46 protein-coding genes, 1 rRNA gene and 1 riboswitch (1 of these 48 running past the window's edge) are annotated in these 57,671 nt (G+C 53.5%); of the genes, 27 read left to right on the forward strand and 20 right to left on the reverse strand.

The window, feature by feature from the left end; translation table 11 throughout:
- The 5 genes from rrf to aceK form a co-directional block, all read left to right on the forward strand.
- A 5S ribosomal RNA gene (gene rrf, locus KAJ71_RS23740) occupies window positions 1-80 on the forward strand; the annotation flags it as partial.
- A 262-nt stretch (window positions 81-342) separates the two neighbouring features.
- Complete coding sequence (gene metA / locus KAJ71_RS19910) at window positions 343-1,272, forward strand: homoserine O-acetyltransferase MetA (RefSeq protein ID WP_248947259.1); 930 nt, start codon at window positions 343-345, stop codon at window positions 1,270-1,272.
- Window positions 1,273-1,647: 375 nt separating this feature from the next.
- Window positions 1,648-3,246, forward strand: coding sequence for a malate synthase A (aceB, locus tag KAJ71_RS19915; protein ID WP_248947260.1), 1,599 nt, complete (start codon window positions 1,648-1,650; stop codon window positions 3,244-3,246).
- A gap of 46 nt (window positions 3,247-3,292) precedes the next feature.
- Window positions 3,293-4,600: an isocitrate lyase gene (gene aceA, locus KAJ71_RS19920; protein WP_179244440.1), complete on the forward strand. Its 1,308-nt coding sequence runs from the start codon at window positions 3,293-3,295 to the stop codon at window positions 4,598-4,600.
- A gap of 60 nt (window positions 4,601-4,660) precedes the next feature.
- On the forward strand, window positions 4,661-6,406 hold the full coding sequence (gene aceK / locus KAJ71_RS19925; RefSeq protein WP_248947261.1) for a bifunctional isocitrate dehydrogenase kinase/phosphatase: 1,746 nt from the start codon (window positions 4,661-4,663) through the stop codon (window positions 6,404-6,406).
- 33 nt (window positions 6,407-6,439) lie between these two features.
- Here the strand turns inward: aceK and edd are convergent, their stop codons facing one another.
- The 3 genes from edd to iclR all read right to left on the reverse strand — a co-directional run bounded on the left by edd (window position 6,440) and on the right by iclR (window position 9,875).
- Window positions 6,440-8,254: a phosphogluconate dehydratase gene (gene edd, locus KAJ71_RS19930; protein WP_248947262.1), complete on the reverse strand. Its 1,815-nt coding sequence runs from the start codon at window positions 8,252-8,254 to the stop codon at window positions 6,440-6,442.
- Window positions 8,251-8,784 (reverse strand): gluconokinase, encoded by a 534-nt coding sequence (gene gntK / locus KAJ71_RS19935; RefSeq protein ID WP_248947263.1) that lies wholly within the window; start codon window positions 8,782-8,784, stop codon window positions 8,251-8,253. Before gntK ends, edd begins: the two co-directional genes overlap by 4 nt.
- A 260-nt stretch (window positions 8,785-9,044) precedes the next feature.
- A complete protein-coding gene (iclR, locus tag KAJ71_RS19940) occupies window positions 9,045-9,875 on the reverse strand; it encodes a glyoxylate bypass operon transcriptional repressor IclR (protein WP_179250609.1) in 831 nt (276 codons plus the stop codon).
- A gap of 274 nt (window positions 9,876-10,149) precedes the next feature.
- Between iclR and metH the strand changes: the two genes are divergently transcribed.
- From metH to KAJ71_RS19975, 7 genes are all read left to right on the forward strand, one after another.
- The gene (metH, locus tag KAJ71_RS19945; RefSeq protein WP_248947264.1) at window positions 10,150-13,833 is read left to right on the forward strand and encodes a methionine synthase; all 3,684 of its coding nucleotides are present in this window, start codon (window positions 10,150-10,152) and stop codon (window positions 13,831-13,833) included.
- Window positions 13,834-14,087: 254 nt separating this feature from the next.
- The gene (locus tag KAJ71_RS19950; protein WP_248947265.1) at window positions 14,088-15,737 is read left to right on the forward strand and encodes a Na/Pi cotransporter family protein; all 1,650 of its coding nucleotides are present in this window, start codon (window positions 14,088-14,090) and stop codon (window positions 15,735-15,737) included.
- 630 nt (window positions 15,738-16,367) lie between these two features.
- Window positions 16,368-16,979: a hypothetical protein gene (locus KAJ71_RS19955; protein WP_248947266.1), complete on the forward strand. Its 612-nt coding sequence runs from the start codon at window positions 16,368-16,370 to the stop codon at window positions 16,977-16,979.
- A gap of 173 nt (window positions 16,980-17,152) precedes the next feature.
- Window positions 17,153-17,794: a DUF1120 domain-containing protein gene (locus tag KAJ71_RS19960; protein ID WP_248947267.1), complete on the forward strand. Its 642-nt coding sequence runs from the start codon at window positions 17,153-17,155 to the stop codon at window positions 17,792-17,794.
- A gap of 66 nt (window positions 17,795-17,860) precedes the next feature.
- Window positions 17,861-18,511, forward strand: a complete 651-nt coding sequence (locus KAJ71_RS19965) for a DUF1120 domain-containing protein (protein ID WP_248947268.1) — start codon at window positions 17,861-17,863, stop codon at window positions 18,509-18,511.
- 93 nt (window positions 18,512-18,604) lie between these two features.
- Window positions 18,605-20,950: a fimbria/pilus outer membrane usher protein gene (locus tag KAJ71_RS19970; RefSeq protein ID WP_248947269.1), complete on the forward strand. Its 2,346-nt coding sequence runs from the start codon at window positions 18,605-18,607 to the stop codon at window positions 20,948-20,950.
- 46 nt (window positions 20,951-20,996) lie between these two features.
- Entirely contained in the window at window positions 20,997-21,683 is a 687-nt protein-coding gene (locus KAJ71_RS19975; RefSeq protein WP_248947270.1) for a fimbria/pilus chaperone family protein, read from the forward strand.
- A gap of 93 nt (window positions 21,684-21,776) precedes the next feature.
- On the opposite strand, the gene panS is transcribed toward KAJ71_RS19975, so the two are convergent.
- Together panS and lysC are read right to left on the reverse strand one after the other, a co-directional pair.
- On the reverse strand, window positions 21,777-22,697 hold the full coding sequence (panS, locus tag KAJ71_RS19980; protein WP_248947271.1) for a ketopantoate/pantoate/pantothenate transporter PanS: 921 nt from the start codon (window positions 22,695-22,697) through the stop codon (window positions 21,777-21,779).
- Window positions 22,698-22,928: 231 nt separating this feature from the next.
- Entirely contained in the window at window positions 22,929-24,296 is a 1,368-nt protein-coding gene (gene lysC, locus KAJ71_RS19985) for a lysine-sensitive aspartokinase 3 (protein WP_248947272.1), read from the reverse strand.
- 110 nt (window positions 24,297-24,406) lie between these two features.
- Window positions 24,407-24,600, reverse strand: a riboswitch (Lysine riboswitch).
- A gap of 333 nt (window positions 24,601-24,933) precedes the next feature.
- On the opposite strand from lysC, the gene pgi reads away from it, so the two are divergent.
- A complete protein-coding gene (gene pgi / locus KAJ71_RS19990; protein WP_248947273.1) occupies window positions 24,934-26,580 on the forward strand; it encodes a glucose-6-phosphate isomerase in 1,647 nt (548 codons plus the stop codon).
- Between the two features lie 62 nt (window positions 26,581-26,642).
- Here pgi and KAJ71_RS19995 read toward each other — a convergent pair whose 3' ends face one another.
- Window positions 26,643-28,079 (reverse strand): capsule assembly Wzi family protein, encoded by a 1,437-nt coding sequence (locus KAJ71_RS19995; RefSeq protein WP_248947274.1) that lies wholly within the window; start codon window positions 28,077-28,079, stop codon window positions 26,643-26,645.
- Window positions 28,080-28,304: 225 nt separating this feature from the next.
- On the opposite strand from KAJ71_RS19995, the gene psiE reads away from it, so the two are divergent.
- Window positions 28,305-28,712, forward strand: coding sequence for a phosphate-starvation-inducible protein PsiE (gene psiE / locus KAJ71_RS20000; protein ID WP_248947275.1), 408 nt, complete (start codon window positions 28,305-28,307; stop codon window positions 28,710-28,712).
- 251 nt (window positions 28,713-28,963) lie between these two features.
- Here the strand turns inward: psiE and malG are convergent, their stop codons facing one another.
- The 3 genes from malG to malE all read right to left on the reverse strand — a co-directional run bounded on the left by malG (window position 28,964) and on the right by malE (window position 32,734).
- Window positions 28,964-29,854 (reverse strand): maltose ABC transporter permease MalG, encoded by an 891-nt coding sequence (gene malG, locus KAJ71_RS20005; protein WP_248947276.1) that lies wholly within the window; start codon window positions 29,852-29,854, stop codon window positions 28,964-28,966.
- A gap of 12 nt (window positions 29,855-29,866) precedes the next feature.
- Window positions 29,867-31,444 (reverse strand): maltose ABC transporter permease MalF, encoded by a 1,578-nt coding sequence (malF, locus tag KAJ71_RS20010; RefSeq protein WP_248947277.1) that lies wholly within the window; start codon window positions 31,442-31,444, stop codon window positions 29,867-29,869.
- A gap of 93 nt (window positions 31,445-31,537) precedes the next feature.
- Complete coding sequence (malE, locus tag KAJ71_RS20015) at window positions 31,538-32,734, reverse strand: maltose/maltodextrin ABC transporter substrate-binding protein MalE (protein ID WP_248947278.1); 1,197 nt, start codon at window positions 32,732-32,734, stop codon at window positions 31,538-31,540.
- A 354-nt stretch (window positions 32,735-33,088) separates the two neighbouring features.
- On the opposite strand from malE, the gene KAJ71_RS20020 reads away from it, so the two are divergent.
- The 6 genes from KAJ71_RS20020 to ubiA all read left to right on the forward strand — a co-directional run bounded on the left by KAJ71_RS20020 (window position 33,089) and on the right by ubiA (window position 39,242).
- Window positions 33,089-34,063 (forward strand): alpha-amylase family glycosyl hydrolase, encoded by a 975-nt coding sequence (locus tag KAJ71_RS20020; RefSeq protein ID WP_248947280.1) that lies wholly within the window; start codon window positions 33,089-33,091, stop codon window positions 34,061-34,063.
- Window positions 34,056-35,171 (forward strand): maltose/maltodextrin ABC transporter ATP-binding protein MalK, encoded by a 1,116-nt coding sequence (malK, locus tag KAJ71_RS20025; protein WP_248947281.1) that lies wholly within the window; start codon window positions 34,056-34,058, stop codon window positions 35,169-35,171. The genes KAJ71_RS20020 and malK overlap by 8 nt, the downstream gene beginning before the upstream one ends.
- 29 nt (window positions 35,172-35,200) lie before the next feature.
- Window positions 35,201-36,502, forward strand: a complete 1,302-nt coding sequence (locus tag KAJ71_RS20030; RefSeq protein WP_248947282.1) for a maltoporin — start codon at window positions 35,201-35,203, stop codon at window positions 36,500-36,502.
- 112 nt (window positions 36,503-36,614) lie between these two features.
- Complete coding sequence (gene malM, locus KAJ71_RS20035) at window positions 36,615-37,517, forward strand: maltose operon protein MalM (protein WP_248947283.1); 903 nt, start codon at window positions 36,615-36,617, stop codon at window positions 37,515-37,517.
- A gap of 319 nt (window positions 37,518-37,836) precedes the next feature.
- Window positions 37,837-38,358, forward strand: coding sequence for a chorismate lyase (ubiC, locus tag KAJ71_RS20040; RefSeq protein ID WP_248947285.1), 522 nt, complete (start codon window positions 37,837-37,839; stop codon window positions 38,356-38,358).
- A gap of 17 nt (window positions 38,359-38,375) precedes the next feature.
- A complete protein-coding gene (gene ubiA / locus KAJ71_RS20045; protein WP_248947286.1) occupies window positions 38,376-39,242 on the forward strand; it encodes a 4-hydroxybenzoate octaprenyltransferase in 867 nt (288 codons plus the stop codon).
- Between the two features lie 72 nt (window positions 39,243-39,314).
- Here the strand turns inward: ubiA and plsB are convergent, their stop codons facing one another.
- Window positions 39,315-41,780: a glycerol-3-phosphate 1-O-acyltransferase PlsB gene (plsB, locus tag KAJ71_RS20050; protein WP_248947287.1), complete on the reverse strand. Its 2,466-nt coding sequence runs from the start codon at window positions 41,778-41,780 to the stop codon at window positions 39,315-39,317.
- A 332-nt stretch (window positions 41,781-42,112) separates the two neighbouring features.
- Between plsB and KAJ71_RS20055 the strand changes: the two genes are divergently transcribed.
- The 4 genes from KAJ71_RS20055 (at window position 42,113) to KAJ71_RS20070 (ending at window position 45,179) form a co-directional block, all read left to right on the forward strand.
- Complete coding sequence (locus KAJ71_RS20055; RefSeq protein WP_248947288.1) at window positions 42,113-42,481, forward strand: diacylglycerol kinase; 369 nt, start codon at window positions 42,113-42,115, stop codon at window positions 42,479-42,481.
- Between the two features lie 123 nt (window positions 42,482-42,604).
- Window positions 42,605-43,213 (forward strand): transcriptional repressor LexA, encoded by a 609-nt coding sequence (gene lexA, locus KAJ71_RS20060; RefSeq protein WP_021180815.1) that lies wholly within the window; start codon window positions 42,605-42,607, stop codon window positions 43,211-43,213.
- 111 nt (window positions 43,214-43,324) lie between these two features.
- Window positions 43,325-44,674, forward strand: a complete 1,350-nt coding sequence (gene dinF / locus KAJ71_RS20065) for an MATE family efflux transporter DinF (RefSeq protein ID WP_248947289.1) — start codon at window positions 43,325-43,327, stop codon at window positions 44,672-44,674.
- 295 nt (window positions 44,675-44,969) lie between these two features.
- Window positions 44,970-45,179 carry a CsbD family protein gene (locus KAJ71_RS20070; protein WP_248947290.1) on the forward strand — a complete coding sequence of 70 codons (210 nt, stop codon included), beginning with the start codon at window positions 44,970-44,972 and terminating at the stop codon, window positions 45,177-45,179.
- Between the two features lie 115 nt (window positions 45,180-45,294).
- Here KAJ71_RS20070 and zur read toward each other — a convergent pair whose 3' ends face one another.
- Complete coding sequence (zur, locus tag KAJ71_RS20075; RefSeq protein ID WP_248947291.1) at window positions 45,295-45,804, reverse strand: zinc uptake transcriptional repressor Zur; 510 nt, start codon at window positions 45,802-45,804, stop codon at window positions 45,295-45,297.
- Window positions 45,805-46,203: 399 nt separating this feature from the next.
- On the opposite strand from zur, the gene dusA reads away from it, so the two are divergent.
- Together dusA and pspG are read left to right on the forward strand one after the other, a co-directional pair.
- On the forward strand, window positions 46,204-47,214 hold the full coding sequence (gene dusA / locus KAJ71_RS20080) for a tRNA dihydrouridine(20/20a) synthase DusA (protein WP_248947293.1): 1,011 nt from the start codon (window positions 46,204-46,206) through the stop codon (window positions 47,212-47,214).
- A gap of 157 nt (window positions 47,215-47,371) precedes the next feature.
- Window positions 47,372-47,590, forward strand: a complete 219-nt coding sequence (gene pspG, locus KAJ71_RS20085; RefSeq protein WP_248947294.1) for an envelope stress response protein PspG — start codon at window positions 47,372-47,374, stop codon at window positions 47,588-47,590.
- A gap of 354 nt (window positions 47,591-47,944) precedes the next feature.
- Here the strand turns inward: pspG and KAJ71_RS20090 are convergent, their stop codons facing one another.
- The 9 genes from KAJ71_RS20090 to KAJ71_RS20130 form a co-directional block, all read right to left on the reverse strand.
- Window positions 47,945-48,787, reverse strand: coding sequence for an MrpH family fimbial adhesin (locus KAJ71_RS20090; RefSeq protein ID WP_248947295.1), 843 nt, complete (start codon window positions 48,785-48,787; stop codon window positions 47,945-47,947).
- A 94-nt stretch (window positions 48,788-48,881) separates the two neighbouring features.
- Window positions 48,882-49,442, reverse strand: coding sequence for a fimbrial protein (locus KAJ71_RS20095; protein ID WP_248947296.1), 561 nt, complete (start codon window positions 49,440-49,442; stop codon window positions 48,882-48,884).
- A 10-nt stretch (window positions 49,443-49,452) separates the two neighbouring features.
- On the reverse strand, window positions 49,453-49,947 hold the full coding sequence (locus KAJ71_RS20100; protein ID WP_248947297.1) for a fimbrial protein: 495 nt from the start codon (window positions 49,945-49,947) through the stop codon (window positions 49,453-49,455).
- 12 nt (window positions 49,948-49,959) lie between these two features.
- Window positions 49,960-50,457, reverse strand: a complete 498-nt coding sequence (locus tag KAJ71_RS20105) for a fimbrial protein (protein WP_248947298.1) — start codon at window positions 50,455-50,457, stop codon at window positions 49,960-49,962.
- Between the two features lie 90 nt (window positions 50,458-50,547).
- Window positions 50,548-51,291: a fimbria/pilus periplasmic chaperone gene (locus KAJ71_RS20110; protein WP_248947321.1), complete on the reverse strand. Its 744-nt coding sequence runs from the start codon at window positions 51,289-51,291 to the stop codon at window positions 50,548-50,550.
- Window positions 51,292-51,375: 84 nt separating this feature from the next.
- On the reverse strand, window positions 51,376-53,919 hold the full coding sequence (locus KAJ71_RS20115) for an outer membrane usher protein (RefSeq protein WP_248947299.1): 2,544 nt from the start codon (window positions 53,917-53,919) through the stop codon (window positions 51,376-51,378).
- 56 nt (window positions 53,920-53,975) lie between these two features.
- Complete coding sequence (locus tag KAJ71_RS20120; protein ID WP_248947300.1) at window positions 53,976-54,509, reverse strand: fimbrial protein; 534 nt, start codon at window positions 54,507-54,509, stop codon at window positions 53,976-53,978.
- A gap of 95 nt (window positions 54,510-54,604) precedes the next feature.
- Window positions 54,605-55,168 carry a fimbrial protein gene (locus KAJ71_RS20125; protein WP_248947301.1) on the reverse strand — a complete coding sequence of 188 codons (564 nt, stop codon included), beginning with the start codon at window positions 55,166-55,168 and terminating at the stop codon, window positions 54,605-54,607.
- Window positions 55,169-55,860: 692 nt separating this feature from the next.
- Complete coding sequence (locus KAJ71_RS20130; protein ID WP_248947302.1) at window positions 55,861-56,850, reverse strand: quinone oxidoreductase; 990 nt, start codon at window positions 56,848-56,850, stop codon at window positions 55,861-55,863.
- Between the two features lie 163 nt (window positions 56,851-57,013).
- Between KAJ71_RS20130 and dnaB the strand changes: the two genes are divergently transcribed.
- Window positions 57,014-57,671, forward strand: the beginning of a protein-coding gene (gene dnaB, locus KAJ71_RS20135) for a replicative DNA helicase (RefSeq protein WP_248947303.1). 755 nt of this gene lie beyond the right edge of the window; 658 of the gene's 1,413 nt are visible here — the first part of the coding sequence; it begins with the start codon at window positions 57,014-57,016; its stop codon lies beyond the right edge, outside the window.

The following is a 57,671-nucleotide window of genomic DNA, read 5'->3' on the forward strand; positions in this document are numbered from 1 at the left end:
ATGCCGAACTCAGAAGTGAAACGCCGTAGCGCCGATGGTAGTGTGGGGTCTCCCCATGCGAGAGTAGGACACTGCCAAGCATCAATTAAGCCAAGAGGCCATCCGCAAGGATGGCCTTTTTGCTATGGGTTAAAAACAGAACCCCCCCAACCCTCTCCCGCAGTAGCGACTGCCAACTAAACAGACAAAAGACTCCCTGCTTTACTATTTACTAACGGCCCTCCCTGCCTGGCGATGAAACATTTTCACCTTCCCGTTGAATCCTCGACATGACGTAAAAAAAGCGCTATCTTCGGGCATCTAGAAGTCTAAACGTATAAACGGATGTGTGAGGGGTAAGCAATGCCGATTCGTGTTCCTGATGAGTTACCTGCGGTCAATTTCTTGCGTAATGAGAACGTGTTTGTCATGACATCCTCACGCGCAAAAACACAGGAAATCAGGCCGTTAAAGGTACTTATCCTCAACCTGATGCCGAAAAAGATCGAAACGGAAAACCAGTTCCTGCGTTTACTTTCCAACTCGCCATTGCAGATCGATATTCAGCTACTGCGCATCGATAGCCGTGAGTCGAAGAACACGCCTACGGAGCACCTGAATAATTTCTACTGTAACTTTGAAGATATCCAGAATGAGAACTTTGACGGGCTGATCGTGACCGGCGCTCCGCTGGGCCTGGTGGACTTCTGTGATGTCGCCTATTGGCCGCAGATCGAGCGAGTGATCGAATGGGCCAAGGATCATGTAACCTCAACCCTGTTTGTCTGTTGGGCAGTGCAGGCCGCGCTAAACATCCTGTACGGCATTCCAAAGAAGACGCGTGAGGTGAAGCTCTCGGGTGTGTACCAGCATCGTACGTTGCACCAGCATGCCTTGCTGACCCGAGGTTTTGATGAAACCTTCCTGGCACCTCACTCCCGTTATGCCGATTTCCCAACCGAGATCCTTCGGCAGTACACCGACCTGGATATCCTGGCTGAATCAGAGCTGGCAGGCGCCTATCTGTTCGCCACCAAGGATAAACGCATGGCCTTTGTCACCGGGCATCCGGAATATGACACCCTGACGTTAGCGGGCGAGTATTGTCGCGATAACGATGCAGGCCTCAATCCTACCGTACCGCTAAATTACTTCCCCGATGATAACCCCGAACTGATCCCCGCAGCCTCATGGCGAAGCCATGGTCACCTGCTGTTTTCCAACTGGTTGAACTACTACGTTTACCAGATCACGCCGTTCGATCTGCGTCATATGAATCCTACCCTCGAGTAACATTTTTATCTGCACCGGGCGGCTGAATCGAGGCCGCTCTGGTTTACCCCGCCACTTTCTCCTCCCAATCTGTAACGTTTCAGTATAGATAAATCATTTAAAAACAATGCATTACCTGGATTCCTTTGTCGTAATGGAACCGGTTTCCTAGCTTGTTATTAATGATAAATAAACTAATCAATTGATAATAAAAGGTTAATGAAATATTTATTAAAAAAATGGAAATCGTTTTTGATTTTTAATTTTTGTTGGTTATTCTAGGATCCTGCGGGATGACATCTGACCAGTTGGCGGTCTTTTTTTCACCCGATTTCCGACAATAATGCTTCGCCTGGCCTGCAATGGCAGCGTGGAATGATGGAAAGGATCAAGACAATGACGCAACAGATGGTAGGCACAGAATTAGCGTTTACACAGGCTTTCGGCTCAGCAGAGCGGCAGATACTGACGGATGACGCGGTCGAGTTCCTGGCTGAACTGGTGGGTAAATTTACGCCACAACGCAACAAACTGTTGGCGGCACGCGCCAGCTGGCAAGAGAAAATCGATCGTGGTGAGCTGCCAGGATTTATTTCGGAAACGGATTCCATTAGACAGGGTGACTGGCAGATCCGCGGCGTACCCGCTGACTTGCGCGACCGTCGGGTTGAGATTACCGGTCCGGTTGAACGCAAAATGGTGATCAACGCCCTCAATGCCAACGTCAAAGTGTTTATGGCCGACTTTGAAGACTCACTGGCTCCAAGCTGGGATAAGGTTATCGACGGGCAGATCAACCTGCACGATGCGGTCAACGGCACCATCTCCTACACCAACGAAGCCGGCAAGATTTACCAGCTCAAACCCAACCCCGCGGTGTTGATTGCCCGCGTGCGTGGCCTGCATTTGCCGGAAAAACACGTGCAGTGGCAGGGTGAGGCTATCCCGGGCGGGCTGTTCGATTTTGCACTCTATTTCTTCCATAACTATCGTCAACTGCTGGCAAAAGGCAGTGGCCCGTATTTCTACCTGCCGAAAACCCAGTCCTGGCAGGAGGCTGCCTGGTGGAGCGAAGTCTTTAGCTTTACCGAGGATCGCTTCGAGTTACCGCGTGGCACCATCAAGGCTACGGTGTTGATTGAGACCCTGCCTGCGGTATTCCAAATGGACGAGATCCTGTATCACCTGCGAGATCATATCGTTGGGCTGAACTGTGGCCGTTGGGACTACATCTTCAGCTATATCAAAACGCTGAAGAACCATGGCGATCGGGTGTTGCCGGACCGTCAATCCGTCACTATGACCCAGCCTTTCCTCAGTGCCTATTCACGTTTGCTGATCAGGACCTGTCACCGCCGCGGTGCTTTTGCGATGGGGGGAATGGCGGCGTTTATCCCCAGCAAAGACGCCGAGCAAAACGCGGTGGTGTTGGGCAAGGTGCGCGCGGATAAAGAACTGGAAGCGACCAATGGTCATGACGGGACGTGGGTGGCACATCCAGGTCTGGCCGATACGGTGATGGAAGTGTTTAACCGCATCCTGGGTGAGCGGCAGAACCAGCTAGAGGTGCTGCGTGAGAACGATGCTCCTATCACGGCGGCGCAACTGCTGGAGCCGTGTGACGGTGAGCGTACCGAAACCGGTATGCGCGCCAATATCCGCGTGGCAGTGCAATACATTGAAGCCTGGATCTCCGGCAATGGCTGCGTACCGATTTATGGTCTGATGGAAGATGCCGCCACCGCCGAGATTTCACGTACCTCGATCTGGCAGTGGATCCATCACGAGAAAAATCTCAGCAATGGCCAACAGGTAACCAAAGCCCTGTTCCGCCAGATGCTGCAGGAAGAGATGCAGGTCGTTCGTAAAGAATTGGGTGAAGCGCGTTATCACGCAGGCCGTTTCGAAGAGGCGGCACAGCTGATGGAGCGTATTACCACGCAAGACGAATTAATCGATTTCCTGACCTTACCCGGCTACGAATTACTGGCCTGAAACCGTTCCTGACCTTTAACCCTACAGTATTGAAAAGGATAAAAATATGACGACCTCTCGTACCCAACAGATCCAACAGCTGGAACAGGAATGGAAATCAGCACGCTGGGAGGGTATCACCCGCCCTTACAGCGCCGAAGACGTGATCAACCTGCGTGGTTCGGTCAACCCGGTTTGCACGTTGGCGCAGAATGGTGCGGCGAAACTCTGGGAGCTGCTACACGGCAAATCCCGCAAAGGGTACGTGAACAGCCTTGGGGCGTTGACCGGTGGCCAGGCGCTGCAACAGGCGAAAGCCGGCGTCGAAGCGATCTACCTGTCCGGTTGGCAGGTGGCGGCGGATGCCAATACCGCAGCCGCTATGTATCCCGATCAATCACTGTACCCGGTCGACTCTGTCCCGACGGTGGTTGAGCGCATCAATAATACCTTCCGTCGGGCGGATCAGATCCAGTGGGCGAATAAGGTTGAACCCGGCAGCAAAGGCTATACCGATTATTTCCTGCCGATCGTGGCGGATGCCGAAGCCGGGTTTGGCGGCGTGCTGAATGCCTTTGAATTGATGAAGGCGATGATTGAAGCCGGTGCCGCCGGGGTGCATTTTGAAGACCAACTGGCGGCAGTGAAGAAGTGTGGCCATATGGGCGGCAAGGTCTTGGTACCAACCCAGGAAGCCATCCAGAAGCTGGTTGCGGCGCGCTTGGCTGCTGATGTTCTCGGTGTGCCAACCCTGTTGATTGCCCGTACCGATGCCGACGCGGCAGACCTGCTGACCTCCGATTGCGATCCGTATGACAGCGCCTTTGTGTCTGGCGAACGCACCGCCGAAGGTTTCTACCGCACCCATGCCGGTATCGAGCAGGCCATCAGCCGCGGGCTGGCCTATGCGCCTTATGCCGATCTGGTGTGGTGCGAAACCTCAACGCCGGATCTGGAAGCGGCTCAACGCTTTGCCGACGCGATCCATGCCAAGTTCCCGGGCAAACTGTTGGCCTATAACTGCTCACCGTCGTTTAACTGGAAAAAGAACCTGGACGACCAGACTATCGCCCGCTTCCAAGACGCGCTGTCTGCTATGGGCTACAAGTACCAGTTCATCACGCTGGCCGGTATCCACAGCATGTGGTTCAACATGTTCGATCTGGCACACGCTTACGCACGTGGTGAAGGCATGAAGCACTATGTCGAAAAAGTGCAGCAACCAGAGTTTGCCGCAGTCGAGCGTGGTTACACCTTTGCTTCGCATCAGCAGGAAGTGGGGACCGGCTACTTCGATAAAGTGACCACCATTATTCAAGGGGGCGCTTCCTCGGTAACGGCACTGACCGGTTCCACCGAAGAACAGCAGTTCTAATCCTCAAGGGGCCTGGCGGGTGCCAGGCTCTTGTTTCATTCCTGAATGGCAGAGGCAAAGATGGCGGAAAAACTGGAGCTGTTGATTGCACAGACGATCCTGCAGGGCTTTGATGCGCAATATGGCCGCTTTCTGGAAGTCACTGCCGGGGCGCAACAGCGTTTTGAGCAGGCAGACTGGCCCGCCGTACAGCAGGCGATGAAACGACGTATTCATCTTTACGACCACCACGTCGGTCTGGTGGTCGAGCAATTGAAATGCATCACCGGGCAGAAATACTACGATGCGGATTTCCCCAACCGAGTGAAGGCGGTTTATACCGAGTTGTTGCCCGACTACCCGCGTTTTGAGATTGCCGAAAGCTTCTTCAACTCGGTTTACTGTCGGCTGTTCAAACATCGGGATTTAACCCCAGACAAGCTGTTTGTTTTCAGCTCGCAGCCCGAAAGGCGCTTTCGCGATATTCCCCGGCCGTTGGCACGTGATTTTATTCCCAATGGTGATTTGGCTGCCATGCTGCACAGCCTGTTGATCGACTTACCGCTGCGCCTGCCGTGGGAAGATCTGCCACGCGATATTCGCTATATCACCCAAGCCTTACTGCAGACCTTCAGCTCCCTACAGCTAGCTGGAGCGACGTTCCAAATTGGCAATGAGCTGTTCTACCGTAACAAGGCGGCCTGGTTGGTCGGTAAGTTGCGGTTGGCAGATGGGGTTTACCCGTTCCTGTTGCCAATCCACCACAGCGATTCTGGCGCGTTGTTTATTGATACCTGCCTGACCAGCAAGGCCGAAGCCAGCATCGTGTTTGGCTTCGCCCGTTCCTATTTCATGGTGTATGCCCCATTACCCGCTGCGATGGTTGAGTGGTTGCGGGAGATCCTACCGGGCAAAACCACTGCCGAACTGTATATGGCGATCGGCTGCCAGAAGCATGGTAAAACCGAATGCTACCGCGAATACCTGAATTTTATGGCGCAGTCGCAGGAGCAATTCATTATTGCGCCGGGCGTGAAAGGCATGGTGATGCTGGTGTTTACGCTGCCGTCCTTCGATCGGGTATTCAAGGTGATCAAAGACGAATTTGCGCCGCAGAAAGAGGTTACGCAGGCGCAGGTGATGGCCTGCTACCAATTGGTAAAAGAGCACGATCGCGTCGGGCGGATGGCCGATACCCAGGAATATGAGAATTTTGTGGTGGATAAGGCGCGTATCAGCCCGCAACTGCTGGCGGAGTTGCTGCGTGAAGTACCGGAAAAGCTGGAAGATCTCGGCGATCGCGTGGTCATCAAACATTTGTATATGGAGAGGCGAATGACGCCGTTGAACCTGTATCTCGAGCAGGCAGACGAACGGCAAATGCATGACGCCATTGAAGAATATGGGAATGCGATCAAACAGCTGGCTGCGGCCAATATTTTCCCCGGTGATATGCTGTTCAAAAACTTCGGTGTGACACGTCATGGCCGCGTGGTGTTTTACGACTACGACGAGATTTGCTACATGACCGAGGTGAATTTCCGTAATATCCCGCCGCCGCGCTATCCGGAAGATGAACTGGCCAGCGAACCTTGGTACAGCATTTCACCTAACGACGTTTTTCCCGAAGAGTTCCGCCATTTCTTGTGTGGCGACCGGCGTATCCGCAAGGTCTTTGAGGAGATGCACAGCGATCTGTTTGAAGCGGACTACTGGCGAGGGTTGCAGCAGCGTATCAAGGAGGGGTATGTCGAGGATGTATTTGCCTACCGGAAAAAACGGCGTTTCAGCCAGCGGCTGCCTTCAGGCTATGCGCAGGCTGGCTGATAGCAGGCCCAGCAAGCTGGGCCATGGTAAGGCTTAAAACGCGATACAGCAGGCGCCCTGTTCGGCCCCGGAAAGCTGGCTGCGTAACGTACTGAACAGTTCACGGCCACAGCCGAACCTTTCACCGCTCAGATCGGGTTGATATGGCGTGCGCTGGTCCAGCTCTGCTTCGGCGACCAGAAGTTGCAGCTCGCCGGTGTGGCCATTCACCCGGATCATATCGCCGTTTTGTACTTTGGCCAGCATACCGCCGGTATAGGCCTCCGGGGTGACATGGATTGCGGAAGGGACCTTACCGGAAGCGCCGGACAGGCGGCCATCTGTCACCAGCGCCACCTTGAAGCCGCGATCCATCAATACCCCGAGCGGTGGCATCAGCTTATGCAGTTCAGGCATGCCATTGGCCTGCGGCCCCTGGAAACGTACCACCACCACGCAGTCCCGATCCAGCTTGCCCGCTTCGAAGGCGGGGACGATATCGTGCTGACTGTCGAAGACGATCGCCGGGGCTTCGATAGTCTGATTTTCGGCAGGCACCGCCGACGTCTTCATCACCGCACGGCCCAGATTGCCAGCCAGCACTTTGGTACCGCCATGATGTTCGAACGGTTTGGCTATGCTGGCAATCACGCTAGCGTCCAGCGAACTTGCCACCCCGTCGCGCCAGGCTAACTGGCCGTTATCCAGCCAAGGCTCCTGGGTGTAGCGCTCCAGGCCGAAACCGGCGACGGTATGAACATCCTGATGCAACAGGCCGTTGTTCAGCAGCTCACGCACGACCAATTGCACTCCGCCCGCCGCCTGGAACTGGTTGATATCCGCCGGGCCGTTGGGGTAGATGCGGCACAGCAGTGGCACCGAGTCGGAAAGCTCAGAGAAGTCATCCCAGTTGATGATGATGCCCGCTGCGCGAGCCATGGCCACCATATGCATCGTCAGGTTGGTTGATCCCCCGGTGGCCAGTAGCGATACGATGCCGTTAACCACCACTTTTTCATCGACCAATTGACCTATCGGCAGGTAATTACCGGCAGTTTCTGTCAGGCGGGTGATTTGGCGAGCCGCGGCATCATTGAGCGCATCGCGTAGCGGCGTGTCTGGATGGATGAAAGAGGCACCGGGAAGATGCAGGCCCATGACTTCCATCACCATCTGGTTGGTGTTGGCCGTGCCGTAGAAGGTGCAGGTGCCAACGCCGTGGTAAGAGGCGGCCTCGGCTTCCAGCAGCGCGTGACGATCGGCTTTGCCCTCGGCATACAGCTGGCGCACACGCACTTTCTCTTTATTTGGCAGCCCGCTGCTCATTGGCCCGGCAGGTACAAACACCGCAGGCAAATGGCCGAAGGACAGGGCGGACATCACCAGCCCTGGCACAATCTTGTCGCAGATCCCCAGGAACAACGCGCCATCGAACATGTTATGGGAGAGGCCGATGGCGGCGGACATGGCAATCACATCGCGGCTCATCAACGACAACTCCATGCCGTCCTGCCCCTGCGTCACGCCGTCGCACATGGCTGGCACACCCCCTGCGACCTGGCCAACGGCACTCACGCTGTGCAGTGCCTGCTTCAGCCGCTGTGGGTAGTTTTCATAAGGCTGGTGGGCAGAGAGCATATCGTTGTAGGCGGTGATGATGGCGATATCGCTGCGCACCATGTTTTTCAGGGCGGCTTTATCGTCGGGCTGGCAGGCAGCAAAGCCGTGGGCCAGATTGCCACAGGCTAGCTGTGAGCGGTGTACCGTCTGCGTACGGGCTTCATTAATACGCGCCAGATAGGCCGCTCGGGTTTGTTTTGAGCGTTCAATAATGCGTTGTGTTACGCGGGCCAGGGTGTCGTTAATCATACCGTCCTCACCGTGCAGCTCTGGATATGTTGCACGGTATCGGTAATCACCGCATCCAGCGGCTGATCGATATCGATGGCCTTGACGTCGCTTTCATTCTGGCCCGGTTGCTCCAGTGCGGCGAACTGGGTGACCAGCATTTGGGGTTTGAAGAAATGCCCTTTGCGGGCAGCCAGCCGAGCCTCGATCACCGGGAAATCGCCGTGTAGATAGATGAATGACAGGTTGTCGTTACCTGCTCGCAGCCGATCGCGATAATGTTTTTTCAGCGCAGAGCAGACGATGATAGAGACCGCATTGGTACGCTGCATGGCGAAAGCGGCATCGTTCAGGGCTGCCAACCACGGTGCGCGATCGTCGTCATTGAGTGGTTCCCCTGCGGCCATTTTCTGAATATTGCTGCGCGGATGGAGAAAGTCACCGTCCAGGAAGTTGGCAGATAGCCGTTGGGCAACGGCATTGGCGACGGCAGATTTGCCGCTGCCAGAAACGCCCATTATGACGTAAACACGATTCTGATTATTGATCATGGTTTGGTTCCCCCACCTGCGAGTCATAGTCTGTTGCGGCTAGATTATTTAATTGTCATTGTTACCGGTAACATGTTATCGGTAACATTGTCGAGGGAAGTGGTGAAGGTTGCAATCGGCTTTCGGCAGCAAGATCGCTAATTGTGATCGAATTCATACTTTTCGCTGGTTGCGAAACAAAGTCTCTACAGCGCGATACAGAAAAATAACAGGGGGGATTTACTCATGACGTAGAGGCGCCGCATGCTGCATCTGTCTAATCACCGTACGCCGCCGTACTCCAGGCTGATCTCTTTTGCCGCATGGATCACCAGCGCACCCAGCTCTGTCACGCGATCGTCGGTAATGCGCGATACCGGGCCGGAGATGGAGATGGCGGCAAAGGCTTCGCGGTGCTCGTCAAAGATACAGGCGGCCAGACAACGTAGGCCAAGGGCATGTTCTTCATCGTCGAACGAGAATCCCTGCTTGCGGATCACCGCCAACCCTTCTTTCAGGTTATGTGGCGTTAGCGTGTGCGGGGTGTAAGTGTGCATGCCTTTTTTATGTAGCAGCCGGGTCACTTCATCGTCCTGCATGCTGGCCAGGAAGGCTTTACCCGCGCCAGAGGCGTGCATCGGCAGCTTGCCGCCAATCGGGGCCGACATACGCATCAGCGCAGTGCATTGCACCTGATCGATAATCACCGCCTGATCTTCGGCTTTGTCCATCACCGCCAGATTGACCGTTTCACCGGACTCTTCCATCAAGCGGCGTAGCGTTGGGTGCACCATTGCTAGCAGGTTACGGCTTTGCAGGAAGCTGCTACCAACGACAAACGCATGGGCTCCCATGGTCCACAGGCCAAGATCACCCACCTGACGGACAAAACCCTGCTGCTGCATGGTCGTCAGCAGGCGATGGGTGGTGGAGTTGGGCAATCCGGCCTGCTGGGCCAGATCGGTCAGTGCCACGTTGCCTTGCGCTTCGGCAATATATTCCAATAGCTTCAGACCACGGGTCAGGGACTGGACCTGGCCGGTCGCCGTGCTGGCAGCGGGCGCGGCGGCGCGGGGTTTTTTACCGCGCTTGGCGGGAACGGGAGTAGCCATGATTTACCTTGTGCTTTCCGTATGGTGGAATTCATTTTCGTTTTTTGCGTATGAATTGCAAGGTGCTTCTCCGCTCATCGGATCTGTTGGTCGGCGAACCTGAAAAACTCTCAATATCCGCTCGCAACTTTGCCGCCATAACCTGTGCTAGGATGTCAGACTCACCATCTTTCAAGTTGCAGGATGCATGACGGGCGCTGCGTACCGCGCCGCTACAATCTTGGGATGTGGGGTATAAGTCGTCGGGCGGATAATCGGGTGTGAAGGGGCTACAGTGACAAATCGAGTGGAACAACTGCGTCAGCAGTTAGCGCAGCGTATTTTAGTGTTGGACGGCGGTATGGGTACCATGATCCAGAGCTATCGGCTGGAGGAGGCAGACTACCGCGGTGAGCGTTTTGCCGATTGGCAAAGCGATCTTAAAGGGAACAATGACCTGCTGGTGTTAAGCAAACCAGAGGTGATCACCGCGATCCATAACGGTTACCTGGAGGCGGGGGCTGACATCCTCGAAACCAACACCTTCAACTCGACCACTATCGCGATGGCCGACTACCATATGGAGTCGCTATCCGCCGAAATTAACTACCAGGCTGCCTTGCTGGCTCGGGCCTGTGCCGATGAATGGACTGCACGCACCCCGGAAAAACCGCGCTACGTCGCAGGCGTGCTTGGCCCAACCAACCGTACCGCCTCCATTTCCCCTGACGTTAACGATCCGGCCTTCCGTAATGTCTCTTTTGACCAGTTGGTAGAAGCCTACCGCGAATCAACCCGTGCGCTGGTGGAAGGGGGCGTCGATCTGATCATGATCGAAACCATCTTCGATACCCTGAATGCCAAAGCGGCGGCCTTTGCGGTCGAAACCGAGTTTGAAGCGCTGGGCGTGACCTTACCGATCATGATTTCCGGCACTATCACCGATGCCTCTGGCCGTACCCTTTCCGGCCAGACCACCGAAGCGTTCTACAATTCGCTGCGTCACGTTAAACCGCTGACCTTTGGCCTGAACTGTGCGCTTGGCCCGGATGAGCTGCGCCAATATGTGGCGGAGCTGTCTCGCATCTCTGAAAGCTATGTAACTGCTCATCCGAACGCCGGTTTGCCCAATGCCTTTGGTGAATACGATCTCGATGCCGAAGAGATGGCCAAACAGGTGGGTGAATGGGCACAAGCCGGTTTCCTCAATATCATCGGCGGCTGCTGTGGCACCACTCCGGCGCATATCGCCGCGATGGCTAAAGTGGTTGAGGGCGTGCCGCCACGGCAGTTGCCAGAGTTACCGGTGGCTTGCCGCCTGTCCGGCCTGGAACCGTTGAATATCGATGCCAAATCGTTGTTCGTCAACGTGGGTGAGCGTACCAACGTTACCGGCTCGGCTCGATTCAAAAGGCTGATTAAAGAAGAAAAGTATAACGAGGCGTTGGCCGTGGCCCGCCAGCAGGTAGAGAGCGGTGCCCAGATCATCGACATCAACATGGATGAAGGGATGCTCGACGCCGAAGCGGCGATGGTGCGTTTCCTCAGCCTGATCGCCGGTGAGCCGGATATTGCCCGCGTACCGATCATGATCGACTCCTCCAAATGGAGTGTGATCGAAAAGGGCCTGAAATGCATTCAGGGTAAGGGCATCGTCAACTCGATCTCGATGAAAGAGGGCGAAGAAGCCTTTATCCACCATGCCAAACTGGTACGCCGCTACGGTGCCGCCGTGGTAGTGATGGCCTTCGATGAGGTCGGCCAGGCGGATACCCGCGAGCGCAAGTTTGAGATTTGCCGCCGTGCTTACCAGATTTTGACCGAACGCGTGGGTTTCCCGCCGGAAGACATCATTTTTGACCCGAACATTTTTGCCGTCGCGACCGGTATCGAAGAGCATAACAACTATGCCGTCGACTTTATCGAAGCTTGCGCTGATATCAAAACCCACCTGCCACACGCGATGATCTCCGGCGGCGTGTCCAACGTCTCCTTCTCGTTCCGTGGCAACGATCCAGTGCGCGAAGCGATCCACGCGGTGTTCCTGTATCACGCCATTCGCAACGGTATGGATATGGGGATTGTTAACGCCGGGCAGTTGGCGATCTATGACGATCTCAGCACTGAGCTGCGTGAAGCCGTTGAGGACGTGGTGCTCAACCGCCGTCAGGACGGCACCGAGCGCCTGCTGGAGCTGGCGGAGAAATACCGGGGCAGCAAAGACAATGAAGTGGCGGTGCAACAGGCCGAATGGCGCGGCTGGCCGGTGGTGAAGCGTCTGGAGTATTCGCTGGTCAAAGGCATTACCGAATTTATTGAGTTAGACACCGAAGAAGCGCGCCAGCAGGCGGACCGCCCGATCGAAGTGATCGAGGGGCCGCTGATGGCCGGCATGAACGTGGTGGGTGACCTGTTTGGCGAGGGCAAAATGTTCCTGCCGCAGGTAGTGAAATCGGCCCGTGTGATGAAGCAGGCGGTGGCCTACCTTGAACCTTACATTGAGGCCAGCAAACAGAAAGGCACCACCGCCGGGAAAATTCTGCTGGCGACGGTGAAGGGTGATGTGCACGACATCGGTAAAAACATCGTCGGCGTGGTGCTGCAATGTAACAACTACGAAATTATCGATCTGGGCGTGATGGTGCCGACGGACAAGATCCTGAAAACCGCCCGTGAAGAGAAGGTGGATATTATTGGTCTGTCTGGCCTGATCACCCCGTCGTTGGACGAAATGGTGAACGTGGCAAAAGAGATGGAGCGCCAAGGCTTTACTCTGCCGCTGCTGATCGGCGGTGCGACCACCTCCAAGGCCCATACTGCGGTGAAGATTGAGCAGAATTACAGCGGCCCGACTACCTACGTGCAGAACGCCTCGCGTACCGTTGGCGTAGTTGCGGCGCTGCTGTCAGACACCCAGCGGGACGAGTTTGTCGCCCGCACTCGCAAAGAGTACGAGACCGTGCGTATCCAGCATGGGCGTAAAAAACCGCGTACGCCGCCGGTCAACCTGCAACAGGCGCGGGATAACGCCATGGTGCTGGATTGGGAAAACTACCAGCCACCGGTGCCGCACAAACTGGGGGTGTTCCCGGTTGAGGCCAGTATTAACACGCTGCGCCATTATATCGACTGGACGCCGTTCTTTATGACCTGGTCGCTGGCGGGCAAGTATCCGCGCATTCTGGAAGATGAAGTGGTAGGGGAAGAGGCTAAACGCCTGTTCAAAGATGCTAACGAAATGCTGGATATGCTGGCTGCTAACGGCAGCCTCAACCCGCGTGGCGTCTACGGTCTGTTCCCGGCCAACCGCGTTGGGGATGATGTGGAGGTCTACCGGGATGAAAGCCGCACCGAGGTGCTGGTGGTCAGCCGTCATCTGCGTCAGCAAACGGAAAAGACCGATTTCCCGAACTACTGTCTGGCCGACTTTGTGGCCCCGAAGAGTAGCGGCAAAGCCGACTACTTTGGCGCATTCGCGGTCACGGGCGGGCTGGAAGAAGATGCATTGGCAGCGGCTTATGACGCCAAACATGATGATTACAACAAGATCATGGTCAAAGCGTTATCTGATCGTCTGGCAGAGGCCTTTGCCGAATACCTGCATGAGCAGGTGCGCAAGCTGCACTGGGGCTTTGCCTGCGATGAAAATCTGAGTAACGAAGAACTGATCCGTGAGAATTATCAAGGCATTCGCCCGGCCCCCGGCTATCCCGCTTGCCCGGAACATACCGAAAAAGCGGAGATCTGGCAGTTGCTGGACGTTAACCGCCATACTGGCATGGAACTGACCGAATCTTTCGCCATGTGGCCTGGGGCGGCGGTATCCGGCTGGTATTTCAGTCATCCGCAGAGCAAGTACTTTGCCGTGGCACAAATCCAGCGCGATCAGGTCGAAGACTACGCGCAGCGTAAAGGGATGAAGATCGGCGACGTAGAGCGCTGGCTAGCCCCGAATCTCGGATACGATGCGGATAATTAATATACCCGTCGTCTTTCAAGCTGCGCGTTGTTACCCAGTATGCGCTGGGGATAAGTAAGCTTGTCTGCCGCCTAGCTGTTGTGCCGTACAGGGATGTATAAACGCCGCGAACGCATGGATGCGCAAGAGCGGCCAACTTGAAATCCATAGGGTATAAAGTAGAAGAAAATGATTTGCCGCTGTCCTGCTTAACTGGCGCCTGGCAGGCGGGATAGCCTGTGGTGTCTGCCGGGCGTCAATGGAGCTAGCCTTCCGTGTTGACCCTTCTTAATCTGCTTTCCGCCATTGCCATGCTGGTGTGGGGGACTCACATCGTTCGTACTGGCATTATGCGGGTCTATGGCGCCAATTTGCGCCAGGTGCTGAGCAACAGCATCGAGAAAAAGCCGCTGGCCTTTGTGGCAGGCATCGGTGTAACCGCATTGGTACAAAGCAGTAATGCAACGGCGTTACTGGTTTCTTCTTTTGTAGCGCAAGGGCTGGTGGGACTTGGGCCTGCGTTGGTGATTATGCTGGGGGCTGATGTTGGCACGGCGATCATGGCGCGCGTGCTGACGTTCAATCTCTCCTGGCTTTCGCCGCTGCTGATTTTTGTCGGCGTGATTTTATTCCTCAGCCGTAAGCAAACCCGTGTAGGCCAGATGGGGCGCGTCGCCATTGGTCTTGGCCTGATTGTGTTGGCGCTGGAACTGATTGTGGCTGCCGCTACGCCAATCACTCAGGGCTATGGTGTCAAAGTGATCTTCTCGTCGCTGACCGGCGATGTGATGCTCGATGCGCTGATCGGTGCCCTGTTTGCCATTATCAGCTATTCCAGCCTGGCGGCGGTGTTGTTGACCGCGACGTTGACCGCCTCGGGAGTGATTTCTCTACAGGTGGCGCTGTGCCTGGTGATTGGTGCCAATTTGGGTAGCGGCCTGTTGGTGATGTTAAACACCAGCGGCCAGAATGCCGCAGGCCGTCGCGTGGCGTTGGGGAGCCTGTTGTTCAAACTGTTGGGCAGTGCACTGGTGCTGCCGTTTGTTTCCCTGATTGCGCACGGTATTGAGCGGCTGCCTGGTAATGCAGAAGAGCTGGTGATCTATTTCCACATGTTCTACAACCTGGTGCGTTGTCTGCTACAGGTGCCGTTGTCAGGGCCGATGGCGCGCCTGTGCGAAACGTGGATCGTCGATGCTCCTACAGAAGACCCCCGTTTGCGGCCACGCCACCTCGACGTCAGCGCCCTGGATACGCCAAGTTTGGCCCTGGCCAATGCGGCGCGGGAAACCCTGCGAATGGGGGATGTGATAGAGCATATGATGATCCTGCACCATGAGGTATTGCATGGTAAGCGCATCCAGGCCAAAGAAGTTCGCCGTCTGGACGATGACGTTCACGTGTTGTACACCGCCATTAAACTTTACCTGGCCCAGATCCAGAAGGAAGACCTGGGAGAGGCGGATTCGCGCCGTTGGGCGGAGATCATCGAAATGGCCCTCAACCTGGAGCAGGCTGGTGATATCATCGAACGTATGGCTAGTGATGTGGCGGATCAATCACATGGCGCGCGCAGTTCGTTCTCTGCTGAAGGTTTGGACGAGCTGGACCAACTGCATGAAAAGTTGACCGACAATTTGCGCCTTAGCCTGTCGGTATTTCTCTCCGGTGATGTTACCAGCGCCAAGCGGTTACGCCGCTCCAAACACCGTTTCCGCATTCTGGATCGTCGCTATGCCCATGCGCACGTCGATCGCCTGCATCAGCAAAACGTGCAGAGTATCGAAACCAGCTCGCTGCACCTGGCGCTGTTGGGGGATATGAAACGACTTAACTCGCTGTTTTGCGCGGTGGCCTATAACGCGCTCGATCAGGATGAGAAAGACGACGACCGTGACTGGGAGGAAATGCCCGGCAGGCTTTAATCCCGGGGCGTTGACAAACAATGCAGGGCACTAGATAGGCTGGGTGAAGTAAGCAGGATCACCTCACCTGTATAGGTGCCCGTGGCTGATAGCCTAAATCCTCCTGATTACCGCAGGTTCACAATCCTCTCACTTTATAGTCCAAATCCTAATGTGATAGTGTGCCGGTGAGGGCAAATATTGAATTAACGATTTCCTATAAAACATTTTTTTTTGCTGGTTTCCCCGATTTTTCCTAAGAAACTCGTCCCGAACTAATGCTCGATTCCAGACAGTTAGATCTGTATTTTAAGGTTTGTTGTTCCTGCATCATGTAAAGCATTTTATATAGGAGGGTGGTTAAATAGAGTATTGCTTTGATAATTTGATAATTAACAGGATTATATGTTGTTATTTTATTTTTATTAGGTTTGTTGTATTTCCATTAATTACTCATTACTACCTTGTCAATAATTGGTGGCGTTTTTATGCTGTGTTTTTATTTCGTATTTTTCTGGGATGAAAGTGTGTTTAAATTTTTACATGGCTTTGTTAGACTATTGCGGCAATAAACTATGGGTCTATTTGGTTTTAATGGTTTTGCGGTTAGGGAGTTTGAAATAAAATGGAGGTGGTTCACTGAAGGCTCAGATGCTCAAGCAAATGACCGGAGCAACAATGCTATTATCAGCAAGTTGTTTGGCAGGAATGTCTTCCGGTGAAGTTAAGGTGGTTGGCGAAATATTATTGCCCCGTTGTGAGGTTATTGCTCCCAATAATGGGGTATATGATTTTGGGAAAATCAAGCTGCCAGAAAATTCAAATAGCTTGCCAGCCTTAACGCAATCTTGGCGCGTGAAGTGTGATAGCGCGGCGTATATGGACATTATCCCGGAAGATAACCGGAGTCAGTCCACTGGTAATCAAGGGGCTGGCTACTTTAGCCTTGGTGGTGGACGTGGCTCTCAGTCTATGGGGAATTACCGATTGGGAATAAGCAATGCCCGCATAGATCGGACGGCGGTAGTACCACAAACCGCAGGGCAACCTATGGCGCGTGCTAGCATCATGTCACTGCTCCCCGGCAAACGCACTCGTTGGGAAATGCCGGCAAACGTAATGATGCGCGCGGGGCCGCAGGCAGGGCGGGTTTTCTCCTTGGATATTACGGTTTACCCACAGTTGACTCTTCCTGAAAATGCTGCGACGGAAGCAATGTCACTGGATGGTTCAGCGACGTTGGACTTCACTTTCGGCATATAAGTGCCAGTTCTATCCCCTTGTCTTTGTTGAGGGAAGGTGAAACTTTTATGCTTATTACCTCAAGGTAAATCTGCGTGGTAATAAGGTAAAAAGGGAGGAAATATTACTCTCTGGGCTTGCCTGCGCTCAAGAATGGGGGCGGGTTTTATTCAAAAAACTATATGGATATATTTATGAAAAAAACAATTATTTCAGGTGCCGTCATGTCAGTCATGATGCTGAGCATGGGTACTGCAATGGCGGGGTCTATGTCATCTGAATTATCAGTGAAGGGGAAGATGGCAATACCTTCATGTAAGGTTTATTTAAAAGATGATGGCGTTTTTAATTTGGGTAAAATCTCTCATGGTGTAATTAAGTCTTCCGCCGCTACGCCAATGAGGGAAATCATGGGCTCGCTAAATGTTGTATGCGATGCCGATACCTATCTGAAGTTTAGCGCGGTTGATAACCGTGAAGGCACTGCCAGTACGGCCGGGAGCACGCATTTCGGTCTCGGTAATGTGAACGGCAAGGGTAAATTAGGCTATTACACCATGAAACTGTCGACTGCCAAGGTTGATGGTGCTGAATCAGGGCTCTACAGCACGCAGAAAGGCAGCACTTCAACTACCGCATATTTAACTGCCACGATTGACAAAGGCAAGGTAACCGGTTGGGCAGATGACAACAATACTCAGGTTAGCGGTAAATTATTCCAAGCTAATTTGGCCATTGAACCTGTGTTGGCTTCAACAAAGGATATGGCTGGCTCGATTACGGAGAATACCAAACTGGATGGTTCAGCCACGCTGAACTTCAGTTACGGGCTCTGATTTTTATTACGGATAAATACGCCTCCTGAAGTTCAAGGAGACGAATATACATAAGGATATATATTGATGAAAAAGAATGTACTGCAATTAACGGCTCTGTCATCGCTACTGTTTTCTGCTGCGACGCTGGCGGCAGACACTAGTGCAGAAATCAAGGTTGTTGGTGAACTCTCTACGTCAACCTGTGAAGTGACAGTGCAGAATAACGGCGTGTTTGATTTTGGCGAAATCAGACAGTCGCAAGTTTTAGACGATAAAGCGACTATGCTGAGAACTGCCACTGAGGGAGGCGTAAATGTGAAATGTAGTGCGCCTACTGCGCTGACATTCATTACGTCAGACAATCGGTTGGGTACCGCTAGCTTCGAAGGGTTAGGCCGGAATTTTGGTCTTGGTAATGTGAACGGGACCGGGAAAATGGGCTTTTACCAATTACAAGTACGTGGCGCTACCGTAGATGGGAAAGCTAGCCGGGTGTTTACGGCGGTGAATAACAATACTATCGGAGCCACTGGAGATAGCCTGCTGATCGAGTTGGGTCAACGCACTGGCTGGGCACCAGCCTCGGGTGAGCAAGAGATGTCTATCGGCAAAGATTTTGCTTTCGGTATTACTGCAAGAGCCTACTTGGGGTCAAAGAGCGATATGAAAGGTCCCCTCCCTGAAGATGCAAAGCTGGATGGCTCTGCCACCATGGAATTTGGCTTCGGGTTGTAAATCTGTCTTACGTTAATTGAGAGGGGGGGGCTCCCCCCTCTATGTATGTCTTATGTCGACGCAGGTCGGGCAATCAAGGGAATGGAATCGCCCATGAGGCAAAAGGCATCGGTGGCATGGGGGTTGTCGATCCTGCTGATGGCGCGCGCAGGGGCGACCGGATTTGATGTAAAAACCCTTGAGCAACTCGGGTATAACGCTGATATTGCGGATTTCTTTTCGACTTCACGGTTTTTACCTGGGGTTCACCAGGTCGAGCTGGAGGTAAATGCTGCGCAACGCTATCAGGAAGAGGTTCGTTTTGGTCAGGAGGGGGAGCTGTGCCTGGATGCACGTTTGGCCGAAACGCTGCGTTTGCACCTGACCTCGCCTCTTGGCGACTGTGAACGTATTGGATCTCGTTGGCCACAGGCACAGATACGGGTATTTCCTGGCACCTTCCGCGTGGAGATCACATTGCCGGAAGAGGCTTTTGATCCAGAAAAACTGCGCAGTGAGCAGCGCGGCGGCTATGCCGTGATGCTGAATTATGATTTGTACGGCAATAGCATGAAGGGAAGCTATGGCAACCAGCAAACGTGGCAGGCCATGCTGGAGCCTGGTCTGAATATCAGTAACTGGGTGGTTCGTAATCGCTCCAGCTACAGTAAGAATGAGTTCGGGAGCCAACTGGATGTGTATGAGACCTCTGCAACGCGTGATTTCCCGCAGTGGGGAGCATTGGTACAGCTTGGGGAGTTTAGTGCTGGTGGGTCGTTAAGCGGCGGCTTGCCTATCACCGGTTTGCAACTGTCCAGTGAGCGTTTCCAACTTTCTCGTGCAACCTTGGCGGTTCCCATACAGGGCAGTGTATCAAGCCAGGCGATGGTGGAGGTCAAGCAGCGTGGGCAGGTGATGTACCGTACGCTGTTGCCTGCGGGGCCTTTTACTCTGGACAATCTGGGTCAGGCCGCTACAGGGGTTGAAACTCAGGTCACGGTTACCGATGCCGAGGGGTATCAACAGCGCTTTACTGTGACGCCGGGCTTCGGTGATGAGCAAGAGCGGCAAAGCGGTTACCAGTTCGCCTTGGGGCGCTATCGTACCTATGGTGGGCAGCAAGGTACAGCTTCCCCGCCAGCATTGTTGATGGGAGAGAAAAGGTTCAGTTCAAGCGGCTCCCGGCAGATGGGTCTGGGGGGGATGGCTTCGGCAAAATACCAGCGGCTGGCCTGGCAGGGGAGCCTTGGCAGTGAGCAGGGTAATTGGTTATCCGGGAGTGCCGTGTACGGCCGGGGGCGGCAGCAGGGTGTTCAACTGGATGTGCAGGGGCAGTTGGCCTTGAGCAGCAACGTTTCGTTGTCCCTGTCTGCGCAATATCGCACCCTGGGATACCGGGAAGCGGATGCATCGTTTCGCCAGTCTGCGGATCATACCGACAATAATTCGGACTCACGGCCGCATTATTCGGGGGGCTTGGCTCTGTCCTGGAATACCCCGGAATGGGGAGCGTTTGCCTATGGTCTGTCGCACGAGCGGTATTACCACGACAACACACAAAGTTTGATGCATACACTGTCCTACGGTAGAAGGCTGGGATCGGCGACGTTGAGTCTGAATGTGCAATCCTCGTCCTATGATCGGGCTGCTGTCTATGCTGGGCTGAGCTTACCCCTAGGTGGGGGGAACATTAGCAGCCGCCTGCAACTGCGCAAGAACAATCAAATGACGCTAGGAAGCAGTTGGCAGGGTACCGTCGCGGGGCCATTAAAGGGTTATCTTGACATCGCTCGCGATAGTCACGGTGAGTATCAGACCAGTGGCAACCTGAGCGGTAATACTGCCTACACCCGCTTGTCGCTGGGAGCATCACGCTCCAGCCAGGGCAGCCTCTCGCAGTCTTTGGTCTCTTCGGGTTCGCTGGGCGTAGCCAATAACACCTGGGTAATGTCACCCCAACGGGCGGGCGATACGTTGGTGGTGGTGAGCGTGCCAGGGCAGTCTGGCGCCAGGGTGACTGGTGCGGGTGAGGGTATCACCGATTTTGCCGGCGACGTGTTATTGCCCTCGGCCACGCCCTATATGCCGTTAAAGGCACAAATAGATACTTTGTCACTACCGTTAAACCTGCGGCTGAACAGCACGGCTCTGGAGCTGGAACTGGCGCGTGGTACCGTGGTGAAAAGGCAATTCCGGGTCACCGAGGTCCGTCAATTATTACTGACCTTGCGGGATGAGCAAGGAGACATCTTACCCACCGGGTCGTCTGTACATGATGAGAAAGGACGGCTGTTGGGCACCCTGATTGGTGAAGGCAACCTGATGCTGGTGAATGAAGATATTGGCAAGGTTTTGCGCGTGCGTCGCGTCAATAAGGATGAATGTCTGGTGAGTTATGAAGTACCGGCGGAATTTGACCCGTTGGTATTGTATGAAGAGCGGGATGCTGTCTGCCGTTAGGCCACTCTGGCATAAAATAATCAAGCGTAACGAAATAGGATAAAAGATGAGAAATACAAAGTGGTTCATTGGCCGGATTGTCGGCAGTATGTTACTGGTTACGGCGGGAATGCCATCAGCCCTGGCCTCTTTCCAGTTAGAAAGTATGGGGATAGTGCTAGAGGAAAGTACTGGTCGGGTAAACTTCAGTATCAAGAACACGACCTCGGAGCCGATGTTGTTGGCAACCAAGGTTGAAGATCTGGATGGCAAGGCGTTTAGCAAGATGGTAATGATTTCGCCGCCGATTTCCCGGATTGATGCCGGGCAGAGTCAGCAGGTGAATTTTGTGCTGAAACAGGGAGCGGTGTTACCCCACGAAGTGATGCTGAAGGCTTCCTTTGAAGGGGTGGGTCAGGCGGTGGATAACAGCGCACGCATACCAGTACGCCAGAGCATTGGGCTGATTGTGCAACCGAAAGCGGTGGCGGTAAGCCAGTCTCCTTGGGAAGACTTGCACTTTAGCCAGGTAGGGACGACCCTGGTGGTGAAGAATAGCGGATTACATGTGGTACGTTTGGCCCCCCAGCTAACGCTGTCGCCCTCAAAGCAAAGTGTGCAGCTGGAGAATTACTATTTGATGTCGGGTGAAGAAAAGAAAGTGGACGTGGTGGGCAAGGTCACGTCCGTAACCATTACTCCGCTGGGCCGTTATGGCTTTAAACAGAATGATGTCACGTTGCCAGTGAAATAAAGGCACCTCGCCATGCGGGAGTGTCGCTAGATGATGGTAAAAGGGTGCCCGACTTCACAACGAAGCTCGGGCACCTCCATTTTTTTGTGGGGCTTAATCCTGTTTCTTGATCGGGCGGCCTGACCAGTAACCTGCCAGCAGTGAACCTGAGAGGTTGTGCCACACCGAGAACAAGGCACCCGGCAGCGCGGCCAGTGGTGAGAAGTAAATCTTGCCCAGCGTTGCCGCCAGCCCGGAGTTTTGCATGCCGACTTCAATGGCCAGCGTGCGGCAGGTGGATTCGTCAAAGCCAAACAGCTTGCCTCCCCAATAGCCGCTCAGCAGCCCGATGCCGTTATGCAGGATCACCGCAATGATCACGACAAAGCCTACCGAGGCAATATGGCTCTGGCTACCTGCAACCACCGCACTGATGATTGCCACAATACACACCATCGACAAGGCTGGCAGATAAGGCTCAACCCGCTTGACGGTTTTGGTGAAGCAGTGGTGGACGATCAGGCCCAACCCAATCGGGATCACCACGATCTGCAGAATGCTGAATAACATCCCCATGATATCCACGCTGATCTCGGCATCGACATACAGACGTGTCAGCAGCGGGGTGGCAAAAACGCCAACCAGCGTAGAAACGGCTGAGATGGTCACCGACAGAGCGACATCGCCTTTAGCCAGATAGATCATTACGTTGGAGGCGGTGCCGCTGGCTACGCTGCCTACCAGCACCATACCGGCAGAGAGATCCGGCGGCATACGGAACAGCATCGCCAGCAGCCAGGCGGCCAGCGGCATAATCAGGTAATGCAGGAAGATCCCCGCAGCGACCGGGCCAGGGCGCGACAGTACGCGTTTGAAGTCATCCAGGCGCAGGGTGACGCCCATGGCAAACATGATCAACATCAGCAACGTACTGACGTAAGGGCTGATACCGGTAAAGGTCGACGGGGTGTAATAGGCCGCAATGGACAGCAGCACGGCCCATAACGGGAATAAGCGTGTGATTTTTGCCAGCATGAGAGAGGTTATCCTTTGCCAATATTGAACGTGAAGGTGGTGGTGTGGTGGGCCCAGTGCGCTGAGCCTCTATATACCCGTCGTCTTTCAAGCTGCAGCGTTGTTACCCGCACTATCTCACCCCAGTCACTTACTAAAAGTAAGCTCCTGGGGATGAGATAGCTTGTCGCCTAGCTGCAGCATGAAATCCATAGGGTATAGTTTATGAAAAAACTATGGGGTTTTCGGGGACTACTCAAACAGATTTTGATGCAGCGTTTGTACTACGCGCTCCGCATCATCGCCAGGCACCAGGAAGCACAGGTTATAGCTGCTGGCACCGTAACAGATCATGCGGATATTGAACGGATCTAGCACGCCAAACACCTCTTTACCGACGCCGCAAGCCTGTGACAGCTTGTTGCCGATCAGGGCGACCAGCGCCAGATTTTCTTCCACTTCCACCCGGCACAGTGAGGACAGTTCGGTGAGCAGGGAGGTGGTTAACAGACTGCCGCCGGTGGTCGTAGAGCCGGTGGTATCCATGGTCAATGCCACGCTGACTTCGGAGGTGGTGATCAGATCGACCGAGATATTATGACGGGCCAGAATGTTGAACACTTCGGCCAGGAAGCCGCGTGCGTGCAGCATGTTCAGGCTGTGCAGCGTCAGCAGGGTTTGCTTGCGGCGCAAGGCCAGCGCACGGAACAGCGGCGGGTTTTCTGTGGTATTACATACCAGCGTGCCGCCCGCAGCAGGATCTTTGCTCGAACCAACGAAGACCGGAATGTCGCTGCGCACGGCAGGCAGCAGGGTGGCCGGATGCAGCACTTTGGCACCGAAGGTGGCCATTTCCGCCGCTTCTTCAAAGGCAATTTTATCGATACGTTTAGCGGCAGGCACCACGCGTGGGTCGGTGGTATAAATACCCGGTACATCAGTCCAGATATCCACGCGGCTGACGCTGAGTGCTTCACCCAACAGGGCTGCGGTGTAGTCACTGCCGCCACGGCCCAGCGTAGTGGTGCGGCCTTTGGGTTCACAGCCGATAAAGCCCTGAGTGATCACCAACGCTTGTTGCAGGCGCGGTTTCAACAGGGTTTGGGCCAATTCGGTCAGCGCGGCGCTGTCTGGCACGGCACGGCCGAAATGGTCGTCGGTACGCATGACTTTACGGATATCGAACCATTCTGCCTGCACTTTGCGGCCACGCAGAATTTCTACAAACAGCAGAGTAGACATCAGCTCGCCATGGCTGACCAGTTCATCGGTCAGTGCGGCAGAGGTGGCCAGCGCAGCGGCTTCCGATAACGTGGTGATGTTTTCCAGCATGCGGTCGATTTCTTCGCGAACCACCACCGGGTTATCGAGGCGTTCGAGAATGGCGTATTGAATGCGGCGGATCTCAGCTAGCTGTTCGTTGCGTTTTTCTGCTTCGCAACCTTCAGCCAGGGCTACCAACAGGTTGGTGATACCGGCAGAGGCGGAGAGAACCACCAACCGGACATCGGGATTGGAGAGTACCACGTCGGCGCTGCGGTTCATCGCCTCGAAATCGGCCACGCTGGTGCCGCCGAATTTGGCTACTACGGTTGCGGTTTGGGGTGCTGCTTGAGTCATGTAAAACCTCGTGTCAGGGACGCCATTCAAATTGGCATTTAATTTCCATAAGCCTTGGCACAAGGGAAGAGCGGTAAACAGGGAGCAGGCGTAGAGGTTGAGGCTACGATACACCCAGAAGCGCCCCACCTTGCTGACTGCTCATACAGAGCAGCCCATGGTGACAACTCAGGGGATTCAGCCCCTGTAGCCGACGTGATGATTGCCGTAAGCATCTCGCCTCGGCGTCGCTCCCCCTCCAGTGCCGTCATCGGATAATGGCTCCTCTGACACTCTACCTGGGCGACGCGCCTCTTCTGGCTTGCACAAAGTGCAAGTAGGCTGTTAGGAATAACGGGTTTAGTGGCTGCTGTCAACGGGTAGACGCTGAGGGATTTTCATCTGCGCTTTGGAGGGCGCTGAGCGACCGAATATTGCGAACTGCGCATTAAGAGAAAAGCGTGGTGAGAGGGACGTTTCAGCGTAGTGATAACAGGCTGTTAGGTGAAATATCAGCAGATTGTTGTGGAAAGGTAAAAATGGAGTGCGGTGGTTTGAGAGTTAACGCCTATCGCAAGAAAAGAGATCATAATCACAGTCGAACAGGCTACAATCGGTCCATTACATCATATTCATTCTCAAGCATAAGAGCGCCGCTATGAAAAATATCAATCCTAGTCAAACCGCTGCTTGGCAAGCCCTGCAGCAACATTTCGACCAAATGAAAGACGTCCAGATCCGTGACCTGTTTGCTCAGGATAGTGAGCGTTTCTCCAAGTTCTCTGCCACTTTCAACGATCAGATGCTGGTGGATTATTCCAAAAACCGTATTACCGCAGAAACCCTGGAGAAGCTGCAGGCACTGGCGAAAGAAACTGACCTGCAAAGCGCGATCAAATCGATGTTCTCCGGTGAGAAAATCAACCGTACGGAAGATCGTGCCGTGCTGCATGTTGCCCTGCGTAACCGCAGTAACACGCCAATCATTGTTGATGGCAAGGACGTGATGCCAGAAGTCAATGCGGTGCTGGCGAAGATGAAACAGTTCTGTGACCGCGTCATCGGCGGTGACTGGAAAGGTTACACCGGCAAACCGATTACCGACGTGGTTAACATCGGCATCGGCGGCTCAGACCTCGGCCCTTATATGGCAACCGAAGCGCTGCGTCCGTATAAAAACCACCTGAACATGCACTTTGTTTCCAACGTAGACGGCACCCATATCGCCGAAACGCTAAAACCGTTGGATCCGGCGACTACGTTGTTCCTGGTGGCGTCTAAAACCTTCACTACCCAGGAAACCATGACCAACGCCCTCAGCGCGCGCGACTGGTTCCTGAGCACCGCAGGCGATCAGCAGCACGTCGCGAAACACTTTGCCGCGCTGTCTACCAACGGTAAAGCGGTGGCCGAGTTTGGTATCGACACCGACAATATGTTCGAGTTCTGGGACTGGGTGGGTGGCCGTTACTCTCTGTGGTCGGCAATCGGCCTGTCTATCGCGCTGTCTCTGGGCTTTGAAAACTTTGAACAGCTGCTGAGCGGTGCGCATGAGATGGACAAGCACTTTGCCCAGACGCCTGCCGAGCAAAACCTGCCGGTACTGTTGGCGCTGATCGGCATTTGGTACAACAATTTCTTCGGTGCGGAAACCGAAGCAATCTTGCCATATGACCAGTATATGCACCGTTTTGCCGCCTATTTCCAACAGGGCAACATGGAGTCTAACGGCAAATACGTTGACCGTAACGGCAATCCGGTTGATTACCAGACCGGCCCGATTATCTGGGGTGAGCCAGGCACCAACGGCCAGCATGCGTTCTATCAGTTGATCCATCAGGGGACCAAACTGGTGCCTTGCGACTTTATTGCTCCGGCCATCAGCCATAATCCACTGAGCGACCACCACGCTAAGCTGCTGTCGAACTTCTTTGCACAGACGGAAGCGCTGGCGTTCGGTAAATCTCTGGAGGTGGTTGAGGAAGAGTTCGCCGCACAGGGTAAAAAGCCGCAAGAGGTCAAGCACGTTGCCCCATTCAAAGTGTTTGAAGGCAACCGCCCAACCAACTCCATCCTGCTGCGTGAGATCACCCCGTTCAGCCTGGGTAGCCTGATTGCCCTGTATGAGCACAAGATCTTCACGCAAGGCGCGATCCTCAACATCTTCACCTTCGACCAATGGGGCGTAGAGCTGGGTAAACAGCTGGCTAACCGTATTCTGCCGGAACTGGCGGGTAAAGAAGCGGTGACCAGCCACGACACCTCAACCAACGGCTTGATCAATCGCTTTAAAGCCTGGCGTTAAGTTGCTCTGAATCGCAGCCAATAAAAAACCCGCCGCGGCGGGTTTTTTGACGTCTGTAGGGATTACAGATTGATCGGTACGGCCATGCTGACACCGGCACCCACGTCATCGGCGGTGCTGTTGTTGTTATCGGTGTACCACAGGCTGGTATCAAACTTCACCTGATGGGTGAAGGTATAGCCCCAACCCAACTGAATGCCTTTCAGCGTGTCGGATTTCGGGAATGCCTGGTTGATGCTCTGGTTCATCGGGTTCACCTTGGCGTACACCAGGCGAGTGCTCCAGCGCTGGCCATCCTCCAGCACCAGTTCTACACGGCCAGATAGCATCTGACCATCACCACCCATCGCGTGGCCCAACGGGTAACCCTGCTGGTAGTAGCCGTCTTTATAGGTATAGTGGTTATACACGTAATTCTTACGGCTCATATCGGCGCGGGTATCCGCCCCTTCAATATACCAGTTGATCACCGTTGGGCCCCATTCTGGGTGGCCTTCCAAACCGAGCAGATAGGTGTTTTGCGATGGCAGGAAGCCCGCCTCATCCTCACCCACTAACTGACCGTACAGGCTGACTGGCATACCGATCAATGGCTGCATTTTCAGCTTGAAGTCGAAACCGGCGAGCTGGTTGCCCGGATCGTTACCCTGGCCGGAGTCGTCGTTATCACGGCCGATAAAGCCATCCCAGAATGAGCTGAAGGATTGTGTGCGGCCATCACCCCCCCACTGCATAATGCGTGAAGCACCCAGCTCCACGAAGTCGGTTGGCATCATGGTCAGGCGGCCACCGATCAGCTTGGTGTTAGGAATGGCGGTATATTGAGACAGTTGACCTGCGGTGATCTGATATTGCCAACGACCGATCCAGGACAGCCAAGGTGTTTCAAACGGGGATTGATCGGCACGTTGCAGCATAAAGCCAGCCACTGGGCGCGCCGCGTCGGAACGGATCAGGCTACCGTCATAGCCAGGGCCCCACCATTGAGAGACCTCACCGAATGACAGCCACTGGTTCCACACTTTGATGGCACCGTATGAGCCGTTCAGGTTGAATTTGGAGCCATCAGAGACGCGCTGATCGCCTTCCACGGCGCCTTGCAGGCGCACGTCCCAGAACTCACCGTTGGCACCGGCGCCGATGGTCAGGCTGCTGTCGGCATAGTGACTCTGGCCGAAGCCCTGCGGTGTGCCTGGTTTGTCGGTTGAGGTATAACCGGTAACGGTTATATTGGCTTTTAAGTCACCTACGCGACGCTGTACGCGGTCAATGACGTTTTTCTCGGTATTGGTCACCGGTTTGGCCTGCGCCAGCACCGAGTTGATCTCTTCCTGGCTTAGCGGCCAGGTAGACAGGCTGACGTTAATCACACCGCGATCGGATAACCAGGCGAGGTCATTGCGCAGATCGTTATCAGGAGTCACCAGTCCGCTGGCATACCCTGCAAACGAACAGGTGAAAAGGCCTGCTGCGACCAGTGCGTGGAGTTTAGCTCGCATGAAAGTTCCTTTCTTAATTACTGGAATTTAGAGGCATAATGCCTAGGACTGCGCCCATAATAGAGGACATTTCAATTCGCTACAAATATATACAAGCGTAATGAATTCGCGCAACTGATTGAAAATAGGCTAATTAGCCTGAGGATAAACAATCAGGGCAACTTTAGGAAAAAGCCCATAAGGCATTTTCTGCACTAAATAACTGAACGAACGAAGGGAGGAGCCATGGCAAAAACATCACGCTCATTGATGATCGCCAAAGGGTTACAGCGGGTACTGAACGTGGGGTTGCTGCTATTGGCGGCGATTTTAGTGGTCTTTTTGGTCAAAGAAACCTTTCACTTGGCGAAAGTATTATTCGTGAGCAACGAGGAGTCTTCTTCGTATCAACTGATTGAGGGGATCGTGATTTATTTCCTCTACTTTGAGTTTATCGCCTTGATTGTTAAATATTTTGAGTCGGGCTATCACTTCCCGCTACGCTACTTTATCTATATTGGCATTACTGCGATTATTCGTTTGATCATCGTTGATCATGAGAATCCTTTCGACACGCTGGTTTATTCCGCCGCCATATTATTACTGGTGGTGACTTTGTATTTGGCCAACACCGATCGGCTGAAGCGGGAGTAACCATAAAAATGGCGGCCCAGCAAAGGCCGCCAAAGACACAGTTCTTGCTTACCCGTCGTCTTTCAAGCTACAGCGTTGTTACCTGCGCTACCTCACCCCAGTCACTTACGAAAAGTAAGCTCCTGAGGATGAGATAGCTTGGTGCCTAGCTGTCACTTGAAATCCATAGGGTAATAGTTAGGAACAAAGTACATCAAACGTATTGCAGTGGCCTAAACACAGTTGCCTGGCCCGATTGAGTCCGGCAGAAATTAACCTTTCACCCCACCCGCCGTCAGGCCACCGACCAACCAGCGCTGCGCCAGCAGGAATACGGCGGTGATCGGAATGGCGGACAGTACCGCCGCAGCGGCAAAGTCACCCCACAGGTAGTTCTGCGGATTGAGGTATTGCTGCATACCTACGGCCAGCGTGTAGCTGCTCACGTCACGTAACAGCAGTGAAGCCACCGGCACCTCGGTGATCGCCGCGATAAACGACAGAATAAACACCACCGCCAGGATCGGGACTGAAAGGGGCAGCAGCACCAGGCGGAACGCTTGCCAAGGCGTGGCACCGTCCAGGGCGGCGGCCTCTTCCAACGAGTTATCGATGGTTTCGAAGTAGCCTTTAATGGTCCAGACGTGCAGCGCAATACCGCCCATATAGGCGAATATCACACCGCCATGGGTATTGAGACCGATAAACGGAATGTACTGCCCCAGGCGATCGAACAGAGCGTATAGCGCGACCAAAGACAGCACCGCCGGGAACATCTGGAAGATCAGCATGCTTTTCAGCAGGGTGCTTTTGCCACGAAAACGCATACGGGCAAAGGCGTAGGCACAGGTGGTAGAGAGCGTCACGATCCCCACGGCGGTGATCGCCGCGACTTTAATCGAGTTCCACAGCCATAACAGAACTGGGAAAGGTGGTGGGGTGACGCTGCCATCCGCTTGGGTGACGCTCATCCCCAGCGCCAGTCGCCAGTGATCCCAGGAGATCTGATCCGGGATCAGACTGCCGGTGGCAAAGTTACCGGAGCGTAGCGAAATCGCCACTACCATCAGCAACGGGAACATGATCAGGGCAATAAAGCTCAGCATCAGAATATGGGTGATCCACAGGCGTACGCGCTGGGATTTGGGTTGTACCATGGCCATTGTCGTTCTCCCTTAGTCAAAGTTCATCTTGCTGGCTTTCAGGTTCAGGATCGCCAGTGCGCCAACCAACAGGAAGATCAGCGTGGCAATGGCCGCCGCCAGCCCGAAGTCCTGACCCCCGCCGCCTTCAAACGCGATGCGATAGGTGTAGCTCACCAACAGATCGGTATAACCGGCTGGGGTGGTGGTGCCGATCATGTCTGGCCCGCCGCGCGTCAGCAGTTGGATCAGTACGAAGTTGTTAAAGTTGAAGGCAAAGCTGGCGATCATCAGTGGCGTCAACGGCTTGATCAGCAGCGGTAGGGTGATGCGGAAGAAGTTCTGCATCGGGCTGGCGCCGTCCATTGCCGAGGCTTCATACAAATCGTCGGGAATGGCTTTCAGCAGGCCCATACACAGGATCATCATGTACGGATAACCCAGCCAGGTATTGACGACCAGGATCATGCTTTTGGCGGTGAGCGGATCGGTAAACCAGGCCGGTTTGATGCCGAACAGCGCGTTGAGCATCAGGTTGATTTCACCGAAGCTCTGGTTAAATAATCCTTTGAAAATCAAAATGGAAATAAACGAAGGCACCGCGTAGGGCAGGATCAGCAACACCCGATACACCGCTTTGCCTTTCAGCGCTTCCCATTGCACCACGCAGGCCAGCACCATGCCTACGGCCACGGTGAGGATCACGGTCATCACCGAGAAAATAATGGTCCAGACAAAGATAGAGATAAACGGCTTCTGGATACCTTCATCGTTGAGCACCCGTAAGAAGTTCTTCCAGCCGATAGTGACGGTATAACCTGGGCTGAGGGTGTCGGTGGCCCAATTACCCTCGGCGTTGATGGCCTGATAGAAACCGATCTCCGGGTTAGGGCGATATTGCACCTGGGTCTGATTATCGATCAGCGTGCTGCCGTCTTTGGCTAGCGTATATAACGGGCTGGTGCCGGAGAACTGGCGCAGAGAACTCATGCGCAGCTCACCGCCTTCCGGTAGGATGGCGACAATCTGGCTCAGTGTCTGGCGATTCTGGGTGATCACGCGCAACGTCGCGCGTTCACCGGCAGGCTCAGCGTTTTCTACCGCTAATTTCAATGTTTGTGGCTCACTGCCGTTGAGGCTGAACGGCGCGGAAATCAGCAGTTGGCCGCTATCTGGATGAGTTAACTGTAAACGCCACTGTTGGTTCTCTGCCGGATACAGCCCAAAGGTGAAGGTTTTACCGGTCTGGAACTGGCGTTGCATCAGCACCGACTGAGCGCGTTCAAAGGTCAGTTGGTTGGTGCTGCTGTAGTTGGTAAAGGCGATGGCGATGGTGCAAATCAGTGGGAACAGGACGAACAGCCCCATTCCGGCGACGCCAGGATAGACGTAGCGCCAGGCGTAGGCACGGCGGTTGGCGAACACGTAGAGCCCGGCACTGACCAGCACCAGCGTCAGGATGGCGAACAGATATTCTCCCTGTGCATACATCACCACAATCAGATAGCAGGTCACCAGGCTGAACAGGCCGACAATCAGCCATTTCAGTATGTCACTCTGCCACCACTTCGATTTTTTTCGCGCGGGTGTTCCGGCGTGAGCAAGTTGCATAGGGCTTTCCTTTCAGGTGTTACCGCGAGAGGCCAACGGCCTCTCACACAGCAGGGCAAAGGCGGGCATCACAGCCCGCCAATGGCCAGGGTATTACTTGGTGATACGGGTATGAGCATCTTCCAGGGCGGCTTTCACCGTCTGGCGGCCTGTGATGGCGTTGATCACGGCGCTACGCATTGCATACCAGAAGGTACTCATCTGCGGGATGTTTGGCATGATTTCGCCGTTTTGCGAGTTCTGCATGGTGGCGGCAATCTTCGGATCTTTTGCCAGCTGTTCCTGGAACGATTTCAGCGCCACGGCACCCAACGGTTTGTCTTTGTTAACGTCAGCCAGGCCCTGATCGGTGATCAGGTAGTTCTCCAGGAACTCGGTCGCCAGTTCTTTGTTCGGGCTGGCGGCGTTGATGCCCGCGGTCAGCACGCCAACGAACGGCTTGGACGGCTTGCCCTGGAAGGTTGGCAGCAGGGTGACGCCATAGTTGATTTTGCTTTGCTCGATGTTGGTCCAGGCCCAAGGCCCGTTGATGGTCATCGCCGTCTGGCCCTTGTTGAAGGCGGCTTCGGCAATCGAGTAGTCGGTATCGGCGTTGATGTGCTTGTTCTTCACCAGATCGACGATGAACTGCAGGCCAGCCTGTGAACCGGCGTTGGCTACGCCCACGTCTTTGATGTTGTATTTGCCATCTTCAAACTTGAAGGCATAACCGCCATTGGCGGCAATGACTGGCCAGGTGAAGTAGGGTTCTTGCAGGTTCCACATGATGGCGCTTTTGCCTTTGGCGCGCAGCTCTTTATCCAGCGCCGGGATCTCTTCCCAGGTTTTTGGCGCTTCTTTGATCAGGTCTTTGTTATAAATCAGCGACAGGGCTTCTACCGCGATCGGGTAACCGATCAGCTTGCCGTCAAAGCGTACCGCATCCCAGGTGAACGGATAGATTTTGTCCTGGAAGGCTTTGGAAGGGTGGATTTCTGCCAACAGGCCCGATTGCGCGTAGCCCCCGAAGCGGTCGTGAGCCCAGAAGATGATGTCCGGGCCGTCACCGGTAGCGGCAACCTGCGGGAATTTCTCTTCCAGTTTGTCCGGGTGTTCGATGGTCACTTTGATGCCGGTGTCCTTCTCAAACTTTTTACCCACCTCGGCCAGGCCGTTATAGCCTTTATCGCCGTTGATCCAGATAACCAGTTTGCCTTCTTCTATTTTGGCGAAAGCGGAGGAGGAGAGCACCAGCGTCGTTAATGCTGAAAGCGTAAGCCGGCGTACGGTTGTTGTCATTGTGCGATTCATAAATCCAATCCTTCTGTGGGGACTGCGGTAAGGAGAGCGGTTACGCGCTAATAGTGGGTTACAACCCGCGGTGTTCTCATCCTCCCCCCGTCTACGCCCCATGCCTGAGTAGTGTGATCCAGCTAGCAAACCGCCCTATTCTGTGGTGTCGAACACTAAAAGGCAGGGCTATTTTTGCAAGGAAGATCACAGATTTGCCTTATGCCGGGAACTTTCGCCGCGCATCGTCGTTCTCTCATCCTCCCATCTCCTCCCCCATGAAAAATCCTGTTACGGATGATTACCCCTCCTTGCCATTACCTCATTATTGGCAACATTGATTTTTACCGCCCAACGCAGCAGGAACCCGGACCTATGTCACCAGTGCGTACCGCCACTCACCCCACGTTGTACCGGATCCATCCGGTCAGTTTCCGCGATGGAAACGGCGATGGTGTGGGCGACGTGCACGGCATGATGGCGGCGCTGCCTTATCTGAAAGCACTGGCGGTGGACGGGCTGTTATTGCCGCAGGCGTTATCGCCAGAGGCTGGAGCGGAAGTCGCCGGGCACGGGCTGGCACTTTGGCACAGTGAAGGCACTCAGCGTATCTGCCGCAGTGCCGCTCCCGAACAGCACTATGCCCGCAGCGCCCTGGCGTTGGAAGTGGTGCCGTTCAGCTGCGAAAAGCTGGTGGAGGTATTGCATACCCATCGTCACCAACTGGGCGAAAAAGTCTGGAGCACCGGCGAAATCGATCAGCCGCGGGTGGTCAGCCATTGGGGGCAAGGCGATCTGCGTTCTGCACAGGCTTTCCTGACCCTGTTGGCATTACTGCCCGCGCCTATCTGCTTGTATCAGGGCGAAGAGCTGGGCTTGCCACACGCGGCGGATCTGCAAGAACCGCAGGGGGCACAAACCCCGATGCCTTGGCATGAAGCGCCGGAGCAGGTCACCGCAGGAGAGATCCACTGGTACCAACAGGTGGCGATAGAACACCGTGCGCTGGCCATCAGCCGCCAGCAACACGACCACCATTCAACCTTACGTTACTGCCAGGCTCTGTTGGCCCTGCGTCAGCACCCGGTGATCCAATGTGGTGCTCTGAACCAGATCAGCCAGGAAAATGGCGTTATTCGCTTACTTATTACCCATCAGGATCAATGCCTTGAAGCGCTGATCAACCTACAGCCTTATACTCAGCCGGCCGCACCGGCTGAGGCGACCAAGCCTATGGCATGGCAGTACGGTGCGCAGCAAGAGGGTCATCAATGGGTCTTGGCGGGCTTCGGTTCCGCCATCTTCACACGAAATGTTAACTGCGAAAGCAGGGGAGTAACGCATGGCTAGCGTCACACTGCGCAGCGTTTATAAGGCCTTCGGCGAGGTCGTGATTTCCAAAGACGTCAATCTGACTATCGATGACGGCGAGTTTGTGGTGTTTGTCGGGCCATCCGGCTGCGGTAAATCAACGTTGCTGCGCATGATCGCTGGGCTGGAGGATATTACCTCTGGCGATCTGTTCATCGGTGAAAAACGGATGAATGAGGTACCGCCTTCGGAGCGTGGTATCGGCATGGTGTTCCAGTCTTACGCGCTGTATCCGCATCTGTCCGTGGCTGACAACATGTCGTTTGGCCTGAAGCTGGCCGGGGCTAAAAAAGCGGAAATCAATCAGCGGGTTAATCAGGTGTCCGAAGTGCTGCAATTAGCGCATTTGTTGGATCGTCGCCCAAAAGCCCTGTCTGGCGGGCAGCGTCAGCGTGTGGCGATTGGCCGTACGCTGGTGGCTGAACCGGATGTGTTCCTGCTGGACGAACCGCTTTCCAACCTGGATGCCGCACTGCGGGTGCAGATGCGCATTGAGATCTCACGTCTGCACAAGCGGCTGCAGCGCACCATGATTTACGTCACTCACGACCAGGTCGAAGCGATGACGCTGGCCGACAAAATCGTGGTGCTGGACGCCGGGCGCGTGGCCCAGATCGGCAAGCCGCTGGAACTCTATCACTACCCGGCCAACCGCTTTGTCGCGGGCTTTATCGGCTCGCCAAAAATGAATTTCCTGCCGGTGAAAGTGACCGGTGTGGAAGCGCTGCGGGTACAGATCGAACTGCCGATGCCCAATAGACAATTGGTATGGCTACCGGTTGAAGGGCAGGGCATTGAGGTGGGGGCCAACCTGTCGTTGGGCATCCGCCCAGAGCATCTGTTACCGAGTTCGGGATCTGAAGTGACATTGATGGGTGAAGTACAGGTGGTGGAGCAGCTTGGCAACGAGACGCAAATCCATATCCAAATTCCGGCAATTCGTCAAAACCTGGTTTACCGCCAGAACGACGTGGTGCTGGTAGAAGAAGGTGCAACATTCGCTATCGGCCTGCCGCCACACCGCTGCCACCTGTTCCGCGAGGACGGGACGGCGTGTAAACGGCTGCATCAGGAACCGGGTGTTTAAAGCATCAAGGTCTGTATAACAGGAGAATAATGATGACTACTCTGCGCAAACTTCCTCTGACGTTGGCTGTCGCCGCCGGTGTCTTATCCACATCAGCGATGGCGGTGGATTTCCACGGCTACGCACGTTCCGGTATCGGTTGGACCGGGAGCGGTGGTGAGCAACAGTGTTTCCAGTCCACCGGTGCCAGCAGTAAGTACCGTCTGGGTAACGAATGTGAAACCTATGCGGAACTGAAACTGGGCCAGGAAGTGTGGAAAGAGGGCGATAAGAGCTTCTACTTCGACACTAACGTGGCTTATTCCGTGTCGCAACAGTCTGACTGGGAATCCACCAGCCCGGCCTTCCGTGAAGTTAACGTGCAGGGTAAAAACCTGATCGATGCGTTGCCAGGTGCCAACATGTGGGCCGGTAAGCGCTTTTATCAGCGTCATGACGTCCATATGATCGACTTCTACTACTGGGATATTTCAGGTCCTGGTGCCGGTCTGGAAAATATCGACCTGGGCTTCGGCAAGCTGTCTGCTGCCGTGACTCGTAACACCGAATCCGGTGGTTCCTTAGGTTATATCGACAATCAACGTGACGAGCGTCCAACCGTCAACGACACCTTCGACCTGCGTTTGGCTGGCCTTGAGCTGAACCCTGGCGGTACGTTGGAACTGGGTGTGGATTATGGCCGTGCCAATGAGCAAGACGGTTACCACCTGGCTGACGGGGCAAGCAAAGACGGTTGGATGTTTACTGCGGAGCATACCCAGAGCATCTTGGGCGGCTACAACAAATTTGTCGTGCAGTACGCCACCGACTCAATGACCGCGCAGAACAATGGCCGTAGCCAAGGCTCTTCCATTGATGACAATGGCAAGATGATCCGCGTGCTGGATCATGGTGCCATCGACTTCAATGATGATTGGGCATTGATGTACGTTGCCATGTATCAGGACGTTAACCGCGACAATGACAACGGCACCACCTGGTACACCGTGGGCGTGCGCCCAATGTACAAATGGACGCCAATCATGAGCACCTTGCTGGAAGCCGGTTACGACAACGTGAAATCTCAGCGTACTGGCGATCGCAACGGCCAATACAAAGTCACCCTGGCACAACAGTGGCAAGCGGGCAACAGCATCTGGTCACGTCCGGCGATCCGTGTCTTCGCGACCTACGCCAACTGGGATGAGAAATGGGGTTATGCTTCGAATACCGATGCAGAGAATAGTGGCTTGAGTGCTGGCACTGCGTATAACGATACCAGCATGCATACCTTCAGCCGTGGTAAAGACAGCGAAGTCACCTTCGGTGCCCAGATGGAAATCTGGTGGTAATACTGGCTTGACGGGAGGGCGCCTGCACGCCCTCCTTCTACCGTTTCACCGGCAGTAGTGCGCTTGCCTGCCCGCTGCTGGGATGCACGTTCAAAGCGAGAGGGTAATAACAATGAAAAAAAATCTACTGTCACTCTGCCTGTCTCTGGTGTTGACCGTCGGCGCACCGCTGGCGACCTATGCCGATACTCCGGCCAACGTTTCCGTCGCTCCGGCCATCAGTGCCGCCACGCTGCAAAGCTTGCCTTGGCAGCCGTTGGTACCGCCGGTTAGCCAGGATGTCCAACTCAATAACGTTAGCCCACAGATCAACCAGGGCCAGATCCAGGGGGCCATTGCCGCATTTGCGCTGCCGGCCGATCGAGGCTCGTTGGAAATCCAACTGAGCAGTCTGGCCAATAAAAACGCAATCTATGCTCCTAGCGTATTGGTGCTGGATGAACATATGCGACCAGCGGCCTATTATCCGAGCAGCTATTTCGCTTACCAGCCACCGGGCGTGATGTCTGCCGATCGGCTGGAGGGCACCTTGAAACTGACTCCGGCGCTGGGGCAAAAACAGATTTATCTGTTGGTGTATACCACCCAGCAGGATCTGACTAAAACCACCACGCTGACCAACCCGGCTAAAGCCTATGCCCAAGGGGTGGGTAATGCGGTACCGGACATTCCGGATCCGATCGCCAGCCACAGCACCAGTGGCACATTGAAGCTGAAGGTGACGGCAGAGCAAGGGGCCAGCAACATCATGATTGGCATGTTGCAATCGGCTCCGGCAACGCCACCGGTCGTGGTGGGTGCCGCGGCTCCGGCAGTTGCGGCTCCAGCACCGGTCAGCACCGCACCGGCAGAGCCGATGCTCAACGATACAGAGGCTTACTTCAATAACGGTATCAAGCAGGCGGTCAAGGCTGGGGATATCGATAAGGCGCTGAAACTGATGAATGAGGCCGAAAAACTGGGTTCCACCACTGCACGTGAAACGTTTATTGGCAGCGTGAAAGGCAAGGGGTAATCCCCCACGCGACCGATGCTGGCTTGATGATTGGTGCGCTTTGGCGCACCTCTTTTCATCCGCAAGTCGGCGTTTCCCTGCTGATATCCAGCAGACGGGCACTCCCTTGCCCGAGCCTGTCGCCGACAGAGCGAACTCCCTCGCGTTGTGACATCTTCCGCTCCTACAGCCTGCCGTTTAACCCCCTGATAATGGGTAACGCGTTACGTCACGAATCTGCCTGCCGCTTTTGCATTTCTGCGTTACAATGGATTTCTGTTAACAGTTTGTATGGCTTGGCGCGGCACGCAGGTCGCAGCCTCCGGCCTGGAGTAGCATAATGTCTGGCAATAGGGATCCCATCCTGCCGCCTATTGAGTGGCTGTCTGAACATTCCTCAATACCTGCCGCCGTTAGCGATTGGCTGATGGAGTTAGGTTCCATGACCCGTCGTTTCGAGCGCCATTGTGGTCGCGTGCAGGTAGAACCACAGCGTGAATGCTTTATCACTCGCGATCAGCTTGCCGAAGAGGCGGCGCATCTGCCACACAGCGAACGCTATTGGCTGCGAGAGATCGTCTTGCTGGGTGACGGCCAGCCCTGGTTGCTGGGGCGTACGGTGATCCCGCAGGAAACGCTGACCGGGCCAGATTTGGCACTGGTCGATCTGGGGACGTTGCCACTGGGCCGTTATCTGTTCAACAGTGAAAGCCTGACGCGCGATTATATCCATGTTGGCCAGCAGAAGGATCTGTGGGCGCGGCGTTCTCGTCTCCGTCTGGCGGGAAAACCATTGTTACTGACGGAACTGTTTCTACCGGCCTGTCCACTGTATGCGGTGGAAAAGGGCACTCCGGCATAATTAGGGGAGAAAGAACTTTGGAAGGGAGCGTGATTCAAAGCAAATGGCAGGCCTATTGCCATCTGATGCGTATCGATAAGCCGATTGGCACGCTATTGTTGCTGTGGCCCACTCTGTGGGCGTTGTGGTTGGCAGGGGGGGGAATTCCTTCGCCGTCGGTATTGCTGGTGTTTGTGCTTGGGGTTTTCCTGATGCGTGCCGCGGGTTGTGTGGTGAATGACTATGCCGATCGCGCTTTTGATGGGCATGTGAAACGCACCGCAGGTCGCCCGATGCCGAGCGGCCGCGTCAGCGAAAAAGAGGCCAAGATCCTGTTTGTCTCGCTGGTGCTGGTTTCCTTTGCGTTGGTGCTGACGTTGAACGCCATGACCATCTGGCTGTCGCTGGCGGCTCTGGCGCTGGCCTGGGCCTACCCGTTTATGAAGCGGGTGACCAATCTGCCTCAGGTGGTGTTGGGGGCGGCGTTTGGCTGGTCGATCCCGATGGCCTATGCCGCGGTCAGCGAGTCGCTGCCACTGAGCTGCTGGTTGCTGTTCCTGGCCAATATCTGCTGGACGGTGGCTTACGATACCCTGTATGCCATGGTCGATCGTGATGACGATTTGAAGATTGGCATCAAATCTACTGCGGTGCTGTTTGGTCGCCATGACAAGCTGATCGTCGGGTTGTTGCAGTTTGCTACGCTGTTACTGATGCTCTGGGTGGGTTATCTGATGCAGTTAGGGGGCGCGTTCTACTGGTCGCTGTTGCTGGCTGGAGCGTTGTTTATCCATCAGCAAAAGCAGGTGGCTGGCCGCGATCGCGATGCCTGTTTCCGGGCCTTCCTGAACAACAACTACGTTGGCTTGGTGCTGTTTATCGGTATTGCGCTTAGCTACGTTTGATTGACCCCACACCGAAAGTAAAAAGGCATCCATAGTGAGTGGATGCCTTTTTTGTGGTAACTCACCTGCAAGTTACTCGTCTTCTTTTACCACTTCCGCCGCTAGCGCTGGGGTATTGGTCTCTTCCGGCATGCTGACGCTTTCGATGGTCAGCTTGATTTCCGGGGTGATCAGATCGCTCAACATGGTGTAAACCTCCATGGTGTGCTCGCGGATAGCATCGCCAATATCATTGATAAAGCCTTCTTCACGCAGCGTCGCCACCAGGGTGGAGAACACCGCCTTGTCGAAGAATTCCGGTGCGTTGATGCCGTGCAGCACCGACAAACGCTGGGCCATAATGCGGCTCTCTTTCTCCAGGGCACCCCGGTTGATACTTGGGTTAGCGCTGAGGATCGACATGGTGATGGCATAGCGTTGCAGGGTTTCACGCACCCCGGCGGCCAACAGTTGCAACGGACGGATGCGCGCAGGGTTCAGCACCAACTCATCGCCTTTGCTACAAATCAGCTGCTGACGTATTAACTCCTCAATCAGCGGTTGTAGCACTTCCGGCAGCTGTTCTTTGTCGTAACGCAGGAACAGTTCGGCCTTCAGCATCGGATAAATCATGCTGACCTGACGCAACAGCTCAACGCGTGACACTCGGCGGTGATGCATCACGATGGAGGCGATCAACGAAGGCAGTACCAGCATATGATGGATGTTGTTGCGATAGTACGTCATCAGCACTGCCTGCTCGCGCGGCAGGATGATGATGTCGCCAATGTTGTCTTTCTCCACTTCAAACTTGTTCATGTTTAAAGCGTGATCCAGCAACTGGTCTGGCGTTTGTGTTGGCACGGTAGCGTCGGGCGCATAAGGCACGTTACGCATCAGCTGTAAGTAGCATTCCAACTGTTCAAGCAACTGCTCACGGGTCAGCGAACGTTGGCGTGAGGCCAGCAGCGCGGTAGAACACAGGTTCATGGCGTTGGCGGCGGCGGCGTTGTTGATACGCACCATAATCTGAGCCGCTAGATCGTTGACCGTAGGCGTCAGCCAGCTTGGGCGTTGTGCTTCGATCGGGTCGATAGCCTCACGCCAATGCGGGACGTTTTGGTTCAGGTACGTAGTCAATGGCAACGGTTCGCCAAAGTTCACGTAGCCCTGGCCGAGGTTGCGCAGCTTGCGCAAGCCGCGCACCATTTGCAGCAGACTCTCTTTCTCTTTAGTCGCGCCACGCAGCTCTTTGGCGTAGGTGCCCACCTCCATCACGTGCTCGTAACCGATATAAATCGGCACCAGCGTAATTGGACGGGTACCGCCGCGCAGCATGGCCTGAATGGTCATCGACAGGGTGCCGGTTTTCGGCTCCAGCAGGCGGCCGGTACGGGAACGCCCACCTTCAACAAAGTACTCCACCGAGTAACCACGGGTGAACAACTCACCGAGGTATTCACGAAATACGGTTGAATAGAGTTTGTTGCCCTTGAAAGTGCGGCGGATAAAGAACGCGCCCAAGCGGCGGAAGATCGGCCCGGCAGGCCAGAAGTTCAGGTTAATACCCGCCGCGATGTGCGGTGGTACCAGCCCTTGATGGTAGAGCACATAGGACAGCAGCAGATAGTCCATATGGCTGCGGTGACATGGCACATAGACGATCTCGTGGCCATCCTGCGCCAACTGACGCACGCGCTCGGCGTTGGTGACGTTGATGCCTTGATACAGGCGGTTCCAGGTCCAGCTCAACACGCGGTCGGATAAGCGCACCGTTTCATAGGAGAAATCGGCGGCAATCTCTTCCATCAGCGCAATCGCGTTCTGTTGGGCCTTTTCGTGGGAGATCTTTTTGCTGCGCGCTTCGTCTTCGACCGCTTTTTCAATCGCCTTGGAGGCTAGCAGTTTGTTGAACAGATCTTGGCGGGCAGGCAGGCTTGGCCCAACGGCTGCCAGGCGCTGGCGTGCGAAGTGCATGCGTGCGACACGGGCCAGTTTTTGCGCGATGGTCTTATCGGTGCCGTGCTCGGTCGCCATCCGGCGAAGGGACACGGTGTTGGAGAAACGGACAAAGCTGTCGCGCCCCAGCCACAGTACGGCGAAGAACTTCTGTACGCCGTTCAGCAGGCGCAGGTGCGGCGTGCCGTGGCCTTCGCGCCCTGGGGAGCGGCCAAACATCACCGATACCGGCAACATCTGAATATCGAGATCCGGGTTGCTGCGGTGCAGATCCAGATAATCGTGGAACAGTTTTATCGACTCTTCTTTGGGGGTGTAATAACGGAATAGGCGTGGGCCATCGTGGATAAACACGTAGCTTGGCAGCACGGTGCCATCGATTTCCAACGGGTTAAGAGGATCGGGCAGATCTTGCGCCAGACACTGGGTGCGCAAGGTGAGTAAATCCGCCTTGGAATTATAAGGTAAAACATACAAAATCGGTCGTGAGGGATCCAACCCTAACTCCGTGACCGGGTCTGAAGGGATAACCTTACTTCTTACCAACATTTTTAGTGGTAAGTTCAATATCTTATAATAGATTTTACGCCAACCTGACATGACAACGTGAAGCCTCTTGTTAGCAATTCGCCGCAAGCATACCAGAAACCGGGTAGCAGATCTGTGGCGTTGGGAAATCCACGGCCGTTCACGACAGTGGAATACATAGCTGAATTATACCTGATGGATATCAAGTTGGCCGCTCTAGCGCATTCATGCACTCGTGGCATTAGCACATCCCTGTACGGCATAGCTAGGTGATTAAGGTATTCCAACCTTGCTGTATACTGCGCTGCGATAAAAATGTGATTGGGCTGGCAAATCTGTCTGGAACGTAGCGGCTGGCAACACGACGGGTACATGACTCACCTTGAAGAAAGGCGTTCTTAACTATGGCAAATCAAGCAACTGGCCTGACGCGTATCATTAAAGCGGCAGGCTATTCCTGTAAAGGTTTAACCGCCGCCTGGCAGAACGAAGCCGCATTCCGCCAAGAACTGGTGGCGACGGTGGTGGCTATCATCGTGGCGGTTTGGCTGGACGTGGGGGCGATAGCGCGCATCTTGTTGATCGGCTCTGTGCTGCTGGTGATGATTGTCGAAATTCTCAACAGCGCAATTGAGGCCATCGTCGATCGCGTGGGCACGGAATATCACGAGCTTTCCGGGCGGGCTAAGGATATGGGGTCGGCGGCGGTATCGCTGGCAATCATTCTGGCGCTGTTTGTTTGGGCTTCGGTACTTTGGCAGCATTTGGCGTGAAAACCAGCAGGCATCGTTGCGATCCCGCTCGCTACCTGCTGATTTTTATTTATTCTTCGGTTCCCAATCCAGACTTAGCTGTATATACTCACAGCAAGACTGTATAAACAAACAGGGGGCGGAATGAAAGCACTAACTACCAGACAGCAAGAGGTCTACGACCTGATTCGCGATCATATTTCGCAAACGGGCATGCCACCGACGCGTGCCGAGATCGCAATGCGCCTGGGGTTCCGCTCACCAAATGCCGCAGAAGAGCACTTGAAGGCGCTGGCTCGTAAAGGCGTTATCGAGATCATCTCCGGTGCTTCACGCGGTATCCGCCTGCTGATGGAAGACGAAGAGGGTTTACCTCTGGTGGGCCGTGTGGCTGCCGGTGAACCTCTGTTGGCTCAACAGCATATTGAAGGACACTATAAGGTTGATCCTTCTCTGTTCAAGCCTAATGCTGATTTCCTGCTGCGCGTTAGCGGCATGTCGATGCGTGACATCGGCATTTTGGATGGCGATCTGCTGGCGGTGCATAAGACTCAAGACGTACGCAATGGCCAGGTTGTCGTCGCCCGTATTGAAGACGAGGTCACGGTCAAGCGCCTGAAGAAACACGGTAACGTCGTCGAACTGCTGCCAGAAAACAGTGAATTCCAACCGATTGTGGTCGATCTGCGCCAGCAGAACTTCACCATCGAAGGCCTGGCGGTGGGTGTGATCCGTAACGGTGACTGGATCTAACCGTTTTACCTCGTATTGCAGCCCTTTAAAACGGCAAGCATCGCCCCAACTCTGGGGCGATGTCATTTCTAAGCTACGCTAAAATCCATGCTTGTACGGGAACATATCGCTATGCGCCTGCTTTCTGCCTTCACCAGTAACACCGACAAAGCTCTGTGGCGCCTGGCGTTGCCGATGATCTTCTCCAATATTACCGTCCCATTGCTTGGTCTGGTGGATACCGCCGTTATCGGCCATCTTGATAGCCCTAGCTACCTTGGTGGGGTCGCGGTCGGTTCCATGGCCACCAGCTTCCTGTTTATGCTGTTGCTGTTCCTGCGAATGAGTACTACCGGGCTGACTGCACAGGCGTTAGGGGCGCAAGATCCCTATAGGTTGGCCCGTGCCTTTATGCAGCCGTTATTGTTGGCGCTGGTGGCCGGGGTGGCGATTGTGCTGTTGCGAACCCCGTTGATCACATTGGCGTTGAACATCGTGGGTGGCGATCGGCAAGTTTTGGTGCAAGCCCGGCTGTTTCTGGAGATCCGCTGGCTAAGTGCCCCGGCGGCGTTGGCCAATATGGTGCTGCTCGGCTGGTTGCTGGGAGTGCAGTACGTGCGGGCACCGGTGATCTTGTTGATTGTCGGCAACCTGCTGAACATCGTGCTGGATATCTGGTTGGTGATGGGGCTGGGTTGGAACGTGCAGGGGGCTGCAACTGCCACGGTGATTGCTGAGTACGCCACGCTGTTGCTGGGGTTGTGGTTAGCATGGCGGGTACTGCGCTTACGGGGTATTTCGCTGGCGATGCTGCGCACCGCCTGGCGTGGAGATCTGCGCCGCCTGCTGGCTCTTAACCGCGACATTATGCTGCGCTCGTTATTACTGCAACTGTGTTTTGCCTCGTTGACTATTCTGGGGGCTCGCATGGGCGGGGAAGTGGTGGCGGTGAATGCGGTGCTGATGAATCTGCTGACCTTTACCGCCTATGCACTGGATGGTTTTGCCTATGCGGTGGAAGCTCATTCCGGCCACGCTTATGGGGCGCGGGACGGGCGGCAACTGCGTAAAGTATGGCGTGCAGCCTGTCGGCAGGCTTGCCTGGTTGCCTGTGGTTTTGCCGTTATTTATCTGTTCGCCGGGCAGCAGATTGTGGCGGGTTTAACTTCTCTGCCGGAACTGCGTGTGCTGGCAAATCATTATTTGCCCTGGCAGGTGGTGCTGCCTCTGGTGGGGGTTTGGTGTTATCTGCTGGACGGCATGTTTATCGGCGCTACGCGTGGCGCAGAGATGCGAAACAGCATGGCGGTCGCCGCAGCGGGTTACGGGCTGGCGTTGTTTACCCTGCCGGTATTGGGTAACCATGGTTTATGGTTGGCTCTGGCGGTATTCCTGGCACTGCGCGGGGCTGCTTTGGGCTGGGTATGGCACCGCCATAGCGTGCAAGGCACCTGGTTTTCATCCCCCATTAGCAATGAATAGGCCAGTTTAGTTGATGATATGGGGTGGTTATTTATATTTTGTTACATGTCACATTGCGGTTTTGGTTCGCTTGCTTACTGTTTTAATAGCGTTTTTTGCTATTAAGATTTTTCTTATCCAGATTTAATGCTGCTTTGTAGGTGTTTTTCGTTATGGGTGACTATAGTTAATCATGTGGCTGGCGAATTAAGCTCGCGCTTAATTGGCAACGGACGCATTAGATAACCTTAAATTTGACTCAGTTAAGTCCAGCCAGATTTATCTAAAACTGACAACCAAGAGTAACGGAGAGATTATGAACAAAGATCAAGCCGACGGTAACTGGAAGCAGTTTAAAGGTAAAGTGAAGGAAAAATGGGGCAAGCTGACCGATGACGATATCACCGTTATCGAAGGGAAACGCGAACAGCTGGTCGGTAAAATCCAGGAACGCTATGGCTACCAGAAAGAGGCAGCCGAAAAAGAAGTTAAAGCCTGGGAAGATCACAGTAAGTATCGTTGGTAGCGCGATGAGCCGCTGAGTATTGCGGCGCTACGACACTATCCGGCCTGGCAGATTTCCCCCCTGCCATGGCCACGGGAACAAGGATGTACCCGCTCACACCTGCAATCCAATCCGCTTATTTTTTCTTTACCACTATGCTGTGGTCATGATCGCAATCGTGTTTGTTCTCACAATTTTCAACCACCACGCAGGTTGAACACAGACCGTGGGCTTCCACTACGCTGTGACGCAGCACAAACCCTGATTCTTGAGCCAGTTTCTGCAAGGTTTCTTCTACCCCTTCGGTCGTGCGCTCCGTGACCTGTCCGCAGCGATCGCAGATAAACAAGGCAGAGGTATGCATCGGCTGCTCGAAGTGATGGCACAGCACATAGCTGTTTGCCGACTCAACGCGGTGGATAAACCCCTGTTCGAGTAAAAAATCCAGTGCACGATAGACCGTAGGTGGCTTGGCCTGCGGCTCCGCTACGCGCAGTAAATCCAGCAAATCGTAAGCGCTGATGGCACCGGGTTGCTCAGCCATCAGGCGTAACACTTCCAGCCGTTGCGGGGTCAGTCGCACGTTGCGTTGCTGACAGAGTTGTTCAGCCTGCGCGAGCAGCTTTTCCTGGTTGGTTGAGTTCATGGCAATTATCCGGCTACGCAAAGAAGCCGATTTTATCATGTTTCAGCGTAATCGCCGAGGGTTGCCCCGCTTTCCCTGTGTAACGCGGCAAATCGGGCAATTTTCCGGAGCAAGGCTAGCCAGAATGAGATGCGGGTCACGGTTTGTCACTTTATAGGATAGGCTACATTCGGGCACGGCGGTATAACCTGCGAGGAGACAAACCTTTCAGGAGCCTGGGATGTCAGAAAGAGAGAAGTTGCTGCTTGGCGAGGTGTATAACAACCGTGGTGTTTCTCGACCCAGGATGAACGACGATTTTCCCAAGAGCATCGATTGTCGTTATAATAGCCGTTTGCGGCATCGGCATAGCGCGTCGGTTGTCGAGTCCCGGACTTATCAGGTAGCCAGTAACTCAGCATGACGAAAGATATTAACAACACCCAATACGCCGCCAATCGTTTCTCCATTGCCCCTATGTTGGACTGGACCGATCGCCATTGCCGTTACTTCCATCGTCTGCTGAGCAAGGAAACGCTGCTGTACACCGAAATGGTGACTACAGGTGCGATCATCCACGGTAAAGGTGACTACCTGGCATACAGCGAGGAAGAGCACCCCGTGGCATTGCAGTTAGGGGGCAGCGATCCGGCAGCATTGGCACACTGCGCCAAATTGGCGGAGCAGCGTGGCTATGACGAGATCAACCTTAACGTCGGTTGTCCGTCAGATCGGGTTCAGAACGGCATGTTTGGTGCCTGCCTGATGGGGCAGGCGACGTTGGTGGCCGACTGTATCAAAGCGATGCGTGATGTGGTGTCGATCCCGGTGACGGTAAAAACCCGTATTGGCATTGATGACCAGGACAGCTATGAATTCCTGTGTGATTTTATCTCTACCGTCGCTGGGCGTGGAGAATGCGATATGTTCACCATTCATGCCCGTAAAGCCTGGCTTTCTGGCCTGAGCCCGAAAGAAAACCGCGAAGTCCCTCCGTTGGACTATCCGCGCGTTTATCAACTGAAACGTGACTTCCCGGCACTGACCATTGCGATCAACGGCGGCGTGAAAACGCTGGAAGAAGCCCAACAGCATCTGCAACATCTGGACGGTGTGATGATGGGGCGCGAGGCGTACCAAAATCCAGGCATTCTGGCACGGGTCGACAGCGAGATTTTCGGCTGCCAGAGCGAGGTGATGGACAGCGTGGCGATTATTGAATCGTTGTATCCCTACATCGAGCGCGAGCTGGCGAACGGCACCTATCTGGGCCATATCACCCGCCATATTCTTGGCCTGTTCCAAGGCATTCCTGGAGCGCGGCAGTGGCGCCGTCATCTGAGTGAAAATGCCCATAAGCCGGGAGCCGATGTGCGCACCGTCGAACAGGCTTTGGCTTTGGTGCGTTCACCGCGCACCGAAATGGCATAATCTGCAAAAACTTGACTAAATGTTGGTTTTTTTGACTAAGAGCGTCACAGGTTGTGACGCTCTTTTTGCATATTTTCAATAAGTTAGATTTTATGCCAAGTTGGCACGCTTCTTGTAAATAGCAATACAGTTGTATTGTTTTGCCAAGGAGCAACCTATGTTAGAACTCTTCTTTCTGATCGGCTTTGTCGCCATGCTGCTGGTAACCGGTATTTCACTGCTGGGCGTGATGGCCGCGTTATTTGTAGCGGCGGCTTTTATGCTGCTGGGCGGGCTATTTGCCATGGTGTTTAAACTGCTGCCGTGGCTGATCCTGGCGGTGGTTGGCGTGTGGATATACCGCTCGATGCAGAAATCACAGGTACGCCGCTATTAAGATTTTTTGCCGAAATATCAGTCAGTCACGCTGAAATTCACCATGCTGATTGCTTGCTAGTGTGGTGAGGATCACAGCTTGATGTTTTAAATGCCAATGCGGCACATTAAACATATTTTTTACTTATCGGGGCTGCTAGGATGATTTCCGCAGCAGTGATGCTAATCATTTTCATCACCGTGAGAGCTGACAAGAGTGTTGCTTAAAGCAACCCCCATCTCTGGCGGACTCTGCTCTACCCCTACAAAGCGCAGTAAACTAGAAAGGGCTCCTTAACGGAGCCCTTTTAGTGTTGACTACCCCATATTTGTAATCAAACCAAAAAGCCAACAACGTTGAGTATGGCGGGAATAGTCAATCAACATTCATCGTTAACACCACCGATCCCTGATAAGCCCCTGCGGGTAGCTGCGTATTCTTTTTGCGTAACGTCGATTCTATGGATACCGAGCTCCACGAGCTCACTGTGAGACGCTTGCCAGTCGCAGCAGGTGAACCATTGATCGTTAAGAATGCCGCTAAAGCCCCATTATTGCCCATGGGCATTCCTGTGGTATTACTATATTGGTTTGCCACAATATGTGCGCTCGCTTGACGATTACAATAAACAGATATGCTGGTTTTCGCCTTTGCATTGTCGACTTTTGACTCGTCTAATGAACCATAGCTAATAGTGCCGCCTCCCATAGAGCATGAAAGCGGTGGCGGTGGCGGATTTGTTGGCGGAATCTGCGCTGATTCGTCATCGTAACCTGTAGGGATATAGGAACCATACGAAGAGCCGAGTGACGACCCGAGACTTATGTTAAAGAAGGTATACCTATCCGTACCTGTTGTTGGCCCGACATCTCCGGTTTGCATAAAAAAGCGGTGAAGTTCGCTTCTGGTCAATTGTCTGCCGTCAGTATAATTCTTCTCCTCGTTAAACCCTTTGATATTTCGTGTCAATGTGCATCTAGTTAATTTACCAGGCATCTTCATGTATTTAAATGCGGCTTCACAAGGGTATTCTTCCCAGGGTAACGATTTCCAGGATATCTTATCAATGATTACCCGCCCATTTACTATTCGATACTCTAGCTCGTCGAGGTAGGTATTCTCAAGGTAACCACTCCCTTTCCAAAATGCCATCACCGTATGGGAGGTGGCAAAAAAAAATACCAGTGCCCATCCTATACACGCCAGATATTTTTTCATTTTCACCCTCTGAATCTCAATGTCTTTCTATATACGAAATAGCTTTCTATCATGCCAGTTATTTAGCGTGGGTTGACGACGCCTCTCTGGAGCGCTATTCATACTCAAGTTTAAACGTTGCTGTGCCACTGAATGAACCACGTTTAATGGTTTTCTCCGCGATTGCTTTCGGTTCGCCCTGAATATAGGCTTTCATTACAATAACATTACTGCCGGCCTGCAGGGGGTATTTGCCACTGGCTTTATTGAATGGCAAGGGTTCTGCCGCCAATGTTTCCAGCCCAATAGCAATTCCCTGAGCTTGACTGCTGGCATCCACCGCTAACAAACCCGATAGGGCGCTGCTTTCGGTCCCAAGGAAAGTCACTTTCACCAGCTTGGCGATGGCTAGATCACATTCTGTCAGTCGAAGTTCAAACCTTTTCCCTCCAGTACGTTTATACGTATACAGGTACTTGTCTATAATAGTGCCAAAATCCAAAAGGATTTCTCCTTGCCCTGATGGGATCACACAAGGTTCAGCTATCAAGGTGCCGAAAAAATGCACATTGTCTGTCTCTGCCGCCAATGCGGTATACACCGGTGCCAATAGCAGAAACAGCGCCAGAGAGTATCCCTTAAGAGGGCGGAGGTATCTGTCGATGATGCGTTTCATCACTTTTCCTCTATTGATAATCGGCTCTCAGGGTGGCCCAAGCTTCAAATGGCCCTTCTGTCAGCACTGAGTTACTTTTCTTCACCAGTACCGCCTCCAACAGTGGTGGATAGCCCTTTACAATCGTCAATGTGCTGCCTGGCAAAAAAGGTCGATTGCTCTGGTATATTTTAATCCCCAGATTATCTTTGGTTGTTTTTAGCACCTGCTCATCGAACACGGCCGCATTGCCATTCAATGTCAGTGTTAACATCGAATAATCATTTGTGCCTTTATCGCAGCTGATCTGGTAATTCACTTTCTTGCGATGATTAACACCGTCCACCGAGTTGATCCCGATCTGATCGCTGAACGCGACATCGACCTGACCACCATCATTAATGGTGCATTGCGGCGGAGCGATCAACGTACCGCGAAACGTCACATTTACTTGTGCCTGTACGGCAATCGGGATCAACAATAGACCCGCCCGTAGAAGTCCCTGGATAGCCCACGTTTTATGCATATTCTGCTCCCGCTATTGATACGCAACTTTCAGGGTAGCCGTCGTCGAGAACTCCCCAGTATCAAGCGTGGTATTGGGCGCTTTGACCGGAACCGCTTCTAATACTGGTAAGTTCGGGTAGGTAAACGCCAGCCATTCATTGATTGCCAAACGCTTGCCTCCCTGTAACAAGGCAATCCCTAACCCCATTTTATTGGTCTGCAACGCTTTGGGGTCAAACCATGCTGAAGTCCCCTGAAATTGTAACTTTATGGCATTTGGTGAATTTGCAGAGCAGGACAGCGTATAATTCACCTTCTGACGATAATTTTCGCCATTCACCTGGGTGGTCATCACATCGGTAAAGTCTACGACGATCGGCTCGTTATCGTTCAATTTACAGGGGAGAGCGGCCGTCACGGTGACAGAGACTTTTACCGTTGATGTCGCCTCCACCTTGGCCTCTGCCACCCATGGCAAACCCAGCAGTATCCCAAACAAGTAACAACACTGTTTCTGGCGTACTCTCATTTCTTCTCCCCCAACACGAGAACCTTGTGTTCCCGTGGTGCGCCGTTGTATCTCGTTTGCCCGTCACTTTCACTGTGACCCACCTGGCGCTTATTGTTTTCTTTTCTCTGGCATCACCGTACAACGGTTTCCACTGCAGCTAAAACTTAGCTGTGGACGACCACCATAGTCATTGACATAGGTAAGCACCGGGCTGGAACCAATACTTGCGACGCTCACCGTCAGTGGCATTGTTCCCTGTGGTGGCACCATCAGGGGTTCAAATCCGTTGATACTCGGCCCTTGTTTCTTACTGCTGCCATCAACCAAAGTGACATAGTACGGTGTTGGGTTGTTCACCATGTACTGGTCGCCCTGCCGTGTCAGTGTCAGTTGTTCCTGTGGCGGAGTGCTGTTGTCGTTGATGGCAATCGCTATTGGGCGGTAAAACAGTTTGATCCGTGTCTGCAGGGCAATCTGTAACGTATTCGGCTTACTACTTTTCGGCGGAATTTCCCTCAGGTTGAAATAGAAAACAGTCTCCCGGTCTTGTGGCAGTTGCTTGGCCACCGGTAGCGACTGGATTTTTACCTGGCTTGGCTTTCCTGGCTCAACTCGCTGCACGGGGGGAAGAACAGTCAGTGGGCTGTTGATTTTATTGCCTTTTTCATCTTCAATCCAACCCTGAGCCAGGTACGGTAGTTGCTTATTGTTATTACTGATATTCAGGCTCACCGAGTTCTGGCTACCGTCGAAAATGACTCGGGTCCGATCCAAGGCAATAGCCGCCTGAGCCTGCTGAACAACTAGTGGCCCCAGCAGCGTGACGATCATTGCTGCCGGCATCAACCCCATGTTTGCCCTATCAAAAAGTTGCTTTATGTAAAATTTCATGTTTCGTATTACCTGTTTTTTGGCTCCATTGGCCTGGTTAAACGGTTATTTACTGACCTGTTCGGCCTTTGCCCTTATTTTTGCTGTACTCGCGGATTGGCAAGGTAACAGTAGGGTATTCATCAGCATCTCTGCTGGCAGTGGGGTCGGCATCCTGATTTCACACTGTGCCCCACCATCCCAGTAAACCGCCATGCTTTCCCCGGCCTTGATGCCACTCAGATAGATACTGCCACCGTCATTGACAATCCCCGTTTCCTGACTACGGGTATTCATCACCGTGGCACCAAATGGCGGTACGCTACCATCCGCCAGCGTGATCACTGCCATGGCTTTTTCGCCGGCGATAATCTCAAACCGGCGGTAGCCGATAGCTCCCTCGGTCAGCGTCGCCTGCACCACAGATTGTCTGGCCTCGGCGTTATCACCCAGTTTGTTCAGGTCGATACTGGCCTGATTACGGTAGTAGCTGTTGACATCACCAATCACCGCTTTACCCCAGGCGTTGGTATTGCTGGTACTGCCGTAACCACGAACAGGCACGTTCGGCACACCATAGGTATCAATCAACATCCGGGTACCTCCTGCGATCCCTGTACGGTGTAGTGCCCCTCCATTTGGAGTCAGTGTAATGCCCCCCTGAGTGTTGATCCCCAGTGCGCTATATTGCCCTTGTTGGTAGTTGATATTGGCACTCATTTGTGTCAAATCCCCTTCATGGTTGTAGTAACCACTCAGGCTGCCCCCACCACGAGAATTGCCGAGGCTCAATTGGTAGTTATTGTGATCGTCTGGTCGATTGTAATAACTCACTCGGTGCGTAGTGTCACCACGGTTTACTGTGGTGTTATAACTCACGTTTGCAGCCCTTCCCCACGGCAGCGACAAGGACAAGTACACCCCGTCATCATTGGTATCGTTATATCGGCTACGATAAGCAGATAACGACAGATTGACGTTGCGGATAGAACCAATGTCAAATTGGCTTGATAATGTCAGGTTGTAGCGATTACTCGTTGGTCGATTCCAGTAAGTTTGATGGTCGTAATTAAAGTAGAGCGTGCTCGCCAACTCCCGGAACTGCTTGTTAAAGGTGATGGTATACATCTCCTTATTATTGCTGGCACGGCTGTCAGAATTACGGGCGTCCAGGTACTCACTCATGCTCATAAAATCCTGCTGCGAGAAACGATAACCCGCAAAAGTGACCTGACTGTCGTATTCATCAAAACTCTTTGAATAACTGAGACGGTATGAACCACCGCTGAGCGTTCTATCCAACTCCGGCAAGTGCGCCCATGATTGGGTAGCATCGAACGACAGCGCGCCCAAAATCATCAGGTCACGGCCTATCCCCAGAGACGCCGCGTTATAGTCCTTGCTCTGCACTACGCCACCATACAGCGACCAGCCGTTGCTAACTCCCCATGAAAACTCCCCATTATTGAACAACACTCCTGAAGAACGTTGCCGCCAGTCTGACGTTTTGCCCGTGGCCAGTTTGAAGCGTACCGATCCGGGCCGGGTTAAATAAGGAATGCTGGCAGTGTTCAGGTTAAATACCTGTACACTGCCATCCAGCTCTTCGATCCGGACTTCCAGCTCGCCGTTCACCGCATCATTGATGTCCTGAATATGGAATGGCCCTGCCGCTACCTGAGTCTCGTACAGTATCCGCCCCTGCTGGCTAACGATCACCTTGGCGTTGGTTTTCGCCACGCCCACCACTTCTGGCGCGTAACCACGCAAATTCGGTGGCAACATCGTGTCGTCCGATGCCAGGCTGACCCCTCTGAACTGAAAGCTGTCGAATATACCCGAATCCAGATAGTTATCCCCGATAGTCAGTTTCGAGCGCAGCGCCGCAATAGCGCGATAGGCGTAATAACGGGTCCAATCCAATGGTTTGTTCGACGAATACTCCGAATTGACGTTGGCCTGCCAATTGGCCCGTAAACGCCAGCTCCCCAGATTGGCTCCGGCAACACCATTGCCACTCAGGTTGTAACTGTTGACTCCCGTATGCAGTCTTCTTTGTGCCTGCACATTCGTGTTGTAATCCAACAATAAGCCTGGAAGTCCATCCTCCCAGCGGGAGGGGGGATCCCAGTTGTCTGCGGTATATTCTAGGTAAGCTTGCGGGATATTCAGATAAAGTGTGGCGGTGGATAAATCCCCACGTACTTCCATCCCCTTCAAATCACGTTCGTCCAGACATTCGCCCTGATGCCACCAGGTGAGATCCTTGACAATACCTTCTTTAAAACCCAGCTGTTCTACCAATGCTCTACTGACACAGGCTCGACTACCATTTGGATCATCTGGCGGTGCATAAAATGGGATCTGTTGTTCTGGTAGTGTATCCTTATTGGCATTTACCACCATGCTGTAGACTCCCGGCATGATGTACCCACCACGGGAGAACTGACTAAGATCTATATTTTTTCGATCATTGATATCCAACACGTCGGTGTTGAATTCTATTTCCTCTGCGGCTAAAACCACCTTTGTTACTGCACTTAGCGCCAGAGAAATGCAGACCCCTAACACTCTAAGACGAATTAGCTTCCCTGCAGGTGATAATTTCATATCCCTAACCTTTTCTAGCGTCCTTCATTCTATGGTGTATGCTAATAATAATAATTTTAGAAATAATCCAATTTAAATCGGACTGAGGAAAAGTACTTTCCAGACTTCAAAATGGGATTATTAGCAACTAATCTCACCGTATAATTAAGTTTCATATCCCACGAGGTAATGCTCCTGGAAGGCAAGGGGGTGCCTGGCCTGGCAATATTACCATCAGCATCATTAATCTGTAGCGAAATACCTGATGTCGAGCCATGTAAACCAAATCCATCCCCTTGGGCATCACCATCAAACGTCATCTGGAAGTACTTCCAGGCCGAGGAGGAACTGTCAGATTGTTCTAACGCGCAACTCGTTAACTCAATCGAAAATGGCTTGCTGCTTCCTGGCTCATTAGAAATGATATCATTCAACGTTACTATAGCCATATCGACAGTCTGTTCGCGGCTTATCAACTTTATTGCACACGCAGTATCAATAATGGCTCCTTGCATATTAACCCGGCCCTGCCCAATAACGATATGGTTTGCAAAAGATGCAATTGGCATGATGATTAATATGAAAGAAAACATTATAGAAATGTTCGTCATTCCCCGCTCCGTGATTAATGCCATTCTTAACCTATTAAAAGGCATGCGGATATTTCCGCATGCAAATAAGATCATACCAATAACAAACGGTTAAATTATTGGTAGGCCAGGGTAAAGTCGGCAACTGCCTGGAATTTACCTTCAGTCACAGGTTCAACAGGTGCTGCACCTTCACCGGTAGCGGCGGTATGACCTTGCAGGTAAGCGGAGAAGTTCAAGGTGTTGTTACCATCCTGCAGTTGCTGTGGGTTACTCTTAGTGCCCAGCTTGATCAGTGAGCCAGCCCCGTCAGTAATTGCTATGCTAGCACCTTTGGCATGACCAGTGATCCCCAGCAGGCCAGAGTCAGCGGTAGAAGTACTACCTGCGCTGGTAAAGGTCAATGTCACCTTGTTCTTGCCTTCACTTAAGTCACAATTTTCCAGATCAACAGTAAAGTTACGTGGAGATGACTTGCCGCCGTTCTTCAACTCGAATTTGGAAATCTGACCCAGTTCAACGGTTTGGTCGCTGGTTTTTGGGGAGATAGAGCATGGTGCATCAATAATAGAACCGGTAAAGGTAACTTTACCACTTCCCTGATCTACCACAGCAGCTTGAGCTACAGAAGAGATCCCAAAGGCCATTACCGCTGCCAGCATGATTTTGTTCAGTTTCATTTTAACTACATCCTTTAATCAAAATTTGTCTTTTATGTCACCATTAATCCGCATCATCATTGATGGGAGGTGGCATAAATCCCTGCGCTTATTCGTATGCCGCGAATAAATCCTAACGACGACATTAATGGTAAGGATGACCCAGGGTAAAAGGAAGATAACCCTTGTAATCAGAAATAATTAGTTTTATAACCCTGATTAATGATTGTTTTTAGTTTAAAGCTCTGTTTCGGGCTGGCTGTAAAAATATATCAACAGGTAATATTTATAGGAATTCAATAAATTATTAATGAAAGGGGCGCAGTTAGATGATGTCTTGGCTCTGGATATGAACCTACACTAAATTCCCCCCAAAAAAGCGGTGTTGTTGGCAGGGGAGCTAGTTGTCATGCCGCGTGAGGCATGTAGTAAAATGTAAGTTGCAACATCCAAAGATTACATAAATTATAAATTAGTAGGATAACAACATGAAAAAATCGTCATTATCTTACTGCTGCTTATCATTTTGCGTGCATTATATGCATTCGTCGATAAGCTAGCTGTGGTAGGGAACATCCTCTTTAAAACGACGTATACCCATAGTTAACTGGCAACGGAGTAAAGCCCTACTTCTGGAGCAACATTACTATTATTTCAGCAATATTAATGCCAGTCAGTTAAGGCTGACTGGCATTAACCTCTGTGGAGTGGCATTACAGCCCTGGAATTAACAGGCTGGAGCCACTGGTCTGGCGGTTTTCCAGGATCTGATGTGCCCGTTGGGCATCCGCCAAGGCAAACTTCTGCGCTTCCTTCACGTCAACTTTAATCGCACCGCTGCCAATCAGCGAAAACAGCTCATTACTGGCAAACTGCAATTCCTGACGGTTGGTGATGTAACCGTTGAGTGAAGGGCGGGTGACGTACAGCGAGCCTTTCTGGTTGAGCAACGCCAGATCGACGCCGGTAACCGGGCCGGAGGCGTTACCAAAGCTCACCATCAGCCCACGGCGCTTCAGGCTGTTCAAGGAATCCTGCCAGGTGCTTTGCCCTACGGAATCATAGACCACGTTAACCTTCTCGCCGTTGGTCAGTTCGGCTACCCGCTGGGCGATGTTTTCCTGGTGATAATTGATGGTGGCCCAGGCTCCGGCACGCAAGGCAAGCGCTGCTTTTTCATCTGAACCCACACTGCCGATCAGTTTGGCGCCCAACGCTTTGGCCCACTGGCAGGCGATTAGTCCAACGCCCCCGGCGGCGGCATGGAACAGGAACACCTCGCCCGGTTTGATCTCATAGGTTTGTCGCAACAGATAATGTACGGTCAGCCCTTTCAGGAACGAGGCGGCACCCTGTTCGAAAGTGAGGTTATCCGGCAGGATCGCCAGCTTTTCCAACGGAACGTTGTGCACCTCGCTGTAGGCACCCAGTGTAGACTGGGCATACACCACGCGATCACCCGGTTTGACCGCGCTGACGCCAGCCCCGACCTTGGTGACTACCCCGGCGGCTTCGGTGCCCAACCCACTAGGGAAGTTTGCCGGTGGGTACAGGCCGCTACGTACGTAGGTATCGATATAGTTGATACCGATTGCCTTGTTCTCTACCTGAACCTCGCTCGCTGCGGGATCGACAGGAATGAAATCAACATACTGCAGCACTTCCGGGCCGCCGGTGGCGGAGAATTGGATGCGTTTTGACATGTTGCTACCTCGTTTAAATGGCTATTTTCACCCTACGCGTTTCAGTCCAGACTATCCAGCCCGCCGCGCAGCGATTAATATTTTTGCACAGGTTTGTCGCGTGAAATCACGTATACTCTCGCGTCAGGTACCCCCATTCGCAACTGAATAAAGAATAGGCTTCATGGCAGGCAAAAAACCAACCAACAAGACAAACACGTTCGAACCCAGAGACCGCCAGATGGAAGGGCTGAAGATGCCGCCACATTCGCTGGAGGCGGAGCAGTCCGTGTTGGGCGGTTTGATGCTGGATAACGAACGCTGGGATAACGTGGCGGAACGCGTGGTCGCCAATGACTTCTTCAGCCGTCCTCACCGCCTGATCTTTACCGAAATGCAGCGTCTGCTGGAGATGAGCCGGCCAATCGACCTGATCACGCTGTCCGAATCGTTGGAACAGAGGGGCGATCTGGAGACGGTGGGGGGATTTGCCTATCTGGCAGAATTATCGAAAAACACCCCAAGTGCGGCCAACATCGGTGCTTATGCTGATATCGTACGTGAACGTGCGGTAGTCCGCGAAATGATCTCCGTTGCTAACGAAATCGCCGATGCGGGTTACGATCCGCAAGGGCGCAGTAGCGAAGATTTGCTCGATCTGGCCGAATCCCGGGTATTCCAGATCGCGGAGAACCGTGCCAGTAAAGATGAAGGCCCCAAAGGCATCGAACGTATTCTGGAAGATACCGTCGCCCGTATCGAGCAGCTCTATCAGCAGCCGCACGACGGTGTTACCGGCGTAGACACCGGTTATCACGATCTCAACAAGAAAACCGCTGGTC

The organism is Serratia silvae (genome assembly GCF_023282985.1).
GTDB classification, from domain to species: Bacteria; Pseudomonadota; Gammaproteobacteria; order Enterobacterales; family Enterobacteriaceae; genus Chania; species Chania silvae.

What these genes read in the sequence shown, in the direction of transcription:
- metA (WP_248947259.1), top strand. Translation starts at nt 343, where the DNA reads ATGCCGATTCGTGTTCCTGATGAGTTACCTGCGGTCAATTTCTTGCGT.
- aceB (WP_248947260.1), top strand. Translation starts at nt 1,648, where the DNA reads ATGACGCAACAGATGGTAGGCACAGAATTAGCGTTTACACAGGCTTTC.
- aceA (WP_179244440.1), top strand. Translation starts at nt 3,293, where the DNA reads ATGACGACCTCTCGTACCCAACAGATCCAACAGCTGGAACAGGAATGG.
- aceK (WP_248947261.1), top strand. Translation starts at nt 4,661, where the DNA reads ATGGCGGAAAAACTGGAGCTGTTGATTGCACAGACGATCCTGCAGGGC.
- edd (WP_248947262.1), bottom strand. Translation starts at nt 8,254, where the DNA reads ATGATTAACGACACCCTGGCCCGCGTAACACAACGCATTATTGAACGC.
- gntK (WP_248947263.1), bottom strand. Translation starts at nt 8,784, where the DNA reads ATGATCAATAATCAGAATCGTGTTTACGTCATAATGGGCGTTTCTGGC.
- iclR (WP_179250609.1), bottom strand. Translation starts at nt 9,875, where the DNA reads ATGGCTACTCCCGTTCCCGCCAAGCGCGGTAAAAAACCCCGCGCCGCC.
- KAJ71_RS19955 (WP_248947266.1), top strand. Translation starts at nt 16,368, where the DNA reads ATGCTCAAGCAAATGACCGGAGCAACAATGCTATTATCAGCAAGTTGT.
- KAJ71_RS19960 (WP_248947267.1), top strand. Translation starts at nt 17,153, where the DNA reads ATGAAAAAAACAATTATTTCAGGTGCCGTCATGTCAGTCATGATGCTG.
- KAJ71_RS19965 (WP_248947268.1), top strand. Translation starts at nt 17,861, where the DNA reads ATGAAAAAGAATGTACTGCAATTAACGGCTCTGTCATCGCTACTGTTT.
- KAJ71_RS19970 (WP_248947269.1), top strand. Translation starts at nt 18,605, where the DNA reads ATGAGGCAAAAGGCATCGGTGGCATGGGGGTTGTCGATCCTGCTGATG.
- KAJ71_RS19975 (WP_248947270.1), top strand. Translation starts at nt 20,997, where the DNA reads ATGAGAAATACAAAGTGGTTCATTGGCCGGATTGTCGGCAGTATGTTA.
- panS (WP_248947271.1), bottom strand. Translation starts at nt 22,697, where the DNA reads ATGCTGGCAAAAATCACACGCTTATTCCCGTTATGGGCCGTGCTGCTG.
- lysC (WP_248947272.1), bottom strand. Translation starts at nt 24,296, where the DNA reads ATGACTCAAGCAGCACCCCAAACCGCAACCGTAGTAGCCAAATTCGGC.
- pgi (WP_248947273.1), top strand. Translation starts at nt 24,934, where the DNA reads ATGAAAAATATCAATCCTAGTCAAACCGCTGCTTGGCAAGCCCTGCAG.
- KAJ71_RS19995 (WP_248947274.1), bottom strand. Translation starts at nt 28,079, where the DNA reads ATGCGAGCTAAACTCCACGCACTGGTCGCAGCAGGCCTTTTCACCTGT.
- psiE (WP_248947275.1), top strand. Translation starts at nt 28,305, where the DNA reads ATGGCAAAAACATCACGCTCATTGATGATCGCCAAAGGGTTACAGCGG.
- malG (WP_248947276.1), bottom strand. Translation starts at nt 29,854, where the DNA reads ATGGCCATGGTACAACCCAAATCCCAGCGCGTACGCCTGTGGATCACC.
- malF (WP_248947277.1), bottom strand. Translation starts at nt 31,444, where the DNA reads ATGCAACTTGCTCACGCCGGAACACCCGCGCGAAAAAAATCGAAGTGG.
- malE (WP_248947278.1), bottom strand. Translation starts at nt 32,734, where the DNA reads ATGAATCGCACAATGACAACAACCGTACGCCGGCTTACGCTTTCAGCA.
- KAJ71_RS20020 (WP_248947280.1), top strand. Translation starts at nt 33,089, where the DNA reads ATGTCACCAGTGCGTACCGCCACTCACCCCACGTTGTACCGGATCCAT.
- malK (WP_248947281.1), top strand. Translation starts at nt 34,056, where the DNA reads ATGGCTAGCGTCACACTGCGCAGCGTTTATAAGGCCTTCGGCGAGGTC.
- KAJ71_RS20030 (WP_248947282.1), top strand. Translation starts at nt 35,201, where the DNA reads ATGATGACTACTCTGCGCAAACTTCCTCTGACGTTGGCTGTCGCCGCC.
- malM (WP_248947283.1), top strand. Translation starts at nt 36,615, where the DNA reads ATGAAAAAAAATCTACTGTCACTCTGCCTGTCTCTGGTGTTGACCGTC.
- ubiC (WP_248947285.1), top strand. Translation starts at nt 37,837, where the DNA reads ATGTCTGGCAATAGGGATCCCATCCTGCCGCCTATTGAGTGGCTGTCT.
- plsB (WP_248947287.1), bottom strand. Translation starts at nt 41,780, where the DNA reads ATGTCAGGTTGGCGTAAAATCTATTATAAGATATTGAACTTACCACTA.
- KAJ71_RS20055 (WP_248947288.1), top strand. Translation starts at nt 42,113, where the DNA reads ATGGCAAATCAAGCAACTGGCCTGACGCGTATCATTAAAGCGGCAGGC.
- lexA (WP_021180815.1), top strand. Translation starts at nt 42,605, where the DNA reads ATGAAAGCACTAACTACCAGACAGCAAGAGGTCTACGACCTGATTCGC.
- dinF (WP_248947289.1), top strand. Translation starts at nt 43,325, where the DNA reads ATGCGCCTGCTTTCTGCCTTCACCAGTAACACCGACAAAGCTCTGTGG.
- KAJ71_RS20070 (WP_248947290.1), top strand. Translation starts at nt 44,970, where the DNA reads ATGAACAAAGATCAAGCCGACGGTAACTGGAAGCAGTTTAAAGGTAAA.
- zur (WP_248947291.1), bottom strand. Translation starts at nt 45,804, where the DNA reads ATGAACTCAACCAACCAGGAAAAGCTGCTCGCGCAGGCTGAACAACTC.
- dusA (WP_248947293.1), top strand. Translation starts at nt 46,204, where the DNA reads ATGACGAAAGATATTAACAACACCCAATACGCCGCCAATCGTTTCTCC.
- pspG (WP_248947294.1), top strand. Translation starts at nt 47,372, where the DNA reads ATGTTAGAACTCTTCTTTCTGATCGGCTTTGTCGCCATGCTGCTGGTA.
- KAJ71_RS20090 (WP_248947295.1), bottom strand. Translation starts at nt 48,787, where the DNA reads ATGAAAAAATATCTGGCGTGTATAGGATGGGCACTGGTATTTTTTTTT.
- KAJ71_RS20095 (WP_248947296.1), bottom strand. Translation starts at nt 49,442, where the DNA reads ATGAAACGCATCATCGACAGATACCTCCGCCCTCTTAAGGGATACTCT.
- KAJ71_RS20100 (WP_248947297.1), bottom strand. Translation starts at nt 49,947, where the DNA reads ATGCATAAAACGTGGGCTATCCAGGGACTTCTACGGGCGGGTCTATTG.
- KAJ71_RS20105 (WP_248947298.1), bottom strand. Translation starts at nt 50,457, where the DNA reads ATGAGAGTACGCCAGAAACAGTGTTGTTACTTGTTTGGGATACTGCTG.
- KAJ71_RS20110 (WP_248947321.1), bottom strand. Translation starts at nt 51,291, where the DNA reads ATGGGGTTGATGCCGGCAGCAATGATCGTCACGCTGCTGGGGCCACTA.
- KAJ71_RS20115 (WP_248947299.1), bottom strand. Translation starts at nt 53,919, where the DNA reads ATGAAATTATCACCTGCAGGGAAGCTAATTCGTCTTAGAGTGTTAGGG.
- KAJ71_RS20120 (WP_248947300.1), bottom strand. Translation starts at nt 54,509, where the DNA reads ATGACGAACATTTCTATAATGTTTTCTTTCATATTAATCATCATGCCA.
- KAJ71_RS20125 (WP_248947301.1), bottom strand. Translation starts at nt 55,168, where the DNA reads ATGAAACTGAACAAAATCATGCTGGCAGCGGTAATGGCCTTTGGGATC.
- KAJ71_RS20130 (WP_248947302.1), bottom strand. Translation starts at nt 56,850, where the DNA reads ATGTCAAAACGCATCCAATTCTCCGCCACCGGCGGCCCGGAAGTGCTG.